Below are 47,943 nucleotides of genomic sequence, written 5' to 3'. Positions count from 1 at the left end.
GCCACTCCGCCCTCCTCAGCGACGTCTCCGAGAACTACCAGTACAGCGAGAAATCCCTCACCCAAATGTGGTCCTCCGTCCGCATCGGCCGATAAGCACACCCACCGCGACACTCCGAAGGGCCGGGTCTTCCCAGACACCCGGCCCTTCGTCGCTGCCCACGGCGAAGGGGCACGGCGCACCCGGACAGCACCCATATCAAGGTGATGTGGCCCAGCTATCAATGTGTACGAGGGGAAAACCAACCGGCCCTTTCGGTCGTCCCACACTGGTAAGCCCGTCCACCCACGTGTCCGAGCCATGGCACATCCAAGTGATTGGGGAACGACGTGCACAGTGCGGCACTGCGATTCGGCGTGCTCGGCTCGATACAGGCCTGGCACGACGGCACACCCGCGGAACTGGGCCCTCCCAAGCGGCGCGTTCTCCTCGCCCGCCTGCTCCTCAACACCGGGCAGCCGGTGTCCGTGGAGCGGTTGTGCCGCGACCTGTGGCCCGCGGGCGACCGGCCCGCGGCGGCGGCGTCCACCGTCCACTCCCACATCAGCCGGCTCAGGACGATCCTCGAACCGGACCGGGCCGCGCACCAGCCGTCGAGTCTCCTCGTTCGGGAAGCCTCCGGCTATCTGCTGCGTACCTCGCCCGAGGCGTTGGACGCCGCGGCCTTCGAGGAGTTGCTCACCGAGGCAACGGAGGCGCTGCGGCAGTCCCGTGGCGACGAGGCCCACGACAAGGTAACCAAGGCCCTGCGGCTGTGGCGGGGACCGGCCTTCTCCGAGGCGGCCGGCTTCGGTTTCGTCGCGTCCGAGGTCAGTCGCCTGCAGTCGCTGCGGCAGACGGCGGAGGAAGTGCGGGTCGGCGCCCTGCTGAACCTGGGACGTGAGGACGCCGCGGTGTCCCTGGCCGAGGCCCTCACGGTGACCGCGCCGCTCCGCGAGGCTTCCTGGGCGCTCCTGATGAAGGCGCTGTACGCGACCGGGAGGGGCGCCGAAGCCCTTCGGCAGTACGAACGCTTCCGCCGTGCCCTCGCCGAGGAGTTGGGAGTGGATCCCGGCCCGGCGTTGCGGGCCCTGCATCTGGCGGTACTGAACGAGGACTCTCGGGCCGTTCTCCCGGATCGCCGTCCGCCCACGGTGACCGTGGCTCCCGCCGCGCCGGAGAGGGAGGACGGGGCGCCGCTGTTCGGCCGGGACCACGAGTCGCGCCGTATCGCCGACACCGTACGGCGGACGGCCGACGGCAAGGGGACGCACTGGGTGTTCGTCTCCGGCGGCCTGGGCACGGGCAAGACCCGGCTGTTGGAGCAGACCGCCGCGGCCGCCGAAAGCCAGGGATTCGCACAGGTCCGGCTGGTCTGCTGCGGTCCTTGCGACGACTCGCTGAGCAACGCCGTCTTCGGCCCGGCTGCCCGCCTGCTCGCGCAACTGCGCGCGGGACCGCCCACGCCCTCCGCCGCGGCGTACTCCAGGGAAAGCGCCCTGACCGAACTCCTCGGGGAGCTCGCCGAGCGGGCCACGGTGGTGCTGGTGGACGACCTGGACGGACTGTGCGAAGCGTGCCGTGAACTCGTACACCATCTCAGCGTGCTGCTGCGGGAGCAGCCCGTCGTGGTGGTCTGTTCGTCCGCCGAGCGGGCCGCTCCCGGGACCGCCTCGCTGACGTCATCGGTCGCCCGGCAGCGGGCCTTGTGGGTCCGCCTGCGTCCGCTCTCCGTCGAGGACGTCTCCGCTCTGCTGACCTCCGTCGGAGAGGCCCGGTCCGCTCCCCCGGGGCACGCGTTCGCGCTGCACCGGCGCAGCGGGGGGAATCCGTTCGTCCTGAGCGCGTTGCTGGAACTTCCGCCCCGGCACCGGGTCGGCCCCGACGCCGTCGTGCCGCCCGCGCTGGTGAACGTCGTCGCTGCCCGCCTCGACGCCCTGCCCGAGAGCGCCCGTGCGATGGTCACGCGGGCGGCGGTGTGCGGCCCCGATCTCGATGTCCCCCTGCTGGTGCGCCTGTTGGACATTTCTCGCGAGGAACTGCTGAAGCTGGTGGACACCGCGGTCCACGCGGATATCCTCACGTGGCAGCCCGGCCCCCGCTCGGCCGACGACCCTCCCGGGACGGCGGGAGCGGGCGGGTACCGGTTCACCGGCATCATGGACGAGGCGGTGCTCGCCACCCTCACCCAGGCGTCCCGGCAACTCCTGCACGCGTCGGTGGCCAAGGCGCTGCGCGGCCGGGGCGGGCACGACCACGCCCTCGCGGTCCGGCACCTGATCCAGGCGGGGCCGCTGGCGTCCCGTGAGGACCTGGCGCAAGAGTGCCGCGCGGCCGGCCGGTACTGCGAGGAGCGGGGGCAGCTCGCGCTGGCCCACGCCTGGTACGCGAAGGCCGCGCGCTTCGGGGGAGGCGTGACCCACGGCCCGCACCAGGACGTCACGGCGGGCCGGCACTTGCGCCGGGGCACAGAGCGAGCCGGGCGTCCCGGCCCGCCCGCCTCGGACAGCGGACGGCCTCACGCGGATCACAGCGGCTCCTCACGCCCTCCGCCGGCACACGCGCGATCGGATACGACCCTTCCCCAGGCCGGATCACACGACGAACACCCGGCTGCCTGAGGCATCTCCCTGGCCCTCCGGCGGAGAGCGATCAGGTTCGACCCCATCACCCACACCCTGCACAGACGGAGTAGAGATGTCCGACCTACGAGGCAAACTGAGGCGCCGCACCCCCTCGGGTGACAGTGCCGCCGCCCAGTCAGAGCCCGCCGAGACGCCGGAGGCCACCGAGCCGGAGCCCCGGTCCGGTCAGGCGCAGGCCGGCGCGCCCCAGGGCGTCGGCGCCGACGCGCCCGCCACGCCGGTCTCGGGGACAGCCGAGACAGCGGCCGGCCGACCGGCCGCCGCCGCGACCGCGCAGCGGAGGAACGCGCCACAGGCCATCGCCGCCGCTCGCACGGCCGCGTCGGGGGCCGGCAACGGGCCAGACGAGGACTCGCCCGACGGGCGCTCCGGCCCGAACAAGCCCATCCTGGCCGGTGCGGCGATCGTCGGGGCCATCCTCGTCACCCTCCCGTTGCTGCTCGTCGGCGCGAACAAGCACGAGGACAAGAAGGCACAGGTAGAGCCGGTCGCCGTGGGCAACCAGGCGGACACCGTGCTGGACGGTGACGATCCCCAGGGAAGTGGCGACTTCGTGGTGGAGTCGCCCACCCCGTCCCCCTCCCCCACGGTGTCGAAGTCCCCGAAGGCCCCGAAGTCCGCTTCGCCGAGCCCGAGTCCCTCGGCGGAGAAGCCGAAGGAGCACAAGGCGCCCGCGGCGGTTGCCGCGCAGTCCGCCGTGGCCGTGAAGCCCCCGCAGAACTCGGCCGCGGGCGCCGTGCTGCGGCTCGCCGGAAACGATCTGTCGGCACGCCACATCTGCTACCGCGCCTACGTGTCCGGCCAGGGGTGGCAGAAGCCGGTGTGCGATGGCGCGATGGCCGGCACAACGAACCAGAACCGTCCGATCAAGGCCCTGAACATCGCGGTGTCCGGCAGCGGCGGCTCGTCGGCTAATGCCTTCGTCCACAACCCCGCCTCCAAGAACGGCAAGGGCAAGTGGATGCCGGAGTGGACGACCCTCAAGGCGGACGGCGCGAACAACTACATCGGCAGCACGGACAAGAGCGCGCCGGTCATGTCCGGCTTCGCCATCAACATCGGCAAGGGCAGGATCTGCCAGACGGCCAAGGTGCACGCGGTCGACTGGTTCGGCAAGGGCTGCGCCGACGCCCGCCCCCGCCTCACCTTCGGCGGTTCCCTGAGGAACGACCGCTACCTGGAGGCGGTCAAGCTGACCGTCTGACCCTCTGACGTCCGATCGGCCGGGAGCGTTGGACCGCGAGGTTCAACGCTCCCGGCTGGTCCATGTCAACCTGCGCCTCACCTTGACCTGATGGGTTGTCATAACTGGGCAACCACTCGGCACCGGGTGGGCGAACGGGTGTAAGTTTACGGAGAGGATTGCTGTGGGAGTGTGCCAACAACGGTCACACGCACCCAGGTTGACCTGAGTGGGTTCGTACCCACGGCCGCCTCGACCGCCCGGATCACGCGCACAGTGCAGGGCTGCGCCGACAGACACCGAACAGGGGTTTCCTCATGGACTCAAACACCCGTCAGCGGGAGATCCTGACGCTGGCCCGAGCCAAAGGCTCCGTGGACGTCACCACGCTGTCGTCGGAACTCGGTGTCTCGGCGGAAACCGTGCGCAGGGACCTGCGGAGCCTGGAAGAGCACGGCCTGGTCAAGCGGACGCACGGCGGGGCCTACCCGGTGGAGAGCGCCGCGTACGAGACCACTCTGGCGGACCGTACACAGCGTCAGTTCCCACAGAAGATGCGTATCGCCCGTGCCGGCGCGAGTCTGCTGAAGGGGGCGGAAACGGTGTTCGTGGACGAAGGGTTCACCCCGCAGCTCCTGGCCGAGGCGCTGCCCGACTCCCGCCCCCTGACCGTGATCACCTCGTCGCTGACCACCGCCGTCGCGCTCTCCACCCGGCCGAACATCAACCTCATCCAGCTCGGGGGGCGTGTCCGGCCGGGGACGATGGCCGCCATCGGTCACGACTGCACCCGGATGCTGGCGGCGCTGGTTGTCGACCTCGCCTTCATCGGAGCCAACGGCATCTCCCGTGAACACGGCCTGACGACGCCCGACACCCTGGTCGGGGAGGTCAAAGCGCAAGCCGTCCGCAGCGCCAAGCGCCGCGTCCTCATCAGTGTCAGCAGGAAGTTCGGCACGGTCAGCTTCTCCCGGTTCGCCGAGGTGCGCGATTTCGAAGCGATCGTTACCGACTACGGCCTGTCCTCGACCGAGGCCGCCCGTTACGGGATGCTCGGCCCGCAGGTAATACGCGTCTGACGCTCCGGCGTGGACGCGTCCGAGCCGGGGTTCACCGCGCGACCGCGCGTGGGATCCTCGCACCGGGTGTGTGCCCTGCGGGGCGCGGGCCGGCCCGAACGCAGCGGGGACGGCTGTATGACCGGGCACCCATTCAGGACCACCCAAGGAGCCACAGACTGAAGTCATCGCTCTCCGGACCGTTCGGCGCACTCCTGCTCCGTCACACGGGTGGGTAGCATCCAACCCAACACCAGCGGTCTGGAAGGTGAGTGTGCCGTGTCCGAAATCCCTCATGTACTCGACGAGTACGCCCAGCGACTCCGCTCGGACCTGGAAGCCAACGAGCAGGAGCAGAAGAGGCTGCTCAGCGCTCTCCATCAGCTGGAACGCGAGTACGAGGTCCTGCTGAAGATGCGGATCACCCTGGACGCCGGTGCCAAGGCCGTGGCCCGTCTCCTGGAACCCCCCGCCGCCCTCACGGGGTCTCCCCTGTCCGAAAGGGGTGTCGGTTTGGCGCAGCAGTCACACCTCACCCCGGTGGACACCCACCTGCTGGCCGGTCGCAGCCGGGGCCGCCGCCCCGGAGAACGGTCCCTGATCGAGGTGGTCTGCGCGCTCTTGCGTGAGCAGGAGGAGCCGCGGTCGGTGGCGGAGATCCGGAAGGCCGTCATGAAGCAGCGCCCGGCGACCGAACAGACCGTACGCAACACGCTGGACCGCCTGGTCTCCACCGGCAAGGCCGAACGGACCACCCAAGGGCGCTCCGTCTTCTACAGCGCCACGCGGCACCCGACAGGAACCCCCGGAACTTGGGACGGCATCGAGGTGAGCGCCGGCCCGGCCGAGTGACGGCCGCCTCGCAAGAAGCGGGACACGGGCACTGCCGCGTGGCGTGCGGGCACGAAAGCGAATCCCGCCTCGCGGGGTGCGGCCCCGACCAGCGCTGTCGCCCGGTGTCACGGGCTCCGACCGGTCACCCGTGGGCCGCACTCTTTCTCGCCTACACCTCTGCCGGGCCGGTAGAACCGACACATGGTTTCCCTCCCCTGTCCTCTAGACAACGCCAGAGGAAACCGACGTGACCGCCGACCGCCCGTTCCGGGGACCGAGCGATGGGCCCCCGAAGCACGTACGCACACGAGGTGTCAGAGACGATGACGACCGAACGTTCCACCGGACCCCGCCCGCTGCGCGGTGCCGACAAAGCGAAGCCCCGGCGCAAGCAGGTGCTACTGCGACTGCATCCGCACTTGTACGACGCGCTGGCCCGCTGGGCGGGAGACGAACTGCGCAGCACCAACGCGCAGATAGAGTTCCTGCTCCGAACAGCCCTCACCGAGGCCGGGCGGCACCCCACGGCGCCCCGTGTGGTGCCCCGGGAAATCGCCGACAGGCACGGCGACACCGAGCCGACGATGCTGCGACGGCGCACGGGCTGACGGACGCCCGGTCTCCGAGCACCGCCCCACACCTCAGGTCGAGTCCGGAACACCGTCCGTCGGACCGGCGGAGCGTACTGCCGTCAGCGGGGCCGCCGGCCCGCTCGCCGCGCGGACCGCCCGAACACCCGCTCGCGTGAGACCGATCGGCGCCTGTTTCCCCCGGTTCGCCCTTTCGGTCACCGGCTGCTCTACGGTGCGGCCATGCCGTCCAGAACCGCCCTCGCAGCCGCCCGCCCTCGCGCTCGCTTCCCTGACCTGCGTCAGCACGGGCCAGGCCGCCGATCGCGGCAACTCCGCCGACACCAGCCGGCCTTGCTCCTCCTCCGGCCGCCTCACCGCCTGCTCGCCGACCGCGACAGCACCCGGCTGATCGCCTCCGAGGAAGAACCCTCGATCCGGCGATACGACCGCGCGGGCCGCCTGGCGGAACGCTTGCCGGTCCCCGCGCCCCTGGCCGTGGCACCGGCCGGCCGCACGCGCGACGCCACCTTCGAGGGGCTCACCCTGCTACCCGACGGGCGGACCCTGATCGCCCCGCTGTGGACGCCGGACTCGCCGTGCCCCATCTCGTCTCGCGGTCACCCCGGACGACCGCGTCCTCTCCGCCATCGATAACGCCCGGTGCGGCATGCCGAGGCCTCGGATCCCGGGAGTGGGAACCACCCATACACGGGTTGGCCGTCTCGGGAACCACTCAATAGGTCGACCGCGGAGTCCGCAGGCCAGTAGCTCCCGTTCCCATCACTCCTGTGAGGTGACATGGGTGGCTGGCCCGCGCCCCGACAACCATGAACGGAAAGGTGACCCCTTTGCCGGAATCCCTTCACCTGCTGCGCGAGTACGCGCGCCGTCTCCACGCGGACCTGGACGCCAACACCAGTGAGCGGCGGCGACTGCGGGACGGGTTACACAGACTGGAGCAGGAACACCACGTGCTGATGAATGTGCAGATCACCCTGAACTCCGGCGCCGCGGCGATGCCCCCGCTGACGCGTCAGCAGCGTGACGCGCCGGGTCTAGGGGGCGAGCACGGCGTGGTCCCCTTCGTGATGACGGAACGCGCGTTGGTGTACGCCCACCCGATGAGCGGTCACCGCGGCGGCCGCCGGCCCGGCGAGCGCGCCCTCATCGACGTCGTCAGCACGCTGCTGCGTGAACACGGCGAACCGTGCTCGGTGGCGCAGATCCGCCGCGCCGTCGTTCAGACGCGGCCCACGACGGAGCAGACCGTGCGCAACACCTTGGACCGGCTGGTCGCCACCGGCAAGGCGGAACGGACCACGCGTGGCCGTTCGGTGTTCTACAGCGCCGTCTGTCCGCTTGGGGATGAGCGCGGCGTGGTCCGGCCGGAGGGTGAAGCCGCCCTCGGCCAGGGTGAGAAGAGGTCCTGAGCCGCTCCCGGCCCGTGCCCGTTTCAGGGCGTCGGGCAGGGCACCAAAAGGCCGGGCCCCCTACGGCGGCCCGGCCTCAGGATCCGTGACGCGGCCCCACGAACCGGCACGGAGTACAGGATCCGTCGACGACGGCGTCGCCGCGACGGCGGTCAGTCATCCACGGGGGTCTCCGGCTCCGGTCCGTCGAGATCTGCGGGTTCCTCATCCGCTGTCCCGGGCGCCTCCGCGCCCTCCCGGCCGAGCAGTTCCAGCATGTGGCGCTCGAATTCGATGGACCCCTGAACCCAGCTCACCGTGCAGGACACGAAGTGCTGGACGTCGACCCCGGTACCGATGAGCGTCTGCGCCTCGCCCACCAGACGTATCTGTCCGTCCTCGGGTGTGAAGGTGCAGACCTTGGGCCACAGGGTGCGGCGGTTCCAGTCGTCGATCCACTCGTACAGCTTCGGCTTGTCCTCCGGCGGGTACGGCCGGTCGTAGAAGGTGCGAACGGAGAAGACCTGCTCATCTCCCTCTCCCCGGAACATGAAGTACATGCGGTACTCCTCCCAGGGGGCGACGAGGTCTCCCTCGTCGTCGACCGAGTGCTTGAGCTGGAGCTGGTCCAATAGCTGCCGCACGAGGTCCTGGTCCGGCACCAGCGGCTCCCCGGGGGCGGCCTCGACGACGGGCAGCCCGGCATCCGTCAGGTACTCGTTCCCGGTATCGGGCAGGTGCTCGATACCCGTGCCCGGCGAGTGCCCGGTCCCGTCGTCGGGCAGGTGCGTGGCCGCGTTCGCGGCGCCGGTCTCGGCTTCAGTGCTCACCGTCTGTGTTCCCTTCGTTCTGCCGGTTCCGCGCGTCGCCGCGCCCGGGGTCGAGCGCGGGCAGCGTCGCGCCCCGCTCGGTCAGGCCCGCGGGGACGGCGGTCTGGAGCAGGTGTGAGTACAGGCCCGCCAGGGTGTGGCGCGCCACGGGGGCGTCCTCGCCGTGGATGGCGGTGACGGCCGCGAGCAGTTCGTCGCCCCACTGCCGCTTCACCGGGGTGGGGGGCATCGCCCACCACAGGCTGAAGGCGCGGCGGCTGGCCTGCTCGACCTCGGGGTGCCGCGCTCCCTGGATGGTGGCGCGCAGCCGCGCGGCGTGCAGGTAGTACCCGAGAGCGGTGGCGAAGTCCTTGTCCAGCGCGGCGACATAGCCCCGGACCTCGCGGACCTGCACGGTGTACATGTGGGCCTCGCCGTAGGCCTCGGTGGTGTCGCGGTCGAGTTGCTCGACCAGGGTCGCGGCGCCGTCCAGGTCCCCCGCGTTCGCGGCCGAGGCGACCTCGTCGACGCGGAACCTGATGGTCTGGGCGGGGAGGGCGCCGGCCGCGCGCCCGCTGCCGCCGCCTTCCCAGAACCCGTCGCTGACCCTGCCCCAGGCCCCGTAGAGGGGTTCCGCGCGGCCGGGTACCTCGCGGGACGACGGCTCGGCGACCGGTTCCGGACCGCTGTTCCCGTCCGTCCCGCGCCGCCTGTCCCGCGCGCTCTGCCGGCCGCGCGCGCGGCGTTCGCCGCGTGCGCTCTGGTCGTCCCGCGCGTTCTGCCCGCCGCTCGCGCGGTGGGGTGTGCCGACGCTCACCAGTTCACCACCCGTCGGATCTCGGTGACCCTGGTGGTCGCCGTGGTCGAGTTGCGCCAGTCCGCGTACGGGACGACGCGCGTGCGCACTCCGGTCCGGGGTGCCTCGACGAGGAGGCCGTCGCCGATGTACATACCGACGTGACCGGGCCGCGCGTCGCTGCCGTCGGAACCGGGGTTGAAGATCAGGTCACCCGGCCTGGGCTTGTCGAGCGCCACCCGGGTACCGACGTCGACCTGCTCGTACGTCGTGCGCGGAATCGTCACGCCGGCCGCCTTGTAGGCCTGCTGCATCAGGGAGGAGCAGTCGCAGCGGTGGGCCGGCGCCTCGCCGAGGCCGTCGGTGCAGTCGCCGCCGAAGTGGTACCAGCCGCCCTTCTGCCGCAGCGCCCAGGAGACCGCCGTGCGGACCGTGGCGGGCACCGAGGCGGGCAGGGTCACGGAGGCCGGCTCGATCGCGGGTGCCGCCGTGGCGGGCGCGGCGAAGTCGGCGCTCATCGCCATGATCCTCTCGACGTAGTCGTAGGTCTGTCCCGCTGCGAACGCGCGCGGGGGAACGCCTCCGTACTGCTCGACACGGCCCCAGCCCGCGTTGTAGCCGGCGAGCGCGAGTTCCATGGGGCTGCCCTCGAACTCCGGTCTGGCCTTGCCCTTCTTCAGCAGGGCGCACATGAACCGGGCCTGGGCCGGTATCGCGTCCGCGGGATCCCATACGTCACGGCGGCCGTCCCCGTTGCCGTCGACGCCCCACGTCGTCCAGGTGCCCGGCATGAACTGGGCGATGCCCTGGGCCCCGACAGGGCTGCCCGCCCGGGGGTTGAAGCCGCTCTCCTGCTGCAACTGGGCGGACAGAACGGCGGGGGACAGCCCCGCGGAGCAGGTCCGGGCAGCGTCCCGCACGAGCGACGCGTACTGCGAGGGCACTCCGCCGGCGCCCACCCGCAGGGCGGTCGTCCTGGGGTTGGCTCCGGCCGGGACGGTGGCGCCGGCGTCGTGCTGGGACGCGGAGGCCAGCACCAGCAGGCCGGTTCCCAGCGCGACCGGTGTCATGACGAGTCCGGCTCCTGCCCCCCACAGCAAACGTTTGAACCTCATGCAGCTACCTCCAGGCCCGCATGCAGCCACGCCTCGTCAATTCCTGCTGTTCTCACGGTGATTCGGCACATCTCAGCGCCCACTCCCCAGCCAGGGGATCGTGACACACTATGCACTACCCAATGACTCCATGGGGTGCTGGTATCCACTCCGGACACAACGACGTTTGACGCGCGGGTTTGGTTCTCCGCGACGTCGAGCGCGTACGACGCCTGTCGCGGTCTTCGCGGAGCGGGCGGTTCACACCTGACGAAGTCACTTCGCCCACCTGGGGAAACGATGAAGAAGACAGGGCATGCGCGTTCCCGGATTCCCGACCGCGCCCGGCTCGTGGTGGCCGTCATGTCGGCCACGGGAGGCAGCGGACGATCCACCGTCGCGGGCCTGCTGGCGGACGGGATGTCCCAGGCCGGCAGTGTGGTGGTGGTCGACCTGGCACCCCGGCTCTCCTCGCCCTGGCCACGCATCGCGGCAGGTCAAAACGCGGACGGCCTCGCCGGGCTGCCCCCCGACCAGCCGCAGAGCCGCGGCCAGGTGCGCCGGGCCTGCGCGACGAGTTCGGCGGGTGAGGGCCACCCCGAGTGGCATCTGCTGACCGATCTCCGGGAGTGGCACTCCGGCCCGCTGCGGCTGCCCGAAGAGGCAGCACCGTGGTATCAGTTGGCATCTGTCGGCGGGTGGCAAACTATCATCGCGGATACCCGGCACACGGTGGCACACGACATTGTGCGAGCACGCTACACCGAAGGCCGGGGCGCGACCCGTGAGTGGTATGAACTCCCCTGTTCCATCGGGCTGTTGACCGCCGCCGCGACCGCGGGTGGAGTACACGGCCTGCAACAGGCCGTACGGGCCTTCCAGTCCGACGGCCTTCCGCTGGACCGCACGGTGATCGCTCTCGTCTCGGTGGGCGACGGGCGGATGCCGCCCTCGGTGAAGGCCGCCGCCACGATGCTGGAAGGCCACGGGTCCGCCGTGGTCCACGTGCCGTACGACCCGGTGATCAGGGCGCACGGCCTCGCGCAACGCTCGCGGCTGCGCGCCCGCACCCGGGAGGCCGCCCGGCACCTGGCCCTGGCCGTGACCGACACCGCGCACGCCGCCTGGGGCGACCCCCTGCCCGAGGCGCCCATGCCCGCCCCGCTCTCCCTCTCCGCCACCGCACTGTAAGGAGGTCCACCCGACATGAGTCTGCTTCCTCTGTCGCACCCGATCGCCAAGGGCCCCGTGCCGGGCATCACGCCCGAACTGCCGGGCGAAGTGGACGGTCCCGTGCACACCATCCTGAACTGGACGGCCGGTCTCGGTCTCGCGGCCGCGGTGCTCGGCGGCCTCCTCGGCTGGGCCGCCGTCGCGGTCGGCCAGAACAGTGAGCGGGCGGCCCTGGCCGCCCAGGGCAAGCGGGCGATCCTCTGGTCGTGGCTGGGCGCCGGCGGCATCGGCGCCACCTCCGCCCTGGTCCTGCTGTTCTTCAACATGACGCACGGGGCGTGACATGAGCCCATACGAACAACGGGTGCGCCGGGCGCGGTTGGTCCTCGGTGTCACCGGCGCGGGGGCCGTGGTGGTGGTCGTGGCGCTGGCCGTCCTCGCCTTTCTGCTGCTCGACGGCGGCGGCTCGGGCGACGCCTCGGCCGCCGCCGGGGACCCGTCGACGGCCGAGGCCGCCGGGACGGCCGGCGCCTCGCGGGCCGCGGGCCCGCCGCGGGACGGGATGACACCGGAGAAGGGCGAGAAGATCGCTCTCACGGTGCCGGGCGCTCCGCGGGGCGGGGTGTCGACCGGCTTCCCGCACACGGCGACCGGCGCGGTGTCGGCCGCGGTGTACTTCTGGGAGGAGTTCGCCTTCCTCGACGACAGCAAGGCGCGCCAGCAGCTCAAGGCCCTGGCCGCGCCCGGCGCCTCCGGCCTCGTGGACCGGCGGATCTCCGAGGTGCGCACGCTCCGGGAGGCGGTGGGCCTGCCGCCGTCCGGCGGGACGCCCGCCGGGGTCACCTTCTCCACCTCGGTCAACGCCGTCCGTCCACGCTCGCTCGACACGAAGGGCGATGTCGTGCAGGTGTGGCTCAACTACGACCGCTACGCCACGGGAAGCGACGGCGGCGCCGACCAGGCACCCTTCCGCGACGAGGACACCGACCTCGTCATGAGCTGGCACGAGGGTGTCTGGCGGATCACGGACGGCGCGAAGTACGGTGCCGAACTGACGTATCCGGTGGCCTACTTCCCCACCTCCCCCGATGCCTGGAGCGACGGGTGGGTGCAGGTGCGCCATGGCGACTGATTCCGTCGGCCGGCGCCGCGCGGCGGCGCTCGCCCTGATCGCGGCCCTGTGGTGCCTGGTCCTCCAGGGCGCCCTCACCCCCGCCGCGCACGCGGCCCCCGCCGCCCCGCACGACACGCACGCCTCCTACGGGCCGGGGGACGGCCGCCCGCCGCCCGCGCGGTGGGAGGGCAGACAGAGCGGCGTGGACAAGGACGGCAAGTACTGCCTCCTGTACGCGGACGCCGACTGCCGCCCGCTCACCTCGCAGGAACGCTCCAGCGCCGCCGGGAACTGCCCCGACAGCGGCCCGTGCGCCGGGTCGGGCCGCGAGTCGGCCGAGAAGCGCAAGCTGGACCAGTGGCGGGACAAGTCCGCCGACACCGGCACCGGTCACCGCAAGCTGGAGGCGTTCCTCGTCTCCTGCGTCGACCGAGGCGAGACGTTCCAGGCGTGCTACGCGAAGGGCACCAAGAAGTACCCGCGGCCCGCCGACCCCACCCAGAACTGGGTCGCGGGGAAGATCAGCGAGTCGGCGTCCGACGCGCTCCAGGAGACGGCGGGATACATCGGGACGGCGGTCGTCTGGCTCCTTGAGGAGTTCTCCGACGTCTTCGGCATCGCCTCGGCCGTCGATCTCGACACCCCGGGCATCAGCAACGTCGCCGGGATCGCCACCGCGCTGTCGGCGGTCGTGGCCACGTTCCTGCTGCTGCTCCAGTTCGGCAGGGTGTCCCTGAGCCGCCAGGGCGGCCCCGCGGCAACCGCCCTGTTCGGCCTGGCCAAGTGGGCGGTCATCTCCAGCGTGTACTTCGTCGTCGTACAGACCGCGCTGACCTGGTCGGACGCCGTCTCCACCTGGGTCGTCAACTATTCCTTCGACGACGGGGGTTCGGGCAAGAAGGACGCCGCCGACGCCATGCGGCGGCAACTTCGCTCCATGTTCGGCGGCCTGACCACCTCGGCCTCACAGGGCACGCTCGTCAAAGGCGACGCCGTCAACCCGCCCGCGGTCGGGGTGGTGATCGTGATGGGCATCGTGTGCATCCTCGTCATCGGCGCGCTGTGGGTGCAGATCCTGCTGCGGCAGGCGGCGATCATGGTCCTTGTCGCGGCCATGCCGGTCGTCCTCGCCGGGCAGGTCTCCGACGCCACCCGCGCCTGGTGGCCCCGGGCCCGGGACGCCCTGATCGCGCTGGTCCTGCTCAAACCGGTGATCGTCGTCTGTTTCTCCATCGGCTTCTTCGCCATGCGGCCCGGCAGCGGCGTGCAGAACATGATCGTCGGACTGGTCGTCTTCCTGATGGCGTGCGCCGCCTGGCCGGTGCTGGCCCGGGCCGTCGCGCCGGCCCGGGAGAGCGGCGCCCAGATGTCCGGGGCACTGCTCGGTCACCTCGGACTCGGGGGCGGCCTCGCCGCGCCCCGCACCCAGGTCACCGGCGCCGGAGCGGTGGGCGGGGGCTCCGCGTACACGCGGGCGCTGGAACACGAGACCACGCCCACCTCTTCACCGGACGCCCGGCCCGCGGCGAACCCGGCCAAGAGCACGTTCTGGAGCAGCGAGCTGCGCGAGGCCGGCGTCCGCGCGGCCCGGCGCGGCACCCCGTCCCGGCCCGGCACCGCGGCACCGGCCGAGGCCACGTCTCCGCCCGACGCCGCTTCACCGCCCGACGCCGCTTCACCGGCCGGCGCCGCGCCCTCGCCCCGCGGCTCGGCCGGCGCCCGGGAGCCCGGAACCGGCTCCCCGACGACGGCGACCGTCCCGGGCTCCGGCCCCTCCCCCGATCCCGGTGACGCGCTCCAGACGGTGGACGCCGCGCCGACCCCACGTACGAAGGAGGTCTGAGGTGTCCGCACCCGTCAGCTACGGAGGCTGGCAGTCCGAACGCTCCGGCTTCATGGGGCAGTTGTCAGGCGCCGGGTTCCTCCTGGTCGCCGCCGGCAGTGGGCTGCTGCTGCTCCCGGTGAACCTCGGCAGCTGGGCCGCCGCCCTCGTGTGCGTACCGGCCGCGCTGCTGCTCTTCCTCCTCGCGTTCGGCCGGGTCCACGGCCTGAGCGCGGACGAATGGATCTCTCTCGCAGTGAGGCATCAGATCGCCGTGGCCACCCAGCGCAACGTGTTCCTGTCCGGGGCCTTCGCCCCCCGTTCCCGCACCTCCGGCCGCCAGCCGACGGATCTTCCGGGGGTGCTCGCCCGGCTGCGGTTCCTGGAGGCGTCCGACGGTCTGGGCGGCACCGTGGGGATCTCGTTCGACCCGCTGACCGACACGTACACGGCGGTGGCCCGGGTGACCTTCCCGGGGCTCGCGCTCGTCGACACCGACGAGCAGACCTCCCGCGTGGCGGCCTGGGCGGCGTTCCTGCGCTCGCACTGCACGGAGGACTCGCCGATCGTGCGGATCGCCGTGCACCAGCGCTGCCTGCCGGACGACGGCGCGGCCCTGCGGTCCTGGGCGGACCGGCACTTCGCCGCCGACGCGCCCGAGGCCGCCGTCCGGGCGCTGACCGAGGTGATGGAAGACGCCGGTCCCTCGGCGACCGTCCGGGAGACGTATCTGTCCGTCACGCTGTCCGCCGCGCGCGCCCGTTTCGCCATCAGGTCCTCGGGCGGCGGGCAGGTCGCCGCCGCCGCCGTGCTGGTACGCGAGGCGCACGCCCTCCAGGGAGGGCTCGCCTCGGCCGGGCTGCACGTCGTGAACTGGCTGGCCCCGCGCGCCCTGGCCGCGACCGTGCGGACCGCCTACGACCCGGAGGCCCAGGTGGTGCTCGCCCGGCGGGCCGCCGAGGCCGCGGGCGGCGCGGACACCGGAACGGGCGAGAGGGGCACGGGCGGGACAGGCACGGGCGGGACAGGCACGGGCGGGACAGGCACGGGCGGGACAGGCACGGGCGGGACAGGCACGGGCGGGACAGGCACGGGCGAGAACGGCGTGAGCGGGACGAGCGCCGGCGAAACCGGCGTGAACAGCCCCCGTCCCGCCCTCGCCGCCGGCGTGGACCCCGATCTCGCGGGTCCCGCGCACGCCGAGACCACCTGGGGAACCTACCGGCACGACGGCGCCTGGACGGTGTCCTACCAGGTACGCACCTGGCCCCAGTCCGAGGTCTACGCGACGTTCCTGCAGCCCCTGCTCCGGCCCCGGGCCAACGCCCGGCGTTCGCTGAGCCTCGTCTACGAACCGGTACGGCCCCGGCGGGCCCGGCAGGAACTCGCGCGCGAGCGGGTCAAGCGGGACAGCGCCCGCGCGTTCCGCGCCAGGACCGGACGGGACGAGAGCGAGGACGAGCGCCGCGAGGCCTCGGTCGCGCGGGCCCAGGATGTCGCGCGCGCCTCGGGACAGGGGGTGGTCCGGATGACGGCGGCCATCGCGGTGACCGTCACAGACCCGCGTGAACTGGAGACGGCCTGCGCCGAACTCCAGGCGGACGCGGCGGCGGCCGGCCTGGAGGTGCGCCGTATCTGGGGTGCCCAGGACGTCGGATTCTCCGTGGCCGCCCTGCCGTTGGCCCAGGGGCTGCCCGAGCGAAGGGCGGGATTCTGATGGGCATGGGCTTCCGGCACCGCGGCCCGGACACCGACACACGGCTGGAGGCCTCGGCCCTCGGGGAGGCGGCCGGGCTCGACGGGCCTCGCGCCGCTTTGCCGGCCGTTCCCGCCCTCACCCCCCGCGAGCGACGCCGTGCCCGCTCGCTGGAGGACGCCGAGACCGCGATGCGGGTCGCGCCCCGCAAGGGGTGGACGCACCCGTTCGCGGGCCGCTCCGCGTCGGTCCCCCGCGTCGAGACGGTCCGGGTCGACACGGCGAACGCGGCGGGCGCCTATCCGTTCCTGCACGCCGCTCCCCTGCCCCCGGTCGGCGCGTACATGGGGCAGAACACCCTCACCACGGAGGCGTTCAGCGCGCATCCGGCGGCCTGGGTGCGCCAGGGGCTGTGCACCAACCCGAACGTGATGATCACGGGTGTGCCCGGTTCGGGGAAGAGCGCCCACATCAAGGCGCTGTGCTTCCGCCTCATGGCCTTCGGGCACCGCACGCTGATCGCGGGCGACGTGAAGGGGGAGTACGCGAGCCTGTGCCGGCATCTGGGCACCGAACCGGTGCGGCTCGGTCCCGGCCTGCCGGGCCGGCTCAACCCCCTGGACGCGGGGGTGCTCGGCACCGACCTGGACCGCGTCCGCGACCAGGGCGAACTGCGGGGCAGGCTCCGGGAGATCCACCGCCGGCGCCTCACCCTGCTCAAGGCGCTGCTGGAACTGCAGTTGCGCCGGTCCCTGGAGCCCCAGGAGGAGGAGGCGCTCGACGTGGCGGTGCGCGAGGTCACGGGAGAGCTGTACGGGCAGTCCCGGCTGGACACTCCCACCCTTCCGCTGGTGTACGACCGGCTGCGCGACCCGACCGACGCGATGGCGGGCGAGTTGCGCGTACGCGACCAGGAAGTCCAGCGCGCCCGGGAGCAGATGGAGTCGCTGCGCTCCGCGCTCGGCGCCATGGTGAAGGGGCATCTGGGGGGACTGTTCGATCAGCAGACGTCCATCGGCCTCGACTGGGACGCGCCCATCCAGTCGGTCGACGTGTCGGCGCTCGAGCAGTACGGGGACGAGACCGTCGCCATGGTGCTGACGTGCGTGTCGTCATGGGCCCAGGCCGCCATCGACCGGCCGGGCGGACGCCCCTGGATCGTGGTGCGGGACGAGCTGTGGCGGCAGATGCGCTCCGGCGGGACCTCACAGGTCCGCAAGATCGACGCGGATCTACGGCTGTCCCGTGCCGCGGGCACGATCCAGTTGCTCGCCACGCACCGGCTCAGCGACTTCGAGTCCGTCGGCGCGGCCGGCAGCGAGGCGCAGACCATCGCCAAGGATCTGATCTCCTCCTGCGAGACGCGTGTGCAACTCGCCCAGGACACCCGGCCGTTGCAGATGACCCGGGAGGCCATCGGGCTGACCGACGCGGAGTGCGCGCTCGTCGGTTCCTGGGGCGCGGGCCAGCGCGGCCGGGCGCTGTGGAAGATCGGGCGCGGCGCGGGCCACGCGGTCCAGCTCGTGCTGTCCCGTACCGAACAGGAACTCTTCGACACCGACGAGCGCATGACGATGTGACGGCGCGGGCGCGTCGCTCGTCCGGGACCCGTCCCCCGGTGGCATCCCCTGGTGCGCCGTCCGCTGTCCGCCATCCGTCCGGAGTGGTGGCGCGGTCTCCCCGGCGTTGTCGCGGTCCTTGGCGGCGCCGGCCCGCAGCGGACGGCCAAGGCGATGCGGCGCGCTCTCCTGCCGGACCGGGATCGGAGAGTCGCGGGGGCGTTGGTTAGCAGCCCGATAGCAAGGCGAGACCAAAACACCCGGGGACGGGACGGTCCGCCCGCGGCGACGACACGAGCATCCTCGGGGCGGTGTCCCGCGCCGAAGCCGTGGCCAGGGGGTGGACGCCCCTCACCCGGCCGGCCCGGGGCAGCCGGCCGGTCGTCCGGGTCCGGCACTCTCGTCTCGCACTGTGAGACTTTCGCCCTTCCCTCCCCTGCCCGCCTTGATATTCAATGCGCCAACTCGAACGCAAGCACGCAAGGGATGGCCGATGCCGCCCCACTCGCGCGATTCCAAGGAAGAAGTCGCCGATGCCCCCTCAACGCCCACCTCGGCGTCCGTCTGATCCGGGCCGCAGGCCGAGCCGCCGGACGGTCACCTGTCCGCGACCGCCGCTGGGTTCGTCATCGGCGCGGGCCTCTTCGCCGGTTCGCGCCCGGACATCGCGGCCCGATGAAGTCCGTCGACCAAGAACCCGGATATCGCCGTGGGCGCTCCGGGCACCGGAAGGGCACCCCATGGAACACTCACCCCGCTTTTCGAGCCACATCCTCGACACCTATCGCAGGCGGGTGGAGAACGACCTCCTGTTCCTGCGGAGTGAGCGGCTGCGTTTGCAACAAGCCGGACGGCCCCCCGCCACGACACCGGAGGCCATGCGCGAGATAGCCGCGCTGTGGCAGGCCGAGAGTGCCCTCAGAAAGATCAGGACGCTGCTTTCCGAAGCGTCGGGCCGCCGATGACACCCGTTTTCCCCCTCTTCGCCCGGCATCGTGCTCGCGTGAGCCTCGCGCTGGAGGACGGCCCGCTGGGCGCCGTCCTCACATCGCCGCGCGCGTCGGCGAGACCGGCCACCGAGGCCACCGCCGGCCTGTGGACAGAGCGGCTCACCCCGCTCCTGGAGCGAACCGTCCGTACCGACTGGAGTGTGCGTGAGCACCGCTTCCGGGTCCTGGCCGCCTTCCTGGCCGGAACGCGGGTAGCCGATCTCTGGCACGCGCGGGAGCCCCGTTCCGGCGACGCGGCCCTGTTGCGCGCCGCCGTGGTCGTCCACCTGGCGCGGCAGCACGGCACCCGGCCGCCCGCCGAAGCCATCGACTGGTGCGGTCAGGCATGCGCCGCCGCCCCCGAGGACCCCACTCCCTGGGCCGTCCTCATGGACGTCTACCGCCGGCTTTCGTACGGGCAGGAAGACGTCCTGGCGGCCTGGAGCGAAGCGATCATCCGCGACCGGTGGCACCGAGGCGCGTATCTGAGCATGCTCCAGTACCTGTCCCCGGCCGAGGCGGGCTCCACCATGAAGATGGTGGAGTTCGTCGACCGCGTTGCCGAGAACGCCCCGCCCGACGCGGCCTGCGCGTCGGTCCAACTGCGCCTGCACGTCCACCGGTTCCACGCGCTGCGCGCCGAGGGCGGACTCCACGCCGCGACGGCCGGGCGCTACTGGAGCGAGCGGGAGGCCGCCGGCCATCTCGACAGCATCGAACGAGCCTGGCCCCAACCGGGGTTCTTACGTCACGCGCAGCGCCTGGAGGACCTCAATCTGCTCGCCTACGCGCTGGACGCGGCGGAGCGCCGCGAAGAAGCGGCGGTGGTGTTCCGGGCGATCGACAAGAGGGTCACCTTGTGGCCGTGGGGTTCGACCGAGACTGAGGCGCTTTCGGCTTTCACCGCAGCGGGTGAGCGATGCGCCGGACGAGCCCGTGGACGGCGGCCGTAGCCGCGATGGCGGCGTGAACCCTTGCGGGCTTCACCGGGGATTCGGCCGCCTCAGGGCTTGGGGCCACGAAGTTCTCCCGCCGAACCTCGCGCAAGCGTGGGGGGAGCTTTCGGGCACACTTGTCAGTGTTCGAAAGCTCCCTGCCTCATCTCTCCCACACACCAGGCGCCGAGATCCGAGAGCCAGCGGACCTTGTCGTCGGCATGCCGGTCGTGGGCGCCGGAGGTGACCAGACGCAGAGCCCCGTCCGGCGTCACCGCCACGGCCGTTGGCGCGCTCCGCTCCGCGTCGAGGACCGGGTCGGCTGACTCGTCCAGACCGTAGAGGGTCCGGTGACCGAGTACCGACACGGTGAGGGGGAACTCCAGGATGGCCCGGCGGGTACGCGTCACCGGCCGGCCTCCCGGACGCCGGGCCTCGGCGCAGTAGAGCGGGACGTCGCCCGTCAGGAGCCGTCGCGCCGCGTCCCAGGGAACTCCCTGGGCCCACACGTGTGTTTCCCGTACCGCTGGACTCATCCAGAAGGGGTGGTCACCGCCGTTGGCCAGCGGCAGCACCACGCGAAGGCTGCTGAAGGCGAGCAGGCGCCGGGCGACGTCCCGAGCGAATCCGTCGAGTTCCACGTGCTCGCGGAGCGTGGCCTCGAAGGACTTCACCAAGAGTGCGAGCGGTTCCATCCAGTTACCGGTGAGCTTCCACGTGACATAGGGGTCGGCCGTCACGAGGAAGCCGGTAAGAGGGTGGGGCGTGGGCAGGACGAGGGCTTGGCCCCGCCGCAAGCTGCGGCGGGCACCGTCCAGGTCCACCGTGCCGTACCTAGATCCCGCAGGCCACCAGTCAGCCTCTTTCTGATTCATGCGTCCTCATGCGCTTTCTCACGTTTGTTTGGGTTGCCGTTGTGGGCGACCGTGCCACGGCGCGGCTCCGACGGACAGATAGGTGGACGCCCGTTTCCATGGATCGGTCAAACTAAGTGGTCATCCAATCGGCAGTGAACGGTCACACGATCCCGGCCGCATGCCCGCTTGATCAGCCTGAACTGGGCTTTCCTGTACGGAACTTGGCGCCAATCGGGCACTGTCGACGGGTGAACTCCCACGGCACAGGGTTGATTCCACTCTACTGAATGGTGTGTACTTGAACACCCAACCGGTCACCAACCTACCAATGTCGGTGACCGGCACGACGTTCAGCGGTGCCGAGCAGTTGTCGCCCCGCGCCCCGCCACCCTCACCAGCGCACTTCCACCGACCTTGGCGGTCCGGACCGCCGCCTTCGAGAGAGGCCGTTCGTATGTCATCCGTACCCGAACGTCAGCCCCAGTCGGCGTCCGTCGCCGCCCTGCGCGGCGGCGCCCTCACCACGCAGCGTCCCGCGAGGGCCGGTTTCCCCCAGAGGATCACGTCCGTCGCCGTCGGGCAGGCGCCTCCGGACGGACCGTCCGGCGAACCCGCCGCGCGTGAACACAGCCGCGAGGACGGCGGGACGGGAGCCGAGCGGACGAAAACGCCGTCCGGTCGAAAGCAGGTTCTTCTGCGTCTCCACCCGCGCCTTTACGACGCCTTGGCCCGCTGGGCCGGTGACGAGTTGCGCAGCACGAACGCGCAGATCGAGTTCGTGCTGCGCGCCGCGCTGGCCGATGCGGGACGGCAGCCCGGAGCCCCCCGGCCCGTGCCCCGGCACCCGGGCGAGCACGGTGTCGGCCCGGAGAGCCCCACCGCCCGCAGGCGCCCCATGCCGTGACAGCGGGGGTCGGTCCTCTCCCGAAGTCCGCGGGGAGTGCGGCACGTTCAGGTGCTGGCTCCCCGGATCCTCCCGTCGGTCACGCGGCGGACAGCCGTCGATCCGCACGTTCGCCCCGCTCTCGGACTTCGCCCAGCAAAGAGGTGTTCCCTTCCTCTTGGCCGAGCCGCGCGATCCATTCCGGGCCCAGTCTTTCGAGCAACCGCGCCCGCAGTGCGCGCCGTTCACGAACGGTGGTCGCTCCCCAGATTCCCGTCATCGCCAACTCCTCGTTGGCGAGTGCCCATTTGAGGCAGGCTTCGGCGAGGGAGCACTTCCGGCAGATGCTTTTGGCCCGGCGGGTGACGCGATCGGCGTCGCCGCCCAGCGGTGGTCCGTCGGCGTCCCACTGGAACAGCTCCGGTTCGGCGCTGCACCGCGGAGCTCCCTCGCTGCGCGGAAAGGGAATACCGACACGATCCGCGCGCTGCCTGATTGCCCGAGGCCCGACCAAGGACATCACCTCACCCCTTGATCATTTCGATAATCCTTCTCCGAATTACGCAATTCCGCTTCAGTAAGCTTGTTTTGCCTGACCGTAACACGCAGACCGGTAACCTGCTTACGTTACCAGCCAGTTGATATCACTCAGCATTCTGCGAATACGCACAGAAAGCCGTTCGACTCACTTATTCCGCCGACTGGTGCGCGAACGAGATCAGATGCCGGGTCAGCGCGAGGGCCGCGTCGGACAGATCCTCGTGCCGACGGGTGACGAGGCAGACAGGCACCGGGTCCGGCGCGGGGCTGAGGGCGATCCGCGTCAACGCCGGATGGTCGTCGATCAGCTCGATGGGCAGAAACCCGATGCCGATGCCCGAGGCCACGAGCGCCGCCGCCGAGGCGAAGTCCGCTACCTCCACGCCGACGTCGCGGACCGCGCCCTGCTCCGCGAAGAGACCGTCCGTGTGCGCCCGGTTCGCCCACCGCGCGGGGAAGTCGACGAACGTGCGAGGTGTCAGGTCGGCGAACGAGTACTGCCCCTCGGCCAGCGGGTCTTGCCGTGTGCAGGCGAGCGCTGTCTGAATCCAACCCACCTGCTCGACCGTCATCTCACGGGACAGGCTGTCGCGCGGCGGGTGCTGGTCGTGCAGCGCGAGGACGGCCAGGTCCGCGGTACCGTCACCGATCCGTGCCAGCGGCTCCGCGGCGACGCCGTCGGCCGCGCTGAGCCGTATCGCGAGGTCGGGGTGATGCCGGTGGAACTCCGTCAGAGCTCCAGCGAGATCGAGCGATCCCGTCGATGCCGTGGTCACCACGGTCAGCGCACCGGCCAGGCGGCGGCGCATCTCACCGATGTCGGTCCGGGCACGAGCCAGCACGGTGAGGGTGTTCCGGGCGTGCTGGAGGAGCCGCTGGCCGGCCGGCGTGAGGACACCCTCGTCACCGGTGGGTGCGAACGCCTCTATCCTGAACTCCGTCTCGACGCGGCGTACCGCGTCAAAGACAGCGCTCGGCGAGACCTTGAGCCGCTTGGCCGCCCTGACGGCACCGGGAGCCTCTGCGGCCGCTACGAAGTACTCGAGATGACGAATTTCCACCTGCTCATCGTGAGTCGGCCACCCATCCGCCGACCACAGTCCGCGCGGTGCTGAAGGCACCCTCAGAGCATCCGCATAGCACGATGTGTGTAGCGGTCCGTGAGTGAGATGCCGTCGGCGCTATCAGTTCGCGCCGAGCGCGCTATCGGGCAGCGGGACCGCCGCGAGGGCTTCGGCGCGGCCGGCTCGAGGGCACGGGTGGTTGGCGGGTTCGCAGACGCTCATACCACGTCGCCCTGCCATGACCGCATCATGCCCGATGTGTGCCCATCACTTGTGGGGGCCTTGACCAGCCCTGGAACCCACGAGCCACCCATGGGTGGGTAGCATTCAACCCAACAGTGTTGGTCTGGAAGGTGAGAACCGTGCCCGATACCCCTCACGTACTCCATGAGTACGCCGAAAGACTCCGCGCGGACCTGAAGGTCAACGAGCAGGAGCGGGAGCGCCTGCGGGGCGTGCTGCACCAGTTGGAGCAGGAGTACGAAATCCTGCTGAAGATGCAGGTCACCCTGGACGCGGAAGCCGCGGCCGTGGCCGATCTCCTCCAGAACGATCAGGCCGCGGCACGTGCGCTGGCGCGTACGCCCGGGCCCGCTGTCAAGACCGAACCAGCGCCGACGGCGGACGAGTCGTACCTGTTGAACGACCAGCGACGCGGACGCCGGCCCGGAGAGCGCCCGTTGATCGACGTCGTCAGCAGCTGCCTGCGCGAACAGGGCGAGCCCCGCTCGGTGTCGGAGATCCGCAAGGCCGTCATGAACACCCGGCCCGCCAGCGAGCAGACCGTACGCAACACACTCGACCGCTTGGTGGCCACCAGCAAGGCCGAGCGCACCAAGCAGGGCCGGTCCGTCTTCTACAGTGCTACGGCGAAGCTGCTGGACTCCTCGTTCAGCCCCACTCGCGCGAAGGCCGCCGCCGAATGACCGCGGTCCGCCGTCTAGTGCTCGTGAGGGGCCCCGACAGCGGGCCGTAAGGCACTCAGTGGTCCGGGCACGACAGCCGGTGAAAGCGTCGCGGCGCGATCACCGGCACGCACCATGCGTCACCCGGCCGACGCCACTATCGACGGCCGAGCGAAGGATCCCGTCGGGTGGTACTCGTCCAGTACCTGCCGAAGGGTGATCAGGGCGTCCCGTATATGGCGCCTGACGGCGTCATCCCGCTCCCGGTAAACGGGCATCCCATAAGGGGCGGTTGCCTGACACTGTTCGAGGCGCCGCAGGTCACTCTCGATCAGGCGCCGGTACTCGTCCAGAACTCCGCTCCCCTGCTTACCTGTCCGGAACTCGGTGCTGTCGTACTCATTGATGTTCATACGGGTCTTCCCGTCAGATCGTGACATGGCTGCCGGAATCGCCTCGCTTCTCTCGACGAGCCCCTCCGGCACGCCCCGAACTCACCGCGCCTCAGGTGCGTCACCACCGCGCCGACCGCCACCAGAACCGCCCGGTAGCGGGGAGCAGGGATGTCCTACTCGTGCGCCAAGGTCGGCTTGAACACGCCGGAGAACAGGGAAGCGGCGGCTAATGGTTCGACGAAGACCCACAGGGCGATGTCCATGATTCCCAATCAGCCGCGATGACTTAAACAGTGAAGTCGAAGGTAGCTGTGAGAGGTTAAGCGTGCAAGTCATTGCTACGCTTTCGACGTGACAGACGACACCCGCTGGCTGAATCAGGACGAGCTGAAGACCTGGCTGACCCTGTTCTCCGTGCTGCTGAGACTGCCCACCGCCCTGGACGCCCAGTTGCAGCGCGACGCCGGGATCAACCAGTTCGAGTACATGGTCATCGCCGGGCTCTCCGAACAGCCGGAACGCCGGATGCGGATGAGCCTGTTGGCCGCCTTCTCCGAGGGCTCCCTCCCCCGGCTCTCGCAGGCCATCGGCCGCTTGGAGAAGCGTGGCTGGGTGCGCCGCTGCCCCGACCCGGACGACGGTCGCTACACACTCGCCCTGCTCACGGACGAAGGCCTGGAGAAAGTCACCGCCACCGCGCCCGGCCACGTCGCCGAGGTCCGCCGCCTGGTCTTCGACCCGCTGACCAACGCGCAACCCGGGCAGCTCCACGACATCTGCGACCGCATCATGCGCGCCATCGAGGCGGACAGCCCAAACCCCGCGCCCCGTCCCTACGGGTGACCGGGTGCGGCGCGGCCGTTGCCGCGATCGCACCGGTGCCGGCAGGCAACCGCTGCCCGGCACCCATCCGGTTGGCCGAAAAAAAGTGCCGTGGCCCAGACGGGAGATCCGGGCCACGGCGTGCTCCCTGGGTCTGGCCGTGGCCACCAGAGAAGCGGGACGTCGTGCACGGTTGCGCAGGGCGGGGGGGTTGCCTTGTACAAGTGCACTTCGGATGGCCTCGTTGGCTGAAACCACTCGGCGTCCGCTCTCATATTCGAGGAATCGGCACTCGCATGGCAATCCCGGATCGGCGGGATTCCCCGAGAATTTCGTGTTTTCGCAGGACAGACGTGGTGCGCGAGCCGATCGGTGTCACTTCTTGTAAGCAGACAGATAGCACGAAGGTTTCCGGGCCAATCTCACCTCGTCCCTTTTACCGCCCGACGCCAAAGAACCTGTCAGCCGGGTGGCGGCTGATCCTTTGTTTCGTCCGCCAGGGCGGCCATACCGGCACGGGCCTCCTCCCGGAGAAACTCAGGTACGTCGCCCTCCAAGGCGCATACGCTGCGGTACTCATCCACGGCGGCGGCGTGTTCGCCGAGTCGAGCGTGCGCCTGAGCCAGGTTGAGGCGGACCCGAGCCTCCTGCCGGCCCATCCCGCGGGCCAGGAAATCACCGCGGAAGGGACGAAGGGTATCCACAACCTGCCGCCAGCGCCTCTCTTCAATGAGGGCCAATGACACGTGCAGAGCGCTGCCCAGAGTGGTGGACTCCCGGATATTCGGCGGAACCCGGTCGGCGTTCCGCGGATCATCGAGAAGGCTCTTGACGTCCTCGTAGATCTCAATGGCCTGCTCTGGGCGACCCGCCGCAGACGCGCTCCGGATGGCTACCGTGCACCCTTGGAGATATCCGTTGATGTCGTCAACCCGTTTGAACAGTTCCATGCTCTGGTGGCCGCTGTCCGCGGCACCGGAGAGATCATTGGCGTCCGCGAGCAGCCAGCAGAGGTACATGTGAGCCCACGCCTCCTGGACGACGCTCCCACCGACCTGGGCAGCGGTGAGGGCACGCCGGGCAGACGCGATCGCGTCGTCTTGACGGTGCTCACAGGCCCAGTAGGCCCAGGCGAGGTAATTGCGGTGGGTGGCTTCCAGTGTGGCGTCCCCGAGAGCGGCAGCGGCTTCGGAGGCCCGCTCGTACACCTCCACCCAGAGCCCCGAGAACACCCAGGTGTCGGAGAACCAGTGCATGGCCTCCGCGACCTCGATCACGGTGCTGTGCTCACCCCGCTCCACGGCCGCGCGAAAGGCCGCCGCCCAGTTGTCGCTCTCCGCCCTGAGCCACCGCGTCGCCTGTTCCGCGCTGTCGAGGGGGACCAGGCGCGTGGGATCCGGGGGCGGGACGCCGTAGTCCGGCTCGTACCAGCGGCCGGCGATCACGGCCGTTTCGAGCAGCCAGGTCCGCAGCCGGGTAGAGCGGGCGGCGGACTCTTCCCCGCCGTCCTCCGTCTGGTGGCGATTTCGCGCGTAGAGGCGCAGCAGATCGTGGAAGCGGTAGCGATCGTCGTGGTACGTACCGAGAAGCCCCGCTTCCAGGAGCTCCTCCAGGACGTCCTCTGTCTCGTCAAGCGGCAAGCCGGCGAGCACAGCGGCCATGGGCAGACTGAAGTCTCCTCCCGGAACCAAGGAGAGCAGCCGGAAGATTCTTGCCGCGCGGGGAGCCAGGCGCGAGTAGGAGAGGGAGAAGGCCGAGTTCACCCGTAGGTCGCCCGCGCTGAGCAGGTCCAGTCTGCGGTCCTCGTCCTGGAGCCGGCTGGCGAGGCGCCGCAGATTCCAACTCGTGCGCGTGGCAGCCCAGTTCGCCGCCAGGCGCAGCGCCAGGGGAAGGTGGCTGCACAGTTCGCTCACCGACTGTGTGGCTTCCGGTTCCGCGTCCACTCGCTCTTCGCCGATGACCGCGCGCAGCAGCGTGGCGGACTCGGACTGACTCAGCGCGCCCAATTCCACGCGCTGTACGCCCTCAAGTCCGGCCAGGGTGTGCCGACTGGTCACGACAGTCAGTATCTGACCCGATCGCGGCAGCAGTGGCCTCACCTGGGCCTCACTGGAGGCATTGTCCAGAATCAGCAAGGCCCGGAGTTCGGCCGCGAGGGAGTGGTAGCGGTCGAGTCGGCCCTCCCGGTTCAAGCCCGCGATGTCGACTTCACCAAGGCCCCAGGCGCCCAGCAGGCGCGTCACCGCCTCGTCCACCGAGAGGGGCTGCGCATCCAGGCCCCGCATGTCCAGGAGAAACGCACCGTGCGTGAAGGTCTCCCGGCACTCCTCGGCCAGCCGCATCGCCAGAGTCGTTTTGCCGCTCCCTGGCATGCCGAACACGACGGAAACCGGGGGTGCTACCGCGTCGCCCGTGTAGCCCGGGGTCATGGAAGCGTTGCGGGTCCGCCGCGCGAGGGAACACAGCGTGTTCAGTTCGGCGCGTCTGCCCACGAAGTCGGGGATGCCCCTCGGGACGGTGTAGGGCGGGGCGGGCGAGGCCGCCGATTGCCCGGGCAGGCGGCCCGCGCGGGCGGCCGACACAAGGGTCGCATGCCACGACTCATCCAGTTCGAGGCCCTGCGAGAGCGCGGCGATCGTCCCTCGTCTCGGACGCAGGCTTCGCCCTCGCTCCATATCGCCGATCGCGCGCGCTGACACACCCGACGCCTCGGCCAAGTCCTCAAGCGTCAGCCCCCGGCTCTGCCGCAACTCCCGCAGCAGATGGCCGAAGCGCATGTCACTGCTGCTCTCCACCGCACCTCACAGCGATTCCGCCCATCACCGTCGGGCCGCTGCACAATACTATGATCGCCGAACGGGTTTGCGACCCTCGCCCGGTACCAGTAAGTCGATCTGTTACCCGGCCGGCTGGGCCCACCGCCGGGGAGGTCGCGGGCACGGCATCCGATGTCCGAATCAGTGGACATTGCCCGCGTATGAAGCACGGGGCGAGCGTGAAACTTCCTCCCGCTCTTCCTGGTCCACTCGGGTGCGGACGCGGTCTCATGGGGTTTGCCCATCACGCCGATCACGACGCTGGCCACCGAGGGCCTCGGTACGAGACAGCCCGCCGAGACTCCGTCACCTACTCCCTGGATCGATACTCGAAAGGGTTCCCATGGATGCCACCACGGAATATCGCCGGCACATACTCGAGGAGTACCGCCTTCGGATCGAGGGCGATCTCAAACTGCTCGAAAACGAAAAGACCGAGATAGAGAACTCAGAGCTGGACAAGTCGGAGATCGCCTCACGGGTGGCCGCGATACACCATGTGTGCAAGGTCCTGACCGACATACGGAGGCACCTGGAAGACGCGCGGCGGGCCAGGCACTCGTGGAACGCCGCCTTGGTTTCTTGATGCATGGACCCGCGGGGCCGACTGGGCCAGGGGGCGGTGTCGATCCGTATACGGAACCGAACCACGCGGTGCGCCCGCGGGGAGCCACCGACACTGCGGTTCCCTGGTGCGCGCCGAGCGTGGCCGCCTCGCACGCCGGGGCACGCATGAGCCTGGTTGCGTCGTAGCCACCGCCTCTCGCTTCCTGCATAGTGGCGAGTGAGCGGTGAGTGACTCCCCGAGTGGCCCGAGATCACGAGGCGGAAGTGGGGAAGATCACACTGTTCGGGCCCCTGGCGACCAGGACGGGCCCATCCGCAGTACGGCAAGGACGATAGATTGCCGACCATCCACGCACCTGGCCGTCGACCATCCGGATGACTATCACAAACGGATCAAAGCCGCTCCGTCTGCCCAAGAGAGGGCGGACCCGGGGGGGCTGCACCGACACGAAGGCTCCAGCGCGTCCCGGCATGGGCACAAGGCGATCCGCAAGGCGTCTGGCCTATCCGAGTCCGGCGGGCGCGCCGCGCCGCCCCGCCGATACCCCTTCAGCCCTGTAATCCCAGGCGAGAAGGGTTGCGGCGCCCCCGGCAGGACTCGAACCTGCGGCCAAGCGCTTAGAAGGCGCCTGCTCTATCCACTGAGCTACGGGGGCCGGTTATGTCGGCCGGTGTCCTGGTGCCCGGGTGCGGGCTGATCCCTGACCTTGCCGGGGACAAGAATAGGGCTCCCGCATCCCTGTCCCTCATGCTTCACCTCCGTGGCTCAATGTGGAGGTTCAGTGAAGCGGTCCTGATAATCGCAGGCAGGTACGAATCGTGCACCGCTTTTGACGCCTCACGCACCGGGTGTTGTGCACTCGTTATGCCTGCGCCCCAGTCATCCCTTCCGCCCCCTGTGTCCGGTCGGCGCGCAGACATACCCATATGCTTCAGAAAGCCTCCAAAATTGGGCATTCTTCGCATGTGGTGACCTTGGACGTACGGCCTCAGCTGCTCGACGCACTTTCCGCCCTGCGCGACCGTGTCGCCGCCGCACGCTTCCCGCTGCCCCTGGCGGGGGCTCCACGCGCGCGTGCCAACCGCGACGAACTGCTCGCACAACTCGACGACTATCTGGTGCCCCGGTTGAGAGAACCCGAAGCGCCGCTTCTCGCCGTCATCGGGGGGTCCACCGGCGCCGGAAAGTCGACACTGGTCAACTCCCTTGTGGGGCGCCGGGTCAGCGAGGCGGGCGTGCTGCGCCCGACGACCCGTACGCCGGTGCTGGTGTGCCATCCCGAGGACCACCACTGGTTCAGCGGGATGCGCGTGCTGCCCCAGCTCACCCGCGTGTGGGTGCCCCATCAGGAGCCGGGCGACGAACTCCCCGCCCTCGGCGACCGCGGCGAACGGATCCTGCGCATCGAGACCGCCGACACCCTCCCCCGCGGCCTCGCCCTCCTGGACGCGCCCGACGTCGACTCCCTGCTCGCCGACAACCGGGTGCTGGCCGCCGAACTCATCTGCGCGGCCGACATCTGGGTGATGGTCACCACGGCCGCCCGTTACGCCGACGCCGTCCCCTGGCACCTGCTGCGCGCCGCCAAGGAACACGACGCGACCCTGGTGACCGTCCTCGACCGGGTGCCGCACCAGGTGGTCTCCGAGGTCTCCCGGCAGTACGGCGCCCTGCTCACCAAGGCAGGACTCGGCGACGTACCGCGCTTCACGGTGCCCGAACTCCCCGAGTCCGCCTGGGGCGGCGGCCTGCTGCCCGCGACGGCCGTGGCGCCGCTGCGCACCTGGCTCACGCACCACGCGCAGGACCCGGGCGCCCGGCAGGGGGTGATGGCCCGCACCGCGTACGGCGTGCTCGACTCCATGAAGTCGCGGATGCCGGAACTGGCGAGCGCCACCGCCGCCCAGTACGCCGCCGCGACCCGGCTCACCGCGGCGGTCGACGGGGCCTACGACAGTGAGCACACGCGCGTGAAGGGCCGTCTGCAGGCCGGAGCGGTGCTCTCCGGGGACGCGCTCAAGCGCTGGCGCGCCTACCCCCTCGACTGCACCGCCGACGAACTGCTCGACGCGCTCGTGGAGAGCCTGTCCGCCCTCCTGCTGTGCTCGGTGACGGCCGCCGACGAACGGGTGGACGACGCCTGGCGCCGCGAACCGGCCTCGGGCGCACCGGGACTGACGGACCGTGACCCCACCCTGGAGAGCGCCGAACACCGGATCGGCATGGCCGTACGGCGCTGGCGGCGCGTCCTGGAGGAGTACGCCGAGGACGAGGTCCGCGACCTCGAGAAGAGCGTCGCGCCGGACCCCTCGGTGGTGGCCGCGCTCGTCGCCACCGCGCTGCTGGGCGGCCGCCGGGCACGCAACGCCGGTGAGGGGCTCGCCGAGCGCATCGGGGCGCACGGCGCGCTGCGGCTGCGCGACAAGGGCGGCCGGCTGCTCACGGAACTCATCGACAAGGCCCTGCACACCGAGCGGGAGCGCCGGCTCTCGCCCCTCGACGCGCTCGACGTCCATCCGGAACCCCAGGCCGAACTCATCGCCGCGCTGTCCGTACTGCAGAAGGAGAGGTGACCGCTGTGACTGCCGTCACTGACCACACGGATCACGCAGACCGCCCCGGAGACGAGCCCTCCGAGGACATCCGCCCCGGGGAGGGCCGCTCGGGCGGCGACCGTCCCGAAGGGGATCGTTCGGGCGGTGACCGTCCCGAAGAGGGCCATTTCGGCGAGGGCCGTCCTCAGGAGAACCGCGCGGCGGTGGGCGCCCCCGGGGACGTCTCCGCCGGGAACGTCTCCGCCGGGGACGCGGGCACCGGACCGGAGGGCCCCGAGGGCACCGGCCGCACCGGCGACCCCGTCGAGGACGACCGCACCGCGTCTTCTTCGGAGTCTCCTTCCGTCAACGGCTCGGCAAGGGAAACGAGTTCTCGAACCGAGACCGGGGCTGACAGGAGCGGCGAGGAAACGCGGGCGGTCCGCGAGCCCGGCTCGGACTCCTCGAAGAGCGCCCCGCCGGTACAGCCACGCGCGCGTGGCCAGGTCGACGTCTCCCCGGCCCCCGTGAACGGGACCCCCCTGGCGAACGGGACCCCCCGGACGAACGGCACGCCCCGGGAAACCGGCGTCTCCAAGGACACCGGCGTCTCCAGGGACAACGGCACCCCCAAGGACAGCGGCGCCGCCAAGGAGTCCGGCGCCACCCGGACGGACGGCCCGGCCCGGACAGGCACTCCCCGTGCGGGCGAACCCTCCACCCCCGCCTCCCCCGCGGCCTCGTCCCCCGCATCCCCGTCCTCCACGCGCGCGGAGGACGGCCCCGTCTGGGACGACGGACTCATCGCGCGGCGCGTGAACGAGTCGGCCCCCGTCCGCTACCAGACCCCGGCGGTGGAGACCCGCCCCGCCGCTCCGGCCGCGCCCGCGCCCCTCGCGTACGACGGCCCGCTGCGCTCACGCCTGGACGCGCTCCGGGAGCTGGTGGGCCTCTCGCGCGCCCGGCTGGACAGCAGGACCCTCGCCGAGGCGGGCCGCGTCCTGGACGAGGCGGCGGCGCGCCGCAAGCTGTCCGGGGAACACACCGTGGTCGCCATCGCCGGCGCCACCGGCAGCGGCAAGTCGCAGCTCTTCAACGCCCTCGCCGGGGTGGCCATCTCGGAGACCGGGGTGCGCAGGCCGACCACCTCGGCGCCGATCGCGTGCAGTTGGAGCGACGGCGCGGCCACCCTCATCGACCGGCTCGGCATCCCCGGCCGGCTGCGCAGGCGCCCGTTGCAGAGCGCGGAGGCGGAGGCCCAGCTCCGCGGCCTGGTCCTGGTCGACCTGCCGGACCACGACTCCGCGGCGGTCCAGCACCGCGAGCAGGTGGACCGCGTCCTCGCCCTGGTCGACGCGGTGATCTGGGTGGTGGACCCGGAGAAGTACGCGGACGCGATCCTGCACGAGCGCTATCTGCGGCCGCTGGCCGGGCACGCCGAGGTCACGTTCGTCGTCCTCAACCAGGTGGACCGCCTCCCCGGAGAGGCCGCCGACCAGGTCCTCGACGATCTGCGGCGGCTGCTCGACGAGGACGGCATCGCGCTCGGCGAGTACGGCGAACCGGGCGCGACGGTCCTCGCCCTGTCGGCGCTCACCGGCGAGGGGATCGCCGAACTGCGCGAGTGCCTCGGCCAGTTCGTCGGGGAACGCGGGGCGGCGGCCCGGCGGATCTCGGCCGATCTCGACGCGGCGGCGGCCCGGCTGCGGCCGGTCTACGCGACCGGGCGGCGGGTCGGGCTCAGCGAGGAGGCGCGCGACGAGTTCGCGGACCGGCTCGCGGACGCGGTGGGCGCCGTCGCGGCCGGCGAGGCCGCCGAACGGGCCTGGCGCCGCAACGCCAACCGCGCCTGCGGAACGCCCTGGCTGCGGCTGTGGCGCTGGTACCAGGACCGGCGCGAACCCCCGACCGGCCGGCTGCCGGTGCGCGCCCCCGCCGACGAGGAGGCCACCGCCCGCCAGCGGGTGGAGCAGGCGGTACGGACGGTCGCGGACCGGGCGGCGTACGGGCTGCCGGCCCCCTGGGCGCAGGCGGTGCGCGAGGCGGCCGTACGGGGCGCGCAGGGGCTCTCGGAGGCGCTGGACGACATGGGGGCGCGCGCGGCCACTCCGGTGGGGCGTCCGCCGCGGCCCGGCTGGTGGCCGGTGGCGGTGCTCGCGCAGGCCGCGATGACGATCGTCCAGGTCGTCGGCGGACTGTGGCTGGCGGCGCAGATCGCCGGGATCGCCTCGCCGAACCTCGGGGTTCCGGTGCTGCTGATGGTGTGCGGGATCGTCGGCGGCCCGGCCGTCGAGTGGAGCAGCAGAATGGCGGCCCGCGGGCCGGCCCGGCGATACGGCCTCGAAGCGGAGCGCCGGTTGCGCGAGGCCGCGGCGGGCTGCGGCAGGGCCAGGGTGCTCGACCCTGTGGCGGCGGAGCTGCTGCGCTATCGCGAGGTGCGCGAGCAGTACGGGCGGGTCATGGGCGCGGCGACGGCGGGTACGCCGGTCGGGTGAGGCGGTTTTCCACAATCGGCCGGCGGCGCACAGGGCTCGGCGGGCCCGGCCCGGCGAAGGCAGTCTGATCTCGCGGCGACCGCAGCGCATGCGGTCGCCGCGACGGACACATTCGCACGGGAGGGAAAGCTCGATGAACGAGACGATGGTGTGCGCGGTGGGCAACGTGGCGACCCGGCCGGTCTACCGGGAGCTGGCGAACGGGGCGTCGGCCCGGTTCCGGCTGGCGGTGACCTCGCGGTACTGGGACCGCGAGAAGAGCGGGTGGACGGACGGGCACACCAACTTCTTCACGGTGTGGGCGAACCGGGCACTCGCGACGAACGTGGGGGCGTCGGTGTCGGTGGGCGACCCCGTCATCGTGCAGGGCAGGCTGAAGGTGCGCACCGAGACCCGGGACGGGCAGAGCTGGACGTCGGCGGACATCGACGCGGTGGCGATCGGCCACGACCTCTCGCGCGGCACGTCGGCGTTCCGGCGCCCGGCCAGGGAGGGCGAGCCGGCCGGGGGTGAAGTGGCCGGGGGCGAGCGGCCGGAGCCGACCTGGGAATCGGCGCCGGACACCCCACCGCGGGGCGTATCCGAGGAAGCCGCCCAACAGCCCACAGCGGCGGCCGGTGTGACGTGACGTCAGTGACCGTGACGCTCTGACCGGACTGCGGCTTATCGGCGAACGCGCTCCGAAACCAACCCCGTGGATTTGTCGATAAGCGCAGCTCACGGCCGTACCGGCATAACGATTCCGAGTCGGATCGGTTATCGGATGACATGACCGGGGAGAGCGTTACGCCGCTTCCTTAGGATGCCGAACACAGCTCTCGGGGCTTCTGATTCTGCTGGCGGGACCGTCCCCCCATGTCAACGGGTCCTGCGCGAAGGGGAATTCTGTGCTTTCTGCGTTTTCTGCGTTGTCCGCGTGCAGGCGGGGGGCAGCCCGTCTCGCCGCCGCGGCACTGGTGTCGGGGCTCGTCGCCGCGGGGACCCTCGCCACCGCCGGGCCGGCCGCCGCCGACGACACCCCGCAGAGCCCCGGCGGCGCGACCGCCACCCTCGGCGGCCTGAAGACCTACGGGTCCGCGGTCATCCACGACCACGGAGAGGACTCCTGGGTCTCCGCCGGCCTGTTCGAGATGTCGGTCGACGACGGCGGCACGCTTCAGACGTACTGCGTCGACCTGCACAACCCGACGCAGCAGGACGCCCGGTACCAGGAGACATCCTGGAGCGGCACCTCGCTGAGCGGCAACAAGGACGCGGGCAAGATCCGCTGGATCCTGCGGAACTCCTATCCGCAGGTGAACGACCTGGCGGAGCTGGCCGGGAAGGCCGGCGTGAGCGGCCTCACCGAGCAGGACGCGGCGGCCGGCACCCAGGTGGCCATCTGGCGGTTCTCGGACGGCGCCGACGTGGACGCGGCGGACCCGAGGGCGGAGAAGCTCGCGGACTACCTCCAGAAGAACGCGCGGGACCTGCCGGAGCCCGAGGCCTCGCTGACCCTGACCCCGGCCGCGGTGTCCGGGCACGCGGGCGAGCGGCTCGGCCCGGTGACGGTCCACACGAACGCGGACGGGGTGACGGTGGCACCGCCCGCGGACACGGCGGTCAGCGGGGTCAAGGTCGTCGACAAGAACGGCAGGCCGGTCACCTCGGCGGCCGACGGCAGCCGGCTCTTCTTCGACATACCGAAGGACAACACGGACGGGTCGGCGACGCTGACCGTGCGGGCCTCCACGAATGTGCCGGTCGGCCGTGCCTTCGCCTCCGACTCCCGCAGCCAGACGCAGATCCTGGCGGGCTCCAGCGAGTCCACCGTCTCCGCCACGGCGACCGCCGACTGGGCGGCGAAGGGCGCGATACCCGCGCTGACCGCCGAGAAGAACTGCGCCGACGGCGGAGTGGACATCACGGCGGTCAACAAGGGCGACGAGGCGTTCACGTTCGAGCTGATGGGCATCGAGCACACCATCGCGGCCGGCGCCGCCCAGACGATGACGGTCCCGCTCCAGGAGGACCAGGCCTACGACTTCACGATCAGCGGTCCGAACGGCTTCGCGAAGCGGTTCAAGGGCGTGCTGGACTGCGTGACCCAGGGCGCCTCGGACGGCATCACCACCCAGACGGTCAGCGAACCGAGCCCCGCCTCGGTGGGCGGCACCAGCACCGGGGGCACCGACCTCGCGGCGACCGGCGGTTCCGGTGCGACACCGCTCATCGCGGGGGTCGCCATCGCCCTGGTGGTCGTCGGCGGGGCGGCGCTCCTCGTGGTCCGCAAGAGGCAGACACCGGAGCAGGGACCGGCGCAGGACTGACCCGAAGGGATCTGCGCGGCTTCTGGACGCTGGTCGCCCTGCCGACGGGAGGTCCCGTCGGAGGTCCCGTCCGAGGTCCCGTCGGCAGGGCGGGGCGCCGCGTGGCTAGGAGCTGAAGCTCCGGCCACGGGCGATGGCGAACCCGGCGGCGAGCAGGCCGAGGACGCCGACGACCAGACCGGCGATCCCGAGCGAGCGGGCGGTGGAGTCACTGGCCTTGTCGCTCGCGGTGGACTCCTTGGCGTCCTCGGAAGACGAGGACGTGGAGGTGTTCGCCGAGCCGGCGTCGGAACCGGCGGCTCCCGCGCCCTTGGCGGTGAGCGTCAGTACGGGGGCCGGGTTCTCCGGCTCGTCGGCGCCGTCCTTCGCCTCCTCGATCCAGCGCACGACGTTGCCGTCCGAGTAGGTCTGAAGGGTCTTGAAGGTCAGCCGGCCGGTGTCGTCGGGCAGTTGGCCGAAGGCGACGTCGAAGTCCTGGAACTCGCCGTGCCGGATCCTGCCGCCGGTCCAGGTGATCTCGGAGACGGCGTCGGTGATCGTGCCGTCGTCCGTCTTGACCGGCGTCTTCAGCTTGGTGGTGGTCACCTTCGCGGTCCAGCCCGCCTGCGGGGTGACGAGGACTCCCAGGACGGGGTGGTCGGTGGGCAGGAACACCTGCACCTTGGTGGTGCTGGCGGTGTCCTCCTCGTTGGGGACGCGGAAGCTCAGGACGCCGTCGGTGGCGCCCTTGGCGTAGCTCTCGGGGTGGACCGTCACATGCGCGAAGGCGGCGCCGGCCGCGGCCAGCACACCGGCCATGGTGAGGGCGGCGACGGTGCCGGTGCGGCGCAGGGTGGTGCTCGTCGGGGACATCTCGGGGAACTCCGTACGGGAGGGGACGTGGTCAGGGCGTGGGGACGAGCCCTGCCGGCGGTCCCCGGCGGGAGACGGCGTGCCGGAGCAGCGCCTGACGGAGCGGTCGCGGACCGGCCGGGCGGCCCCGAACCCCGGGCGGTCGTACGGGAGCCGGTCGCCCGCCGCCCTTCCACCAGGCGGCGAGCCCGGGCACGAAGGAGACGGCGCGGCGCAGCAGTGACCACAGGGCGGCCTCGCCGCGCCGCAGCCACCAGGTAGCGAGGAGGGCGGCGGTGATGTGGGCGGCCGTGGCGTGGGGTGTGAGGGCGTGTGCCTGGGTGTGGGTCATGTGCGCGCCGTGCATGGTCATCGCCATCCGGGGGTGGCCGGCCCCGAACCCGAGGTGGAGCCCGGTCTGCGCGGCGAGCATGGCGCCGCCTATCCCCGGCAGGGACCGCTCACGGCCGCCCAGCAGGCAGCCGGCGGCGAAGACGACGAGCAGGCCCGCTCCGACGGCACCGGGCGAGGGTGCCTGTCCGGTGGCGAGCAGGTGTCCGCCGGCCGCCAGCAGCACGCAGAACACGGCGAACACCGCCGCGCGCAGGCTCCGTACCGCCGGGGACGCACTCATGAAGCCCAGATACTGCCACGGGGAGGGAGTGACGGGAGGGGCTTCGGGATGAGCCGTGCGTCACGGGCCGCCGGACTCGACCCGCGGCGGCTCGGGTAGGGTCCGGCTGAGCCTGGGAGGGGACCGACGTGCGACTTCGCTGTGCCGTGCTGGACGACTATCAGAGGGTGGCCACCGAGATCGCCGACTGGTCACCGGTGGCGGACCGCGTGGACGTCATCTCCTTCGACCGGCACTTCGCCGACGAGGACGAACTGGCGACCGTGCTGGCCGGGTTCGAGATCGTCGTCACGTTGCGCGAGCGGGTGCCCTTCCCCGCCTCGCTGCTGGCCCGGCTGCCCAGACTGAAGCTGCTGATCGCGTCCGGGATGCGCAACAGCGTGATCGACTACGCGGCGGCCGAGGCGCGCGGGGTGACCGTGTGCGGGACGCCGAGTGCCTCGACGCCTCCGGTCGAACTGACCTGGGCGCTGCTGCTCGGTCTCGCGCGGGGCATCGTCACGGAGCACGAGGCGTTGCGCTCGGGCGGCCCCTGGCAGAGCACCGTCGGCGCGGATCTGCACGGCCGCCGGCTCGGTCTGCTGGGGCTCGGCAAGATCGGCGCCCGGGTGGCCCAGGTGGGTCTGGCGTTCGGTATGCGGGTCGGCGCGTGGAGCCAGAACCTCACCGAGGAACGCGCCGAGGAGGTGGGGGTGGAGCTGGCGCCCTCGAAGGAGGACCTGCTGGCGGGCAGCGACTTCGTCTCCGTCCACCTCGCGCTCGGCGACCGTACGCGAGGGCTCGTGGGCGAGGCCGAGCTGGCGCTGCTCAAGCCGACGGCCTTCCTCGTCAACACCTCGCGCTCGGCGATCGTCGACCAGGACGCCCTGCTGGCCGCCCTGCGCGCCGGGCGGATCGCCGGGGCGGGCGTCGACGTGTTCGACGTCGAGCCGCTGCCCGCCAACCACCCGATGCGCTCGGCCCCCCGCCTGCTCGCCACCCCGCACCTCGGCTACGTGTCCCGGTCCAACTACGCGACGTACTACGGCGCCGCGGTCGAGAACATCCAGGCGTACCTGGCGGGCAGCCCGGTACGCCTGCTCGGCTGACAGGCCGGGACCAGGAAACGCCGGGGCCCCGACCCGAGAAGACGGGCCCGACAAGACGGGACCCGGCACGACTGGACCGACGCGACGGAAGCCGACAGGGCAGGCGGGACCGCCTCAGCCCCTCTGCCGGACCGCGCCCGCCCCCGTCAGCGCGGTCCCCGTCCGTCGGTTCAGGCAGCGGCCGTGGCCGCCGGGCGCCAGTAGACGCCGGAGCTGCGGTGCAGATGACGCAGGTCCACGAGGTACCGCCGGAGCGTCACATGGTCGACGGGGGCGTCCTCGCACCAGGCGCGCAGCTTCTCGTTGACCGTCCGCTCCGGATACTCGACGCCCGGCTCGAAGGTCCGCTCGGCGATGTACCGCAGGACGACCAGCTTGCGCTCCCACCGCGCGGGCAGCCGTACGAGCCGGCGGTCGCGCACGAAGGTCCGCAGCACCGCCTCGGACCGCTCGTCGCCCGCGCCGTGGCTCCGGGCGGACGGTTCGGACGGATCGGACGCCCGTGCGGAGCGGGCGAGTTCGCGGAAGCGGTCGTAGGCGACGGCGAGTCCGGCGCCGCCGTCCGCGATCACGCCCTGGTCCCACAGCCGCCGCAGCGCGGTGTTCGCGTCCCTCGGGGACAGCCCCGAACGCTCGGTCACCTGTGCCGGGGTGGCCGCGCCGAGGACGACGGCGGCGAAGGCCCGGGCGCGGGACTCCTCCGCGAAGAGGCCGACCGCGCCCGCGAGATCGGCCGCGCCGGCGAGACCGGCGGTGGTTACGGGGCCGGCGGTGGTTGCGGGGCCGGCGGTGGTTGCGGGGCCGGCGGTGGTTGCGGGGCCGGCGGTGGTTGCGGGGCCGGCGGTCCCGGCCGGTCGGGCCGTCCTGTCGCTGGGCCGTTCGGCGGGCCGGTCGATGGTCTGGTCGGTGGATCGGTCGGTCGGCATGCCCGGAGGCTAATGGAGCGGGTGGGCGCGGCCGAAGCGGTTTTTCGGGCGCCGCCCCGTTCCGGACGACGGGTGATACGCCGGTGAACGCCCGTGACCAGGGGTGCGCGGGCGCGTTGAAGGGGGAGTGCGGTCGCGTCCGTGTCACCGCGCTCATCGAACCAAAGGAGAACGTGATGTCTCGCATCGCGAAGGTCGCCGCAGTCGCCCTCGGCACGGGTGCCGTCGTCATCAGCGGGGCCGGTCTGGCCATGGCTGACGCCGGCGCCCAGGGCCAGGCCGTCGGCTCGCCCGGTGTCCTCTCGGGCAACCTGATCCAGGTCCCGGTCAACATCCCGGTCAACGTCTGCGGCAACACCGTCAGCGTCATCGGCCTGCTGAACCCGGCCTTCGGCAACCACTGCGTGAACGACGGTGGCCACACCAAGGACCACGGCGGCTACGGCTACGGCAACTGACCCACGCCACGCGAAAGGCCCCCGGCAGGAAGTCACTGCCGGGGGCCTCGTCATACCGCCGCCACGCCTGTCGGCGAGCGGTTACGCGTACCGGTAGATGGCGCTGTGGTCCTCCATCGACGCGGGTGTCACGCCCCACGGGGGCATCTCCTCGGCGCGGGCGATGACCCGGCCGCGCTGGGGGTCGCCGAGCCCCGGCGGGCGCTCGGGCAGATAGCGCGCGCCCCGGTGCCGCTGCTGCCAGCGCGACCACTGGAGGTCGACGAAGGCGTGGTGCAGCCAGAAGACGGGGTCGTTGACGGAGCCGCCGCCCAGCATGTGGCCGCCGACCCAGCGGTGCACGCGGTTGTGGTTGGCCCAGGCGTCGTTGCCGGGCCCGCGCCCCCAGCCCTCCAGCTTGTTGCGGAAGCCGCGCCGGGAGGTGGAGTTCCATGGCGAGGTGTCGTAGACCGGATCGTCCAGGGCGGCGTTCAGGTCGCTCGCCGTGGGCAGTTGGAGGGGCTGGCGCGGCCGGCCGAACTCCCGGGTGAGGAACTCCCCGTCCGTGACGCCTTCCTTGATGGTCCACTTGCCCTGGGCGTAGGCGAACGGGCCGGTCGTCACCTGGCGGTCCGGGCGCCGCCCGTCCCCGCCGAGCAGGTCCTTCGTCCACGGCGCCGAGGTCGGCGTACGGTCCCGGGTCCAGTCCCAGTAGGGCACGCTCACCGAGGAGTCCACCCGGCGCAGCGCCTTCTCCAGCTCCAGCAGGAACCGCCGGTGCCAGGGCAGGAAGGAGGGCGTCATATGGGCCGCGCGCAGCCCGTTGTCGCCGTCCGAGGTGTAGTAGTCGATATGCATGCGGACGAACTCGTCGTACTCGCCGCGGCGTTTGACCTCCAGCATCGCCGAGACGAAGCGGCGCCGCTCCGTGCTGGTCAGCGTGCTGACGTCCTTACGCGTGTACACCATGGTGGTGGCCGCCCCCCTCCGTACCGCTGCCGCGCCCCGCACGTCCGCCCGCGCCACTCCCGTCGGCACCCATCCCGTCCATCCCGTCCATCCCGCTCATTCCGCTGGTCCCGCTCGTCCCGTCGGTCCCCTCCGTACCGTCGGCGCCGTCCGGGCCCGTCGTGCCGTCCATCCCGGTCATGGACCGCAGATGTTCGGCGGGGTCCAGTTCGTCGACGGCCGCCCGCGCGGCCTCCAGGGCCGTCGGGTACGAGGCGTAGTGGTCCACCATGCTCAGATAGCCGCCGTCCGCGCGGCGCATCAGATGCAGGGGCCGGCCGTCGACGGTGACCAGCCACTCGCCGCCGCTGAACGCCACTCGCCCGTCCGCGCCGGTCTTCCTGCCGAGGAGGTGCCGCCCGCGGTAGACCTCGTCGAAGGAGAGGTCCTCGGAGCGGGCCGGGCGCGAGGACCGGGAGGCGGCGACGACCGGGGCCAGCGCCACGGCGACGGCCGACGCGATCAGTCCCCGCGTCACCCCGCGCCGGGTCACCGCCGTCGTGCCCGCCACGCGTTCCGCGCCCCGTCCCGGCACCCGTTCGGCCGGCGCGCGGTTTGGCCCGCGTCCTCGTCGTCTCGCCGACACCCAACTGACGAACATGCTTGTCTCCTCGACGATTGAGGTGGATGCATCGTCTTCAGCAAGGTCAACGACGGCGGCCCCCGATGGTTCGGGCGTCGGGCGGCGGACCCGGGCCGGACCCCCGGGGCCGCTGCCACGGCGGGTCAGGCCCCGGAACCCGTCTCCACGTTCGCCCCCGGGACGGTCTGAAGCAGCGGCGTGAGCACGGCGGCCTGCGGCAGCCTCACGTCGGGGAGGCCGAAGTTGCGGGCGTTCGGCGCACTGAGCGGGGTGTCCAGGGACAGCCCGGGGGTCAGCGTCCGCAGGTCGGCGGCGGGCGCCGAGACCCCGAGGTGGTCGACGCCCTCGCCGAGCAGGTGCGGAAGGGGCGTGCGCAGGTCCGCGCCGGGCAGCCCGCCGGCGAGCGGGAGTTGGGGCAGGGCGTGGTCGGGCAGCAGCCGGCCCTCGACGTACCGGGGTCCCTCGGGCGCGCCGGGCACGGGCACCGGCAGCTCCCCCGCGATGTGCGGCGCCCGCAGGTTGAGGGCCTGCTCGACACCGTTCAGCGGTACGGGGACGGGGACCGAGTCGGCCGCCAGGGCGGGGGTCGCGGCGGCGGCGCCCACCACCGCCGCCACCCCGGTCATGACGGCGGCGAGAGTTCCTCGTGTGGTCGGCTTCATCTCAGGTACGGCACCTTTCGGGATTCGGTGGCTCTGCGTCCGTACCGCGTAACGATGCCGGGAACGTCATCAGCGAAAGATTCCCCCGACGGACGCAATAGTCGTCCGATAGGGAAACCCGGAGAATCGGAAAACCGGAGGATCGAAGGATTGCAGCAGCCGGAAATCCGCGAAGCCGAGAAACCGGGAAGCCCGGGAAGCCGCAAGGCCGGAAGCCCGGGAAGCCGGGAGGCCGGAAGGCCGGACGGCCGGAAGCTGCGAAACCGCGTAATCAGCTCGTCCAGAAATCCCACCATCGGGTCAGGATCAGCATGCCGATGACGCCGATGTGCAGCACCGGAAGAACCCAGGTGAATTCCGCGAGGAATCCCTTCAGCCATTCCGGAGCGGGCAGAAAATCATGTCGTACGTTGAACGAGGTGACGTACCAGAACATGATGATCGTGGCGACCCAGGCCAGACAGCACCACAGGCACAGCGAGTTGATCCGGTAGAACGACTGGAACTGGAGCCAGGTGCAGAATCCGACCCCGAAGAGCGTTCCGGCGTTGAGGATCAGCCAGTACCAGCGCGGGAAGGCGGCCCCGGCGAACAGGCTCACGCCGACGCAGACCACCACGGCGTATGTCACCAGGCCCAGCATCGGGTTGGGGAAGCCGAAGGCGGAGGCCTGCTCGCTCTTCATGATGTTGCCGCAGGAGACGACCGGGTTCAGGCTGCACCCGGGGACGAAGTTCGGGTTCTCCAGCAGCTTGAACTTGTCGATCGTGATGACCCAGGCGGCGAGCAGACCGGCCGCGCCGGTGATCACCAGCAGCAGGGCCAGGCCCCGCCCGCTGCCCACGGCCCGCCCGTGCCGCCCTCCGCCGCCCACGGCCCGGCCGCGCCCTCCGCCGCCCGGGACCCGCCCGCCCGGACCGCTGCCGACGTCCTCCCCGGCCCCCGCGGCGCCGCTCATCAGCCGCGCAGACTGCGCGCCGGCAGCAGCACGTGCGCGGCGCTGAGCAGGGTGCCCTCGTCGCCCGCGAAGGCCGTCAGGTCCTCCGGTGCGACGGGCTTGCCGGGCTCGGCGACGGGCCAGGCGCGGGTGGCGAACAGGAAGTAGGCGTAGCCCCGTTCGCCGACCGCGGCGAGCCACTCCGGGGGCGCGAGGCACTGCGCGTTGAGGTGGGGCATCCGGACGACGGCCTGGCCGCCCTCGACGAGCAGGGTGAGCGGCAGGCTCGGGTGCTGGGAGCCGTCGATGAGGGTCTCGCCGACGGGCATCCCGTTGTCGGTCAGGAGCTGCCGGATGGCGGCGGCGGACCCTTCCGGGCCGCCCTGGCCGTCGCCCAGGGAGTAGGCGAGAAGGTAGGGCATGTCGCCGTCGGGGGCTTCGCCGCTGAACGCCATGACGGCGAGCGTGCCGAGGTCGGCGACCCGAAGGGGGCTCGTCTGGCTTGAGGTTGAGGTCACCGCGGAACCCTATCGACGGGTCCGTTCGGCCCCTTCCCGATCTCACCCGCCCGGGCGATGACCGGTGGCGTGACCACCCGAACGAGGGACAGGGCTCGAACAGCGCGAAGGGCCGATTCCACGGCTGCGGAATCGGCCCTTTCGGCGGGGGCGGCCGTACGGTGTCAGCCGTTGACGCAGGTGTTGCCGAACGCCGGGTTCAGCACGCCGATGACGTCGACCGTGTTGCCGCAGACGTTGACCGGGACGTGCACGGGGACCTGAATGATGTTGCCGGACAGGACGCCCGGCGACTTGACCGCCGCGGCCTCGGCACCGGAGTCGGCGGCGGCGCTGCCCGCGGCGGCACCCGCGGCCATTCCGGCGGTGGCGATAATCAGCGCGGCCTTCTTGGCAGAGTTCATCGTCAGCCCTTTCCTCGGAAGATTTGGCACGAGCCTAGGGAAATGCCCGCGAGTGCCGCGGAAAGACACGCGACGAAATACTTCGACTAGCCCTGAAGGGGAAGTCCGCCGAGCAGCTTCGCGGGGCCGCCGGTGGTGTTGAGCGCCTTCGTCGCGCCGCTCACGGTGTTGAGCAGGGAGTTCTTGTTCTCGGTGTCGAGCGCGTTCGACTGGTGCTGGAGGGGCATGACGTCCTGCGCGCTGAGCGACCGCTGGCTGGTGATGGTCTCCAGGGCGCCGTTGAGGCTGGAGGGCGTGAGGTCGGAGGCTCCGGCGGCGAACGCGGGTGCTGCGGCACCGGCGACGACGAGGGACCCGGCGACTACAGCGGCGGCCTTGAGGGACTTCATCGTGTTCCTTTCTTCGGCGACTCGTGTCACCAGAGGGAATTCCTCTTCGGCATGGCTAACGAGCCCCGGACGCGACGGAAACCCCGCGTGCAGAAAATTCCTGCACCCCACCCGAATGACCGGCGTGTCGCATTCTCATATAAGAGAGGCGGACGCCCTCCACGTACAGGGGGCCGCCCCCCTCTTCCGGCGCAACGCGAACCGGCCGCCCTCTCGCTGGGGAGGACGGCCGGCACGGGTCCGCGTGAACGTCAGCCGTTGACGCAGGTGTTGCCGAACGCGGGGTTCAGCAGACCGATGACGTTCACGGTGTTGCCGCAGATGTTGACCGGAACGTGGACGGGAACCTGGAGGACGTTGCCCGACAGGACGCCCGGGGAGTGGACGGCCGCGCCGTGCGCGTCGCTGTCGGCGGCGGCGATGCCGGCGGTGCCGGCCACGGCGGCGGCGGCAACGGAGGTCAGGGCCAGGCCCTTAGCGATACGCGACATGGAGAAATGCTCCTTGGGAGTCGACACAACATCCGGGCGGGTTGCCCGGCTCTGCGTTCAACGCGCGGCGCTCACGGGGGTTGTGCCTCCAAAAGGGTGATCTCGTCAACGGGCCGAGTACGTGAATCCGACACACATCCAAGGTTTCCCGCATAAATACGGACAGCGGCTAGAGTCGGCCACCTCCCGAGGGCGCCTGTGCTCGGGCGCCGGCAGGCGCCGGACAACAGGCGGGGAGCCGGAGCGCACCGATCCGATCCGCAGACGTCCGTCCCTCCGCTGGTCCAGAACCTTTTCCGCCGAAAGGGCATCGCCGGTCATGCGTATTTCCCCGGGTCCGCTGCTGCGCCGTGCGGTGGTGGGCTGCTCGGCCCTCGCCGCCCTGTCCGCCCCGGCCCTCGCCGCCGTTTCGGCACCGGCCGTCGCCGCGACCACCGCCGGACCCGCCGCGGAGGCGGAGGGCCTGGCCTTCACCCAGCGGTACCACGCGCTCCAGCACGGCGGGATCGTGCGGGCCGCGAACTCCTCGATCAGCTGCGGGGACGCCACCAAGGCGGCGTGCTCGGCCGCCCGCAGGGGCGGCCGGGGAGCCAACGGCGACTTCGACATGCGCTACATCGACGTCGACGACGACCCCAACACCTACAACTCCAGCCGCGCGGAGGTCCGGCTGCCGCAGGGCGCGCGGGTCTCCTACGCCCGCCTGTACTGGGGCGGCAACCTGCGCGTCGGCGAGCAGAAGCCGCCGAAGGACAACGGCCGGGTGCTGATCTCCGAGCCCGGCGGACGGTACAAGGAACTGCTCGCGGACCGCGTGATCGGGCACCGGGTGGCGCACGGGGCCGAGGCGTTCCAGGCCTCGGCGGACGTCACCCCGCTGGTGCGGTCGGGCGGGGCGGGGCTGTGGACCGTGGCCCAGATCAACGTCGCCAAGGGCCGGACGGCCGCGGGCGCGTGGGGCGGCTGGACGCTGGTGGTGGCGTACGAGAAGAAGTCGGAGCCGCTCAGACACCTGTCCGTGTGGGACGGGTTCGGGCCGCTCGGCCCTGGCGCGGAGCGGACCGTGACGCTGGGCCGGATGTCACTCCCGGCGACCGTGAAGGGCCGGGTGGGCCTGGTCGCGTACGACGGCGACCGCGGCCGTACGGGTGACTCGCTGGCCCTGCGGACGGGGTCCGGCAGGTGGACCGTGCTGGGCGATGCCGCCAACCCCCGTGACGACGCGCTGAATTCGACCATCAGCGAGCCGGGGCGCGGTGCGGCGAAGCGGGTTCCCGCCTACTCGAACACGCTCGGTTACGACTCGGATGTTCTCGAACTTGGCAAGGGGATCCGTTCCGGGGGTGACCAGTTGGCCTTCCGGATCGTTTCGCACCGGGACGCGGCCTGGGTCGGGGCACTGTTCGCCGCCGTCGACGCGAAGCAGTGACGCGCGCCCCGGCGCGCCGCCCGTGAGCAAGGAACCGCGCATGTATCTGTCCACCGACCCTCCGCCGCGTGTCCTTCATGTCACGCAGCCGGTCGACGGCGGCGTCGCCCGGGTGGTCGCCGACCTCGTCCGGGCCCAACTGGCCGCCGGAACCGGGGTGACCGTCGCCTGTCCGGACGGCAACGCCTTCGCCCGGGAGGTGCGGCGGCTCGGTGCCGACGTACGGCCCTGGCAGGCGACGCGCGCGCCGGGGCGGCTGCTGCCGCAGGAGGTGCGCCGGCTCGGCCGGGTGCTGGCGCGGGTGCGGCCCGACGTGGTGCACGCGCACAGCGCGAAGGCGGGTCTCGCGGCCCGGCTCGCGCTGCGCGGGCGGGTGCCGACGGTGTTCCAGCCGCACGCCTGGTCGTTCGAGGCGGTCGAGGGCACCGCGGCGGCGCTGGCGCTGCGCTGGGAGCGGTGGGGGGCGCGTTGGGCCTCCCGGGTGGTGTGCGTCAGTGACGCGGAGCGCACGACCGGCGTGCGCGCCGGAGTGCGCGCCCAGTGGCGGGTGGTCCCGAACGGGGTCGACCCGGACCGTTTCCGCCCCGCCGACGCCCGCGCCGTACGCGCCGGGCTGCCGGGGCTCGCCGGGGTCGATCCGGCGGCTCCGCTGGTGGTGTGCGTGGGGCGGCTGTGCCGGCAGAAGGGGCAGGACGTCCTGCTGCGGGCCTGGGAGACGGTGCGCCGGCGGGTTCCGGGGGCCCGGCTGGTGCTGGTCGGGGACGGACCGGACGCCGCCCGGCTGCGTGCCGAGGCCCCGCGTGACGTGCTGTTCGCCGGGGCCGCCGCCGATGCCGTGCCCTGGTACCAGGCCGCCGATCTGGTGGTGCTGCCGTCCCGTTGGGAGGGCATGGCGCTGGCTCCGCTGGAGGCCATGGCCTGCGGCCGGCCGGTGGTGATGACGGACGTGGACGGCGCGCGCGAGAGCCTGCCGGCCGGCCACGACCCGCGCTGTCTGGTCCCCGCCCGGGAGCCGGAACCGCTCGCGGAGTCGATCGGCGCACTGCTGTGCGAACCGGGGCTGCTCGACGCGCTCGGCCGCCAGGGTCGCCGCCATGTACTGACCACGCACGACGTGCGCCTCACGGCCGACGCGGTCGCGGGGGTCTACCGCGAACTGCTGGCCGGCGTACCGGCGCGGCACGCCGGGAGCGCCATGTGCGGGGACCACACCGAGTGCAGGGAGCCCATCCACTCGTGACTGCGGAAAGCACCGTTCCCTCCCCGGGCGGACAGCCCCGGGAGTACGGATTCTCGCCCGTCTCGGTCATTCCTCCCCGCGGGGCCGACGGCGGTTTCAGATTTCCGGCCGGGCAGCGGACCACCGTCCGGCGCGCCGCCTGGCTGCCGCTGGTCGCGGTGGACGCGGTCGCGGCGCTGGCGACGGGGCAGGCGCTCATGGAGAGCCGGCACCCGCTGTTCGTCGTCTGCCTGCTGTTCGGGGTGGTCGTGCTGAACGCGCGGGCCGCGCTGTACCGTCCGGCTCCCGTACCGGCGCTGCTCGACGAACTGCCCGCGCTGTGCGCGCGGATCGCGGTCACCTGGTGCACGCTCGCCGCGCTGGTCGCCGCGTTCGCGCCGGACGCGGCGCTGTCGGCGCGGACCCTCGCGCTCGGCTGGGACCGTAGCCGCCGCTGACGCTCGGCGCCCCGGCGTGTGCGTCCCAGCGGGACTGCAGATAGGACACGGCGAGCAGCACGCTCTGCGGTACG

45 protein-coding genes, 1 tRNA gene and 2 pseudogenes are annotated in these 47,943 nt (G+C 71.5%); 28 read left to right on the top strand and 20 right to left on the bottom strand.

Annotated elements, in window-relative coordinates:
* Nucleotides 1–329 precede the first annotated feature (329 nt).
* The 7 genes and pseudogenes from AB0912_RS28750 to AB0912_RS28720 all read left to right on the top strand — a co-directional run bounded on the left by AB0912_RS28750 (nt 330) and on the right by AB0912_RS28720 (nt 7,701).
* Nucleotides 330–2,600, top strand: coding sequence for a BTAD domain-containing putative transcriptional regulator (locus tag AB0912_RS28750; RefSeq protein WP_366704834.1), 2,271 nt, complete (start codon nt 330–332; stop codon nt 2,598–2,600).
* 76 nt (nt 2,601–2,676) lie between these two features.
* Complete coding sequence (locus tag AB0912_RS28745) at nt 2,677–3,828, top strand: hydrogenase expression protein HypA (protein WP_366704832.1); 1,152 nt, start codon at nt 2,677–2,679, stop codon at nt 3,826–3,828.
* Nucleotides 3,829–4,124: 296 nt separating this feature from the next.
* On the top strand, nt 4,125–4,886 hold the full coding sequence (locus AB0912_RS28740; protein WP_366704830.1) for a DeoR/GlpR family DNA-binding transcription regulator: 762 nt from the start codon (nt 4,125–4,127) through the stop codon (nt 4,884–4,886).
* A gap of 258 nt (nt 4,887–5,144) precedes the next feature.
* On the top strand, nt 5,145–5,717 hold the full coding sequence (locus AB0912_RS28735; RefSeq protein ID WP_366704828.1) for a BlaI/MecI/CopY family transcriptional regulator: 573 nt from the start codon (nt 5,145–5,147) through the stop codon (nt 5,715–5,717).
* A 305-nt stretch (nt 5,718–6,022) separates the two neighbouring features.
* The gene (locus AB0912_RS28730; RefSeq protein WP_366704826.1) at nt 6,023–6,307 is read left to right on the top strand and encodes a hypothetical protein; all 285 of its coding nucleotides are present in this window, start codon (nt 6,023–6,025) and stop codon (nt 6,305–6,307) included.
* Between the two features lie 342 nt (nt 6,308–6,649).
* Nucleotides 6,650–6,850, top strand: a pseudogene (locus tag AB0912_RS28725) (esterase-like activity of phytase family protein); the annotation flags it as partial.
* 269 nt (nt 6,851–7,119) lie between these two features.
* The gene (locus AB0912_RS28720) at nt 7,120–7,701 is read left to right on the top strand and encodes a BlaI/MecI/CopY family transcriptional regulator (protein WP_366704824.1); all 582 of its coding nucleotides are present in this window, start codon (nt 7,120–7,122) and stop codon (nt 7,699–7,701) included.
* Between the two features lie 152 nt (nt 7,702–7,853).
* Here AB0912_RS28720 and AB0912_RS28715 read toward each other — a convergent pair whose 3' ends face one another.
* The 3 genes from AB0912_RS28715 to AB0912_RS28705 form a co-directional block, all read right to left on the bottom strand.
* Nucleotides 7,854–8,393, bottom strand: coding sequence for a YbjN domain-containing protein (locus AB0912_RS28715; protein WP_366704840.1), 540 nt, complete (start codon nt 8,391–8,393; stop codon nt 7,854–7,856).
* Nucleotides 8,394–8,499: 106 nt separating this feature from the next.
* On the bottom strand, nt 8,500–9,306 hold the full coding sequence (locus AB0912_RS28710) for a hypothetical protein (protein WP_366704822.1): 807 nt from the start codon (nt 9,304–9,306) through the stop codon (nt 8,500–8,502).
* On the bottom strand, nt 9,303–10,355 hold the full coding sequence (locus AB0912_RS28705; RefSeq protein ID WP_366704820.1) for an NlpC/P60 family protein: 1,053 nt from the start codon (nt 10,353–10,355) through the stop codon (nt 9,303–9,305). The genes AB0912_RS28710 and AB0912_RS28705 overlap by 4 nt, the downstream gene beginning before the upstream one ends.
* A gap of 387 nt (nt 10,356–10,742) precedes the next feature.
* On the opposite strand from AB0912_RS28705, the gene AB0912_RS28700 reads away from it, so the two are divergent.
* The 8 genes from AB0912_RS28700 to AB0912_RS28665 all read left to right on the top strand — a co-directional run bounded on the left by AB0912_RS28700 (nt 10,743) and on the right by AB0912_RS28665 (nt 19,685).
* Entirely contained in the window at nt 10,743–11,570 is an 828-nt protein-coding gene (locus AB0912_RS28700; RefSeq protein ID WP_366704818.1) for a hypothetical protein, read from the top strand.
* A 15-nt stretch (nt 11,571–11,585) separates the two neighbouring features.
* Nucleotides 11,586–11,894, top strand: coding sequence for a hypothetical protein (locus AB0912_RS28695; RefSeq protein WP_366704816.1), 309 nt, complete (start codon nt 11,586–11,588; stop codon nt 11,892–11,894).
* A gap of 1 nt (nt 11,895) precedes the next feature.
* A complete protein-coding gene (locus AB0912_RS28690) occupies nt 11,896–12,684 on the top strand; it encodes a hypothetical protein (RefSeq protein ID WP_366704814.1) in 789 nt (262 codons plus the stop codon).
* On the top strand, nt 12,674–14,509 hold the full coding sequence (locus tag AB0912_RS28685) for a hypothetical protein (RefSeq protein WP_366704812.1): 1,836 nt from the start codon (nt 12,674–12,676) through the stop codon (nt 14,507–14,509). Before AB0912_RS28690 ends, AB0912_RS28685 begins: the two co-directional genes overlap by 11 nt.
* A 1-nt stretch (nt 14,510) precedes the next feature.
* Nucleotides 14,511–16,205 carry an SCO6880 family protein gene (locus AB0912_RS28680; protein WP_366704810.1) on the top strand — a complete coding sequence of 565 codons (1,695 nt, stop codon included), beginning with the start codon at nt 14,511–14,513 and terminating at the stop codon, nt 16,203–16,205.
* A 5-nt stretch (nt 16,206–16,210) separates the two neighbouring features.
* Nucleotides 16,211–17,764, top strand: a complete 1,554-nt coding sequence (locus AB0912_RS28675; protein ID WP_366704808.1) for a type VI secretion protein — start codon at nt 16,211–16,213, stop codon at nt 17,762–17,764.
* A gap of 719 nt (nt 17,765–18,483) precedes the next feature.
* Nucleotides 18,484–18,708 carry a hypothetical protein gene (locus AB0912_RS28670; RefSeq protein WP_366704806.1) on the top strand — a complete coding sequence of 75 codons (225 nt, stop codon included), beginning with the start codon at nt 18,484–18,486 and terminating at the stop codon, nt 18,706–18,708.
* A 38-nt stretch (nt 18,709–18,746) separates the two neighbouring features.
* Nucleotides 18,747–19,685 carry a hypothetical protein gene (locus AB0912_RS28665; RefSeq protein ID WP_366704804.1) on the top strand — a complete coding sequence of 313 codons (939 nt, stop codon included), beginning with the start codon at nt 18,747–18,749 and terminating at the stop codon, nt 19,683–19,685.
* 122 nt (nt 19,686–19,807) lie between these two features.
* On the opposite strand, the gene AB0912_RS28660 is transcribed toward AB0912_RS28665, so the two are convergent.
* Entirely contained in the window at nt 19,808–20,542 is a 735-nt protein-coding gene (locus AB0912_RS28660; RefSeq protein ID WP_366704802.1) for a hypothetical protein, read from the bottom strand.
* Between the two features lie 676 nt (nt 20,543–21,218).
* On the opposite strand from AB0912_RS28660, the gene AB0912_RS28655 reads away from it, so the two are divergent.
* The gene (locus tag AB0912_RS28655) at nt 21,219–21,428 is read left to right on the top strand and encodes a hypothetical protein (RefSeq protein ID WP_366704838.1); all 210 of its coding nucleotides are present in this window, start codon (nt 21,219–21,221) and stop codon (nt 21,426–21,428) included.
* Between the two features lie 79 nt (nt 21,429–21,507).
* Here the strand turns inward: AB0912_RS28655 and AB0912_RS28650 are convergent, their stop codons facing one another.
* Together AB0912_RS28650 and AB0912_RS28645 are read right to left on the bottom strand one after the other, a co-directional pair.
* A complete protein-coding gene (locus AB0912_RS28650) occupies nt 21,508–21,927 on the bottom strand; it encodes a WhiB family transcriptional regulator (protein WP_366704800.1) in 420 nt (139 codons plus the stop codon).
* A gap of 169 nt (nt 21,928–22,096) precedes the next feature.
* On the bottom strand, nt 22,097–23,008 hold the full coding sequence (locus tag AB0912_RS28645) for a LysR family transcriptional regulator (protein ID WP_366704798.1): 912 nt from the start codon (nt 23,006–23,008) through the stop codon (nt 22,097–22,099).
* 365 nt (nt 23,009–23,373) lie between these two features.
* Between AB0912_RS28645 and AB0912_RS28640 the strand changes: the two genes are divergently transcribed.
* Nucleotides 23,374–23,937 carry a BlaI/MecI/CopY family transcriptional regulator gene (locus AB0912_RS28640; protein ID WP_366704796.1) on the top strand — a complete coding sequence of 188 codons (564 nt, stop codon included), beginning with the start codon at nt 23,374–23,376 and terminating at the stop codon, nt 23,935–23,937.
* Nucleotides 23,938–24,056: 119 nt separating this feature from the next.
* Here AB0912_RS28640 and AB0912_RS28635 read toward each other — a convergent pair whose 3' ends face one another.
* Nucleotides 24,057–24,329, bottom strand: a complete 273-nt coding sequence (locus AB0912_RS28635; RefSeq protein WP_366704794.1) for a hypothetical protein — start codon at nt 24,327–24,329, stop codon at nt 24,057–24,059.
* Between the two features lie 333 nt (nt 24,330–24,662).
* Between AB0912_RS28635 and AB0912_RS28630 the strand changes: the two genes are divergently transcribed.
* A complete protein-coding gene (locus AB0912_RS28630) occupies nt 24,663–25,154 on the top strand; it encodes a MarR family transcriptional regulator (protein ID WP_366704792.1) in 492 nt (163 codons plus the stop codon).
* Nucleotides 25,155–25,594: 440 nt separating this feature from the next.
* Here the strand turns inward: AB0912_RS28630 and AB0912_RS28625 are convergent, their stop codons facing one another.
* The gene (locus AB0912_RS28625) at nt 25,595–27,928 is read right to left on the bottom strand and encodes a helix-turn-helix domain-containing protein (protein ID WP_366704790.1); all 2,334 of its coding nucleotides are present in this window, start codon (nt 27,926–27,928) and stop codon (nt 25,595–25,597) included.
* Between the two features lie 364 nt (nt 27,929–28,292).
* Between AB0912_RS28625 and AB0912_RS28620 the strand changes: the two genes are divergently transcribed.
* Nucleotides 28,293–28,535, top strand: a complete 243-nt coding sequence (locus tag AB0912_RS28620; RefSeq protein ID WP_366704788.1) for a hypothetical protein — start codon at nt 28,293–28,295, stop codon at nt 28,533–28,535.
* 564 nt (nt 28,536–29,099) lie between these two features.
* Here AB0912_RS28620 and AB0912_RS28615 read toward each other — a convergent pair.
* A tRNA-Arg gene (locus tag AB0912_RS28615) sits at nt 29,100–29,172 on the bottom strand.
* A 271-nt stretch (nt 29,173–29,443) separates the two neighbouring features.
* On the opposite strand from AB0912_RS28615, the gene AB0912_RS28610 reads away from it, so the two are divergent.
* The 4 genes from AB0912_RS28610 to AB0912_RS28595 all read left to right on the top strand — a co-directional run bounded on the left by AB0912_RS28610 (nt 29,444) and on the right by AB0912_RS28595 (nt 35,855).
* Nucleotides 29,444–31,090 carry a dynamin family protein gene (locus AB0912_RS28610; protein ID WP_366704786.1) on the top strand — a complete coding sequence of 549 codons (1,647 nt, stop codon included), beginning with the start codon at nt 29,444–29,446 and terminating at the stop codon, nt 31,088–31,090.
* On the top strand, nt 31,087–33,546 hold the full coding sequence (locus AB0912_RS28605) for a GTPase (RefSeq protein WP_366704784.1): 2,460 nt from the start codon (nt 31,087–31,089) through the stop codon (nt 33,544–33,546). Before AB0912_RS28610 ends, AB0912_RS28605 begins: the two co-directional genes overlap by 4 nt.
* A gap of 133 nt (nt 33,547–33,679) precedes the next feature.
* Nucleotides 33,680–34,174 carry a single-stranded DNA-binding protein gene (locus AB0912_RS28600; protein WP_366704782.1) on the top strand — a complete coding sequence of 165 codons (495 nt, stop codon included), beginning with the start codon at nt 33,680–33,682 and terminating at the stop codon, nt 34,172–34,174.
* Between the two features lie 259 nt (nt 34,175–34,433).
* Nucleotides 34,434–35,855, top strand: a complete 1,422-nt coding sequence (locus AB0912_RS28595; RefSeq protein ID WP_366704780.1) for a Cys-Gln thioester bond-forming surface protein — start codon at nt 34,434–34,436, stop codon at nt 35,853–35,855.
* A gap of 105 nt (nt 35,856–35,960) precedes the next feature.
* Here AB0912_RS28595 and AB0912_RS28590 read toward each other — a convergent pair whose 3' ends face one another.
* Nucleotides 35,961–36,707, bottom strand: a complete 747-nt coding sequence (locus AB0912_RS28590; protein ID WP_366704778.1) for a YcnI family protein — start codon at nt 36,705–36,707, stop codon at nt 35,961–35,963.
* Nucleotides 36,708–36,738: 31 nt separating this feature from the next.
* Nucleotides 36,739–37,320, bottom strand: a complete 582-nt coding sequence (locus AB0912_RS28585; RefSeq protein WP_366704776.1) for a hypothetical protein — start codon at nt 37,318–37,320, stop codon at nt 36,739–36,741.
* Nucleotides 37,321–37,448: 128 nt separating this feature from the next.
* On the opposite strand from AB0912_RS28585, the gene AB0912_RS28580 reads away from it, so the two are divergent.
* Nucleotides 37,449–38,408, top strand: a complete 960-nt coding sequence (locus AB0912_RS28580) for a D-2-hydroxyacid dehydrogenase family protein (RefSeq protein WP_366704774.1) — start codon at nt 37,449–37,451, stop codon at nt 38,406–38,408.
* Between the two features lie 170 nt (nt 38,409–38,578).
* Here the strand turns inward: AB0912_RS28580 and AB0912_RS28575 are convergent, their stop codons facing one another.
* Complete coding sequence (locus AB0912_RS28575; RefSeq protein WP_366704772.1) at nt 38,579–39,334, bottom strand: DUF2087 domain-containing protein; 756 nt, start codon at nt 39,332–39,334, stop codon at nt 38,579–38,581.
* Between the two features lie 176 nt (nt 39,335–39,510).
* Between AB0912_RS28575 and AB0912_RS28570 the strand changes: the two genes are divergently transcribed.
* Nucleotides 39,511–39,792, top strand: a complete 282-nt coding sequence (locus AB0912_RS28570; RefSeq protein WP_366704770.1) for a chaplin — start codon at nt 39,511–39,513, stop codon at nt 39,790–39,792.
* Nucleotides 39,793–39,873: 81 nt separating this feature from the next.
* Here the strand turns inward: AB0912_RS28570 and AB0912_RS28565 are convergent, their stop codons facing one another.
* From AB0912_RS28565 to AB0912_RS28530, 8 genes and pseudogenes are all read right to left on the bottom strand, one after another.
* Complete coding sequence (locus tag AB0912_RS28565; protein WP_366704768.1) at nt 39,874–40,740, bottom strand: tyrosinase family protein; 867 nt, start codon at nt 40,738–40,740, stop codon at nt 39,874–39,876.
* Nucleotides 40,741–40,939: 199 nt separating this feature from the next.
* A pseudogene (locus AB0912_RS28560) lies at nt 40,940–41,245 on the bottom strand (tyrosinase family oxidase copper chaperone); the annotation flags it as partial.
* Between the two features lie 260 nt (nt 41,246–41,505).
* Complete coding sequence (locus AB0912_RS28555) at nt 41,506–42,024, bottom strand: hypothetical protein (protein WP_366704766.1); 519 nt, start codon at nt 42,022–42,024, stop codon at nt 41,506–41,508.
* A gap of 271 nt (nt 42,025–42,295) precedes the next feature.
* Nucleotides 42,296–42,982, bottom strand: coding sequence for a vitamin K epoxide reductase family protein (locus AB0912_RS28550; protein WP_366704764.1), 687 nt, complete (start codon nt 42,980–42,982; stop codon nt 42,296–42,298).
* Nucleotides 42,982–43,479, bottom strand: a complete 498-nt coding sequence (locus tag AB0912_RS28545; protein ID WP_366704762.1) for a DUF5949 family protein — start codon at nt 43,477–43,479, stop codon at nt 42,982–42,984. The genes AB0912_RS28550 and AB0912_RS28545 overlap by 1 nt, the downstream gene beginning before the upstream one ends.
* A gap of 164 nt (nt 43,480–43,643) precedes the next feature.
* Nucleotides 43,644–43,838, bottom strand: coding sequence for a chaplin (locus tag AB0912_RS28540; protein ID WP_366704836.1), 195 nt, complete (start codon nt 43,836–43,838; stop codon nt 43,644–43,646).
* A gap of 131 nt (nt 43,839–43,969) precedes the next feature.
* The gene (locus AB0912_RS28535) at nt 43,970–44,272 is read right to left on the bottom strand and encodes a hypothetical protein (RefSeq protein ID WP_366704760.1); all 303 of its coding nucleotides are present in this window, start codon (nt 44,270–44,272) and stop codon (nt 43,970–43,972) included.
* Between the two features lie 251 nt (nt 44,273–44,523).
* The gene (locus AB0912_RS28530) at nt 44,524–44,763 is read right to left on the bottom strand and encodes a chaplin (protein WP_366704758.1); all 240 of its coding nucleotides are present in this window, start codon (nt 44,761–44,763) and stop codon (nt 44,524–44,526) included.
* Between the two features lie 319 nt (nt 44,764–45,082).
* On the opposite strand from AB0912_RS28530, the gene AB0912_RS28525 reads away from it, so the two are divergent.
* Genes AB0912_RS28525 through AB0912_RS28515 form a run of 3 tightly spaced genes read left to right on the top strand, consistent with a single transcriptional unit; the run spans nt 45,083 to nt 47,869 of the window.
* The gene (locus AB0912_RS28525) at nt 45,083–46,192 is read left to right on the top strand and encodes a DUF3344 domain-containing protein (protein WP_366704756.1); all 1,110 of its coding nucleotides are present in this window, start codon (nt 45,083–45,085) and stop codon (nt 46,190–46,192) included.
* A gap of 40 nt (nt 46,193–46,232) precedes the next feature.
* A complete protein-coding gene (locus AB0912_RS28520) occupies nt 46,233–47,432 on the top strand; it encodes a glycosyltransferase (RefSeq protein ID WP_366704754.1) in 1,200 nt (399 codons plus the stop codon).
* Nucleotides 47,429–47,869: a hypothetical protein gene (locus AB0912_RS28515; protein WP_366704752.1), complete on the top strand. Its 441-nt coding sequence runs from the start codon at nt 47,429–47,431 to the stop codon at nt 47,867–47,869. The genes AB0912_RS28520 and AB0912_RS28515 overlap by 4 nt, the downstream gene beginning before the upstream one ends.
* The last annotated feature ends 74 nt before the right edge of the window (nt 47,870–47,943 follow it).

This window comes from Streptomyces sp. NPDC007084 (assembly GCF_040703595.1).
Classification (GTDB): Bacteria; Actinomycetota; Actinomycetes; order Streptomycetales; family Streptomycetaceae; genus Streptomyces.
The sequence above is the reverse complement of the archived record's forward strand: the minus strand, read 5'-3'. Positions and strand labels throughout refer to the sequence as shown.

Excerpts from the sequence above, each read along its gene's own strand:
- AB0912_RS28535 (WP_366704760.1), bottom strand. The coding sequence starts at position 44,272 with ATGAAGTCCCTCAAGGCCGCCGCTGTAGTCGCCGGGTCCCTCGTCGTC.
- AB0912_RS28525 (WP_366704756.1), top strand. The coding sequence starts at position 45,083 with ATGCGTATTTCCCCGGGTCCGCTGCTGCGCCGTGCGGTGGTGGGCTGC.
- AB0912_RS28660 (WP_366704802.1), bottom strand. The coding sequence starts at position 20,542 with ATGAATCAGAAAGAGGCTGACTGGTGGCCTGCGGGATCTAGGTACGGC.
- AB0912_RS28590 (WP_366704778.1), bottom strand. The coding sequence starts at position 36,707 with ATGTCCCCGACGAGCACCACCCTGCGCCGCACCGGCACCGTCGCCGCC.
- AB0912_RS28555 (WP_366704766.1), bottom strand. The coding sequence starts at position 42,024 with ATGAAGCCGACCACACGAGGAACTCTCGCCGCCGTCATGACCGGGGTG.
- AB0912_RS28690 (WP_366704814.1), top strand. The coding sequence starts at position 11,896 with ATGAGCCCATACGAACAACGGGTGCGCCGGGCGCGGTTGGTCCTCGGT.
- AB0912_RS28670 (WP_366704806.1), top strand. The coding sequence starts at position 18,484 with ATGGAACACTCACCCCGCTTTTCGAGCCACATCCTCGACACCTATCGC.
- AB0912_RS28685 (WP_366704812.1), top strand. The coding sequence starts at position 12,674 with ATGGCGACTGATTCCGTCGGCCGGCGCCGCGCGGCGGCGCTCGCCCTG.
- AB0912_RS28550 (WP_366704764.1), bottom strand. The coding sequence starts at position 42,982 with ATGAGCGGCGCCGCGGGGGCCGGGGAGGACGTCGGCAGCGGTCCGGGC.
- AB0912_RS28700 (WP_366704818.1), top strand. The coding sequence starts at position 10,743 with ATGTCGGCCACGGGAGGCAGCGGACGATCCACCGTCGCGGGCCTGCTG.
- AB0912_RS28585 (WP_366704776.1), bottom strand. The coding sequence starts at position 37,320 with ATGAGTGCGTCCCCGGCGGTACGGAGCCTGCGCGCGGCGGTGTTCGCC.
- AB0912_RS28565 (WP_366704768.1), bottom strand. The coding sequence starts at position 40,740 with ATGGTGTACACGCGTAAGGACGTCAGCACGCTGACCAGCACGGAGCGG.
- AB0912_RS28570 (WP_366704770.1), top strand. The coding sequence starts at position 39,511 with ATGTCTCGCATCGCGAAGGTCGCCGCAGTCGCCCTCGGCACGGGTGCC.
- AB0912_RS28530 (WP_366704758.1), bottom strand. The coding sequence starts at position 44,763 with ATGTCGCGTATCGCTAAGGGCCTGGCCCTGACCTCCGTTGCCGCCGCC.
- AB0912_RS28520 (WP_366704754.1), top strand. The coding sequence starts at position 46,233 with ATGTATCTGTCCACCGACCCTCCGCCGCGTGTCCTTCATGTCACGCAG.
- AB0912_RS28695 (WP_366704816.1), top strand. The coding sequence starts at position 11,586 with ATGAGTCTGCTTCCTCTGTCGCACCCGATCGCCAAGGGCCCCGTGCCG.
- AB0912_RS28600 (WP_366704782.1), top strand. The coding sequence starts at position 33,680 with ATGAACGAGACGATGGTGTGCGCGGTGGGCAACGTGGCGACCCGGCCG.
- AB0912_RS28575 (WP_366704772.1), bottom strand. The coding sequence starts at position 39,334 with ATGCCGACCGACCGATCCACCGACCAGACCATCGACCGGCCCGCCGAA.
- AB0912_RS28650 (WP_366704800.1), bottom strand. The coding sequence starts at position 21,927 with ATGTCCTTGGTCGGGCCTCGGGCAATCAGGCAGCGCGCGGATCGTGTC.
- AB0912_RS28635 (WP_366704794.1), bottom strand. The coding sequence starts at position 24,329 with ATGAACATCAATGAGTACGACAGCACCGAGTTCCGGACAGGTAAGCAG.
- AB0912_RS28745 (WP_366704832.1), top strand. The coding sequence starts at position 2,677 with ATGTCCGACCTACGAGGCAAACTGAGGCGCCGCACCCCCTCGGGTGAC.
- AB0912_RS28675 (WP_366704808.1), top strand. The coding sequence starts at position 16,211 with ATGGGCTTCCGGCACCGCGGCCCGGACACCGACACACGGCTGGAGGCC.
- AB0912_RS28610 (WP_366704786.1), top strand. The coding sequence starts at position 29,444 with ATGCTTCAGAAAGCCTCCAAAATTGGGCATTCTTCGCATGTGGTGACC.
- AB0912_RS28705 (WP_366704820.1), bottom strand. The coding sequence starts at position 10,355 with ATGACACCGGTCGCGCTGGGAACCGGCCTGCTGGTGCTGGCCTCCGCG.
- AB0912_RS28730 (WP_366704826.1), top strand. The coding sequence starts at position 6,023 with ATGACGACCGAACGTTCCACCGGACCCCGCCCGCTGCGCGGTGCCGAC.
- AB0912_RS28620 (WP_366704788.1), top strand. The coding sequence starts at position 28,293 with ATGGATGCCACCACGGAATATCGCCGGCACATACTCGAGGAGTACCGC.
- AB0912_RS28540 (WP_366704836.1), bottom strand. The coding sequence starts at position 43,838 with ATGGCCGCGGGTGCCGCCGCGGGCAGCGCCGCCGCCGACTCCGGTGCC.
- AB0912_RS28740 (WP_366704830.1), top strand. The coding sequence starts at position 4,125 with ATGGACTCAAACACCCGTCAGCGGGAGATCCTGACGCTGGCCCGAGCC.